The organism is Pandoraea commovens (assembly GCF_024704525.1).
Lineage (GTDB): Bacteria > Pseudomonadota > Gammaproteobacteria > Burkholderiales > Burkholderiaceae > Pandoraea > Pandoraea commovens.
The window spans coordinates 1,897,626-1,955,296 of record NZ_CP102780.1 but is presented as its reverse complement, the minus strand read 5'-3'; the positions used below and the strand labels follow the sequence as shown (position 1 = coordinate 1,955,296).

The 57,671-nt window shown below is 62.7% G+C and carries 49 protein-coding genes and 1 tRNA gene (1 of these 50 only partly in view); 18 read left to right on the top strand and 32 right to left on the bottom strand.

Translation table 11 applies throughout. From position 1 onward, the window contains the following. The first annotated feature begins 449 nt into the window (after positions 1-449). The 7 genes from NTU39_RS09195 (at position 450) to NTU39_RS09165 (ending at position 7,829) form a co-directional block, all read left to right on the top strand. A complete protein-coding gene (locus tag NTU39_RS09195) occupies positions 450-968 on the top strand; it encodes a sigma-70 family RNA polymerase sigma factor (protein ID WP_150664675.1) in 519 nt (172 codons plus the stop codon). Between the two features lie 44 nt (positions 969-1,012). Then, positions 1,013-2,032 carry a FecR domain-containing protein gene (locus tag NTU39_RS09190; protein WP_257959706.1) on the top strand — a complete coding sequence of 340 codons (1,020 nt, stop codon included), beginning with the start codon at positions 1,013-1,015 and terminating at the stop codon, positions 2,030-2,032. A gap of 235 nt (positions 2,033-2,267) precedes the next feature. Beyond that, entirely contained in the window at positions 2,268-4,673 is a 2,406-nt protein-coding gene (locus NTU39_RS09185; RefSeq protein WP_257959705.1) for a TonB-dependent receptor, read from the top strand. Positions 4,674-4,741: 68 nt separating this feature from the next. Next, the gene (locus tag NTU39_RS09180; RefSeq protein WP_257959704.1) at positions 4,742-5,506 is read left to right on the top strand and encodes a DUF4198 domain-containing protein; all 765 of its coding nucleotides are present in this window, start codon (positions 4,742-4,744) and stop codon (positions 5,504-5,506) included. Positions 5,507-5,518: 12 nt separating this feature from the next. Beyond that, positions 5,519-5,878, top strand: coding sequence for a DUF3649 domain-containing protein (locus tag NTU39_RS09175; RefSeq protein WP_150664672.1), 360 nt, complete (start codon positions 5,519-5,521; stop codon positions 5,876-5,878). After that, the gene (locus NTU39_RS09170; protein ID WP_257959703.1) at positions 5,875-7,551 is read left to right on the top strand and encodes a PepSY-associated TM helix domain-containing protein; all 1,677 of its coding nucleotides are present in this window, start codon (positions 5,875-5,877) and stop codon (positions 7,549-7,551) included. The genes NTU39_RS09175 and NTU39_RS09170 overlap by 4 nt, the downstream gene beginning before the upstream one ends. After that, positions 7,548-7,829 carry a DUF3325 domain-containing protein gene (locus NTU39_RS09165; protein WP_150664670.1) on the top strand — a complete coding sequence of 94 codons (282 nt, stop codon included), beginning with the start codon at positions 7,548-7,550 and terminating at the stop codon, positions 7,827-7,829. Before NTU39_RS09170 ends, NTU39_RS09165 begins: the two co-directional genes overlap by 4 nt. A gap of 15 nt (positions 7,830-7,844) precedes the next feature. Here the strand turns inward: NTU39_RS09165 and ribA are convergent, their stop codons facing one another. After that, complete coding sequence (ribA, locus tag NTU39_RS09160) at positions 7,845-8,501, bottom strand: GTP cyclohydrolase II (protein WP_150664669.1); 657 nt, start codon at positions 8,499-8,501, stop codon at positions 7,845-7,847. A gap of 235 nt (positions 8,502-8,736) precedes the next feature. Beyond that, positions 8,737-10,911 (bottom strand): TonB-dependent siderophore receptor, encoded by a 2,175-nt coding sequence (locus NTU39_RS09155; protein WP_257959702.1) that lies wholly within the window; start codon positions 10,909-10,911, stop codon positions 8,737-8,739. 318 nt (positions 10,912-11,229) lie between these two features. Between NTU39_RS09155 and NTU39_RS09150 the strand changes: the two genes are divergently transcribed. Continuing rightward, positions 11,230-12,015, top strand: a complete 786-nt coding sequence (locus NTU39_RS09150) for an AraC family transcriptional regulator (RefSeq protein ID WP_257959701.1) — start codon at positions 11,230-11,232, stop codon at positions 12,013-12,015. Between the two features lie 43 nt (positions 12,016-12,058). Here NTU39_RS09150 and NTU39_RS09145 read toward each other — a convergent pair whose 3' ends face one another. Genes NTU39_RS09145 through NTU39_RS09125 form a run of 5 tightly spaced genes read right to left on the bottom strand, consistent with a single transcriptional unit; the run spans position 12,059 to position 19,736 of the window. Further along, a complete protein-coding gene (locus tag NTU39_RS09145) occupies positions 12,059-12,841 on the bottom strand; it encodes an ATP-binding cassette domain-containing protein (protein ID WP_257959700.1) in 783 nt (260 codons plus the stop codon). Further along, positions 12,834-14,510: a cyclic peptide export ABC transporter gene (locus NTU39_RS09140; RefSeq protein ID WP_150664667.1), complete on the bottom strand. Its 1,677-nt coding sequence runs from the start codon at positions 14,508-14,510 to the stop codon at positions 12,834-12,836. The genes NTU39_RS09145 and NTU39_RS09140 overlap by 8 nt, the downstream gene beginning before the upstream one ends. A 35-nt stretch (positions 14,511-14,545) precedes the next feature. After that, positions 14,546-16,630: a Fe(3+)-hydroxamate ABC transporter permease FhuB gene (gene fhuB / locus NTU39_RS09135; protein WP_257959699.1), complete on the bottom strand. Its 2,085-nt coding sequence runs from the start codon at positions 16,628-16,630 to the stop codon at positions 14,546-14,548. Continuing rightward, positions 16,627-17,568: an ABC transporter substrate-binding protein gene (locus tag NTU39_RS09130; RefSeq protein WP_257959698.1), complete on the bottom strand. Its 942-nt coding sequence runs from the start codon at positions 17,566-17,568 to the stop codon at positions 16,627-16,629. The genes fhuB and NTU39_RS09130 overlap by 4 nt, the downstream gene beginning before the upstream one ends. Continuing rightward, positions 17,568-19,736, bottom strand: a complete 2,169-nt coding sequence (locus NTU39_RS09125; protein WP_257959697.1) for a TonB-dependent siderophore receptor — start codon at positions 19,734-19,736, stop codon at positions 17,568-17,570. The genes NTU39_RS09130 and NTU39_RS09125 overlap by 1 nt, the downstream gene beginning before the upstream one ends. Positions 19,737-20,070: 334 nt before the next feature. Here NTU39_RS09125 and NTU39_RS09120 point away from each other — a divergent pair, with 334 nt between their 5' ends. Further along, positions 20,071-20,862 carry an AraC family transcriptional regulator gene (locus NTU39_RS09120; RefSeq protein WP_150664663.1) on the top strand — a complete coding sequence of 264 codons (792 nt, stop codon included), beginning with the start codon at positions 20,071-20,073 and terminating at the stop codon, positions 20,860-20,862. Positions 20,863-20,879: 17 nt separating this feature from the next. Here NTU39_RS09120 and NTU39_RS09115 read toward each other — a convergent pair whose 3' ends face one another. The 4 genes from NTU39_RS09115 to NTU39_RS09100 form a co-directional block, all read right to left on the bottom strand. After that, a complete protein-coding gene (locus tag NTU39_RS09115; RefSeq protein ID WP_150664662.1) occupies positions 20,880-21,971 on the bottom strand; it encodes a threonine aldolase family protein in 1,092 nt (363 codons plus the stop codon). After that, entirely contained in the window at positions 21,968-23,272 is a 1,305-nt protein-coding gene (locus NTU39_RS09110; RefSeq protein WP_217426162.1) for a dicarboxylate/amino acid:cation symporter, read from the bottom strand. The genes NTU39_RS09115 and NTU39_RS09110 overlap by 4 nt, the downstream gene beginning before the upstream one ends. Before the next feature lie 73 nt (positions 23,273-23,345). Further along, entirely contained in the window at positions 23,346-24,092 is a 747-nt protein-coding gene (locus tag NTU39_RS09105; RefSeq protein WP_257959696.1) for a GntR family transcriptional regulator, read from the bottom strand. A gap of 118 nt (positions 24,093-24,210) precedes the next feature. After that, a complete protein-coding gene (locus tag NTU39_RS09100) occupies positions 24,211-25,083 on the bottom strand; it encodes an alpha/beta fold hydrolase (protein WP_217426161.1) in 873 nt (290 codons plus the stop codon). Between the two features lie 212 nt (positions 25,084-25,295). Between NTU39_RS09100 and NTU39_RS09095 the strand changes: the two genes are divergently transcribed. The 3 genes from NTU39_RS09095 (at position 25,296) to NTU39_RS09085 (ending at position 29,068) form a co-directional block, all read left to right on the top strand. After that, positions 25,296-25,943 (top strand): LysE family translocator, encoded by a 648-nt coding sequence (locus tag NTU39_RS09095; protein WP_174984702.1) that lies wholly within the window; start codon positions 25,296-25,298, stop codon positions 25,941-25,943. A 245-nt stretch (positions 25,944-26,188) separates the two neighbouring features. Further along, positions 26,189-27,544, top strand: a complete 1,356-nt coding sequence (locus tag NTU39_RS09090; RefSeq protein ID WP_257959695.1) for an aspartate aminotransferase family protein — start codon at positions 26,189-26,191, stop codon at positions 27,542-27,544. A gap of 120 nt (positions 27,545-27,664) precedes the next feature. Further along, complete coding sequence (locus tag NTU39_RS09085; protein WP_150664658.1) at positions 27,665-29,068, top strand: amino acid permease; 1,404 nt, start codon at positions 27,665-27,667, stop codon at positions 29,066-29,068. Here NTU39_RS09085 and NTU39_RS09080 read toward each other — a convergent pair. The 12 genes from NTU39_RS09080 to fdnG all read right to left on the bottom strand — a co-directional run bounded on the left by NTU39_RS09080 (position 29,050) and on the right by fdnG (position 43,722). Continuing rightward, on the bottom strand, positions 29,050-29,922 hold the full coding sequence (locus NTU39_RS09080) for a MurR/RpiR family transcriptional regulator (RefSeq protein ID WP_150664657.1): 873 nt from the start codon (positions 29,920-29,922) through the stop codon (positions 29,050-29,052). The two genes, NTU39_RS09085 and NTU39_RS09080, sit on opposite strands and share 19 nt — an antisense overlap. A 143-nt stretch (positions 29,923-30,065) precedes the next feature. Continuing rightward, positions 30,066-30,884, bottom strand: a complete 819-nt coding sequence (locus NTU39_RS09075) for a chitosanase (protein WP_257959694.1) — start codon at positions 30,882-30,884, stop codon at positions 30,066-30,068. A gap of 290 nt (positions 30,885-31,174) precedes the next feature. Then, positions 31,175-31,891: a class II aldolase/adducin family protein gene (locus NTU39_RS09070; RefSeq protein WP_246184616.1), complete on the bottom strand. Its 717-nt coding sequence runs from the start codon at positions 31,889-31,891 to the stop codon at positions 31,175-31,177. A 187-nt stretch (positions 31,892-32,078) separates the two neighbouring features. Then, positions 32,079-32,999 (bottom strand): LysR family transcriptional regulator, encoded by a 921-nt coding sequence (locus NTU39_RS09065; RefSeq protein ID WP_150664654.1) that lies wholly within the window; start codon positions 32,997-32,999, stop codon positions 32,079-32,081. A gap of 86 nt (positions 33,000-33,085) precedes the next feature. Beyond that, the gene (locus NTU39_RS09060; RefSeq protein ID WP_257959693.1) at positions 33,086-34,240 is read right to left on the bottom strand and encodes an acyltransferase family protein; all 1,155 of its coding nucleotides are present in this window, start codon (positions 34,238-34,240) and stop codon (positions 33,086-33,088) included. Between the two features lie 162 nt (positions 34,241-34,402). Next, positions 34,403-34,498, bottom strand: a tRNA-Sec gene (locus NTU39_RS09055). 101 nt (positions 34,499-34,599) lie between these two features. Continuing rightward, a complete protein-coding gene (gene selB / locus NTU39_RS09050) occupies positions 34,600-36,510 on the bottom strand; it encodes a selenocysteine-specific translation elongation factor (protein ID WP_257959692.1) in 1,911 nt (636 codons plus the stop codon). After that, complete coding sequence (gene selA / locus NTU39_RS09045) at positions 36,507-37,964, bottom strand: L-seryl-tRNA(Sec) selenium transferase (protein WP_257959691.1); 1,458 nt, start codon at positions 37,962-37,964, stop codon at positions 36,507-36,509. Before selA ends, selB begins: the two co-directional genes overlap by 4 nt. After that, positions 37,964-38,995 carry a formate dehydrogenase accessory protein FdhE gene (fdhE, locus tag NTU39_RS09040; protein ID WP_150665630.1) on the bottom strand — a complete coding sequence of 344 codons (1,032 nt, stop codon included), beginning with the start codon at positions 38,993-38,995 and terminating at the stop codon, positions 37,964-37,966. The genes selA and fdhE overlap by 1 nt, the downstream gene beginning before the upstream one ends. Before the next feature lie 45 nt (positions 38,996-39,040). Then, entirely contained in the window at positions 39,041-39,691 is a 651-nt protein-coding gene (locus tag NTU39_RS09035; protein ID WP_150665631.1) for a formate dehydrogenase subunit gamma, read from the bottom strand. A gap of 2 nt (positions 39,692-39,693) precedes the next feature. Next, a complete protein-coding gene (gene fdxH / locus NTU39_RS09030) occupies positions 39,694-40,644 on the bottom strand; it encodes a formate dehydrogenase subunit beta (protein WP_150665632.1) in 951 nt (316 codons plus the stop codon). Positions 40,645-40,653: 9 nt separating this feature from the next. Continuing rightward, the gene (gene fdnG, locus NTU39_RS09025; protein ID WP_150665633.1) at positions 40,654-43,722 is read right to left on the bottom strand and encodes a formate dehydrogenase-N subunit alpha; all 3,069 of its coding nucleotides are present in this window, start codon (positions 43,720-43,722) and stop codon (positions 40,654-40,656) included. Positions 43,723-43,938: 216 nt separating this feature from the next. Between fdnG and NTU39_RS09020 the strand changes: the two genes are divergently transcribed. Genes NTU39_RS09020 through NTU39_RS09005 form a run of 4 tightly spaced genes read left to right on the top strand, consistent with a single transcriptional unit; the run spans position 43,939 to position 47,612 of the window. Next, the gene (locus tag NTU39_RS09020) at positions 43,939-44,598 is read left to right on the top strand and encodes a paraquat-inducible protein A (RefSeq protein WP_246184682.1); all 660 of its coding nucleotides are present in this window, start codon (positions 43,939-43,941) and stop codon (positions 44,596-44,598) included. Continuing rightward, positions 44,595-45,239, top strand: coding sequence for a paraquat-inducible protein A (locus tag NTU39_RS09015; protein WP_046291353.1), 645 nt, complete (start codon positions 44,595-44,597; stop codon positions 45,237-45,239). Before NTU39_RS09020 ends, NTU39_RS09015 begins: the two co-directional genes overlap by 4 nt. Continuing rightward, on the top strand, positions 45,232-46,896 hold the full coding sequence (locus NTU39_RS09010) for a PqiB family protein (RefSeq protein ID WP_150665634.1): 1,665 nt from the start codon (positions 45,232-45,234) through the stop codon (positions 46,894-46,896). Before NTU39_RS09015 ends, NTU39_RS09010 begins: the two co-directional genes overlap by 8 nt. Beyond that, a complete protein-coding gene (locus NTU39_RS09005; RefSeq protein WP_257959690.1) occupies positions 46,893-47,612 on the top strand; it encodes a PqiC family protein in 720 nt (239 codons plus the stop codon). Before NTU39_RS09010 ends, NTU39_RS09005 begins: the two co-directional genes overlap by 4 nt. A gap of 118 nt (positions 47,613-47,730) precedes the next feature. On the opposite strand, the gene NTU39_RS09000 is transcribed toward NTU39_RS09005, so the two are convergent. From NTU39_RS09000 to NTU39_RS08980, 5 genes are read right to left on the bottom strand one after another with little or no spacing between them, the layout of a single operon-like run. Then, on the bottom strand, positions 47,731-48,717 hold the full coding sequence (locus NTU39_RS09000) for an aromatic/alkene monooxygenase hydroxylase subunit beta (RefSeq protein WP_257959689.1): 987 nt from the start codon (positions 48,715-48,717) through the stop codon (positions 47,731-47,733). A gap of 12 nt (positions 48,718-48,729) precedes the next feature. Continuing rightward, entirely contained in the window at positions 48,730-49,044 is a 315-nt protein-coding gene (locus tag NTU39_RS08995; protein WP_150665637.1) for an MmoB/DmpM family protein, read from the bottom strand. Between the two features lie 19 nt (positions 49,045-49,063). After that, positions 49,064-49,399, bottom strand: coding sequence for a monooxygenase system ferredoxin subunit (locus NTU39_RS08990; RefSeq protein WP_257959688.1), 336 nt, complete (start codon positions 49,397-49,399; stop codon positions 49,064-49,066). Positions 49,400-49,406: 7 nt separating this feature from the next. Then, the gene (locus NTU39_RS08985) at positions 49,407-49,667 is read right to left on the bottom strand and encodes a toluene-4-monooxygenase system B family protein (protein ID WP_150665639.1); all 261 of its coding nucleotides are present in this window, start codon (positions 49,665-49,667) and stop codon (positions 49,407-49,409) included. A gap of 25 nt (positions 49,668-49,692) precedes the next feature. Continuing rightward, positions 49,693-51,198, bottom strand: coding sequence for a ferritin family protein (locus NTU39_RS08980; protein WP_257959687.1), 1,506 nt, complete (start codon positions 51,196-51,198; stop codon positions 49,693-49,695). A 480-nt stretch (positions 51,199-51,678) separates the two neighbouring features. Between NTU39_RS08980 and NTU39_RS08975 the strand changes: the two genes are divergently transcribed. Further along, positions 51,679-52,149, top strand: coding sequence for an ester cyclase (locus NTU39_RS08975; protein WP_150665641.1), 471 nt, complete (start codon positions 51,679-51,681; stop codon positions 52,147-52,149). Positions 52,150-52,213: 64 nt separating this feature from the next. On the opposite strand, the gene NTU39_RS08970 is transcribed toward NTU39_RS08975, so the two are convergent. Next, complete coding sequence (locus tag NTU39_RS08970; protein ID WP_150665642.1) at positions 52,214-52,831, bottom strand: LysE family translocator; 618 nt, start codon at positions 52,829-52,831, stop codon at positions 52,214-52,216. A gap of 235 nt (positions 52,832-53,066) precedes the next feature. Here NTU39_RS08970 and NTU39_RS08965 point away from each other — a divergent pair, with 235 nt between their 5' ends. Then, positions 53,067-54,326, top strand: a complete 1,260-nt coding sequence (locus NTU39_RS08965) for an ABC transporter substrate-binding protein (protein WP_150665643.1) — start codon at positions 53,067-53,069, stop codon at positions 54,324-54,326. Between the two features lie 43 nt (positions 54,327-54,369). On the opposite strand, the gene mdtD is transcribed toward NTU39_RS08965, so the two are convergent. The 3 genes from mdtD to NTU39_RS08950 form a co-directional block, all read right to left on the bottom strand. Continuing rightward, the gene (gene mdtD, locus NTU39_RS08960; protein ID WP_257959686.1) at positions 54,370-55,815 is read right to left on the bottom strand and encodes a multidrug transporter subunit MdtD; all 1,446 of its coding nucleotides are present in this window, start codon (positions 55,813-55,815) and stop codon (positions 54,370-54,372) included. Between the two features lie 192 nt (positions 55,816-56,007). Next, positions 56,008-56,565: a FlxA-like family protein gene (locus NTU39_RS08955; protein ID WP_257959685.1), complete on the bottom strand. Its 558-nt coding sequence runs from the start codon at positions 56,563-56,565 to the stop codon at positions 56,008-56,010. 121 nt (positions 56,566-56,686) lie between these two features. Beyond that, positions 56,687-57,671: the 3' portion of a glycoside hydrolase family 15 protein gene (locus NTU39_RS08950; protein WP_257959684.1), read on the bottom strand. It continues 893 nt past the right edge of the window; only the last 985 of its 1,878 coding nucleotides appear in the window; its start codon lies beyond the right edge, outside the window; its stop codon occupies positions 56,687-56,689.

Genomic DNA, 57,671 nt, shown 5'->3' with positions numbered 1-57,671 from the left:
GCGAGACACCGCATCCTGCATGAGGACGCGGCACAGGGAAGGCTGTGGATCCTCAGGCAATCAATCGATCAAAGATCGAGGACTACTGGCATCGGAATTCACGGACTAACCCCTTAAATTGAAGACAGGGCGGATGGTAACTGAGGCCAATTTGGAGCGTCAAGCATTAAATGCTGCATCGCAAACATCTTCGGAATTCTCCTTAATACAACACCGGCACTGACCGCTCACGCCCACCCCACGGCCCTGAGCGACGATGCCCCGAATTCGGCACTCCAACGTATCGTCTACGCCAAAAGCACTTCCGATTGACAGGGATATTTCCCATACGTTATTAATAATGATTATCATTAACAAATTATTGGCATTTGTCTCACCTGCTGCATGACCGTTGTCGGCGCTCGCGCCGGTCCTGAGCGTCGTGAGTAGACCGAGCATCAGGCTGGATCATGCAAACCCCGGGCACCCTCCCCTCTACCGTCGAGATGTTGTACAGCCATCACCATTCCTGGTTGAAGGGCTGGTTGCATCGACGTCTGGGCAGTGCCGAACAAGCGGCCGACATCGCGCACGACACCTTCGTACGATTGCTCGGCAGCGAGCGGGTCCCCGCCTCGTTCGACGAACCCCGCGCGTATCTCACGACGGTTGCACAGAATCTCGTCTCGAATCACTGGCGACGTCAGAAGCTCGAACGCGCGTATCTCGAAGCGCTCGCGCAAGTGCCGCGCGACGTCGAATGGTCGCCCGAAACGCGCGCCATCATGCTTGAGACGCTGCTGGAACTGGATCGACTCCTGGACGGCCTGCCGACCATGGTGCGGCAGGCGTTTCTGTATTCGCAGCTCGACGGACAAACGCACGCCCAGATCGCGGCCACGCTCGGCATCTCGATTCCGACGGTCAAGCGTTATCTCGCGAAAGCCTTGCAGCGCTGCTATTTCGCCGACTTGTCGTTTCTCGACTGATGCCGACACGTCGAACACGGCCGTCCCGACAACCCGACATCGCCATGCCTGCCATTCGCTCGAGCTGGTACGACGCCACCACCGACGCCGCCAATCTACCGGCTGACGTGGCCGAGCGCGCAATCGAGTGGCTCATTGAGTTGCAAGGCGACGACGTCTCGCCGCAGACCGTCGCCGACTGGCATGCATGGCGCAACGCGCACCCCGATCACGAAAGTGCGTGGCTACGCATCGAGTCCGTCAAAGGCAAGCTCGCACCGCTCGCCGCGCCCGTGGAAGCGGGCGTCGCACAGGCCGCGCTGGCGCCGCCCGCCTCATCTCAGCGCCGCCGCGCAGTGAAGTCGCTGGCGGTGCTGCTCTTCGCTGGCGCGGGGACATGGAGTGTCTTGCATTCGTCGCCGTGGCAGCACTGGTCGGCTGACGTGCACACCGCCGTGGGCGAGCGTCGCAAGTTGCAACTGGATGACGGCACACAACTCGTGCTCAACACCGATAGCGCCATCGACATCGTCTATCACGACGACGAACGTCGCGTCAGGCTGATCGGCGGCGAAGTGCTGGTCACGACCGCGCCTGACAACCATGTGCCGCCGCGCCCGTTCCTTATCGAAACCTCGCAGGGCACGGCACGCGCGCTCGGTACGCGTTACACCGTACGTCAGTTCGACGACGGCACGCATGTCAGCGTATTCAAGGACGCCGTGGAGATTCGTCCGCGCGCCACATCCGACAAGTCGCTGATCGTGCAGGCCGGGCACCATGCGCGCTACACAACGGACAGCATCTCCGAAGCCACAGAAATGCCCACGGACGACGCGACGTGGGCCGAAGGCTTCATCGTTGCGCGCAGCATGCGCCTCGCCGATTTCGTAGACGAGTTGGCGCGATACAGCAACGCATCGCTCTCGTGCGACGCCAGCGTGGCCAACTTGCGCGTGTCGGGCACGTTTCCGCTCGACGACGTCGGCAAAGTGCTCGACACACTCGCCACCACGCTCGCGGTGCGCACCGAGGCGGTCACCCGCTTCTGGGGCACCCGGGAAATCCGGCTCGTCCCGGCCTGAAGCAAGGACAGCGCGACCGAATCCAGCCGCAATCAAGCCTCACTAAAGCCTCACTAAAGCCTCATTAAGGCGGCTCAACAAATTTTTTGAAAAAGGTGATCCGTTTCTGTTTTTCGCGGGTCATGGAAGTCGAGCACCACCGCTCTACTTCCACACGAAAGGTCAGATCATGGGTCACGTCCGTGGGCAGCAACAGCGCCCCAGCCAACCAAATTGGGTCCATCGCCGCACGCGGATGGCCTGCGCACTGGGCCGCATCGCCCTTGGCGCAGCCGTTGCCGCCCCCACGGGCGCGGTCCTTGCAGTCGTCCTCACGCCGCTCGCAGCACAGGCCCAGAACGCAGCCGCACCGGGCGCGCGCGCCTTCGACATTCCCGCAGGCTCGCTCGAAGACGCACTGAGCCGCTTCGGTCGCGACGCGGGCATCATGCTGTCGTTCAAGCCCGAAGTCACAGCCGGGCGTCACAGCAACGGCCTCAAGGGCACCTACACGCCGCGTAACGGCCTCGACGCCCTCGTCGCAGGCACAGGAGTGGAAGTCGTCCCGCAATCGAATGGCAGCTTTCTGATCACGCCTGCAAGCGGCGCAGCGAGCACGGACGGCGCAGTCGCCCTGCCCACGACCCACGTCACCGCCACGTACGACAACGGTCTGCAACCGGCCTACGCGGGTGGCCAGATCGCGCGCGGCGGCAGCCTCGGCATGCTCGGCTCGGCCGATGCCATGGACGTGCCGTTCAGCACGATGAACTACACCGGGCAGATGGTTCGCGATCAGCAGGCGCGCACGCTAGCCGACGTCGTCGTCAACGAATCGTCGGTGCGCATGCTGACTTCCAGCGGCGGCTTCGGCGAGGACTTCCAGATTCGCGGCTACACCGTCTCCAGCAGCGACGTAGGGCTGAACGGTCTGTACGGCATGGCGTCCGCAAGCCGGGTGCCTGCGGCCATCGTCGAGCGCATCGAAGTCCTCAAGGGACCGGGCACGCTGATGAACGGCATCGGCCCGAGCGGCAGTATCGGCGGCGCGATCAACGTGGTGACCAAGCGCGCCACGAGCGAGCCGATCACGCGCCTGACGACCACCTTCCAGAGCAAATCGCAACTCGGCGTCGAAGCCGACGTGGGTCGTCGCTTCGGCGAGAACCAGGAATGGGGCGTGCGTCTGAACGGCGTGTTCCGTGACGGCAACACCACGCTCGACAACGGCAAGCAGAGCATCGGCTTCGGCTCGGTCGGCCTCGACTACACCACGCAACGGCTACGCTGGACGCTCGACGCCTACACGCAACACGAAGGCGACGACAACTTCCGTCCGCAGATCGGCTTCCAGTCCTCCGTCAAGAAGATTCCGGACGCCCCCTCGGGCTACCGCAACTTCTACCCCGGCAGCGAGCTGCATCTGCATGACTCGGCCGTGACCACGCGCCTCGAATACGACGTGCTGCGCAACGTGACGGTGTGGGGTGCCGTGGGCTATCACTACGCCACGGCCTATCAGACGTTCCCGAGCGGCCCCGCCGATGCGCTCGGCAACTTCACCGTCATGAATTCGTATTACGACTCGTACACGCGCTCGCGCACGGGCGAAGTAGGCGCGCGTGTGAACTTCAAGACGTTCGACGTCGGTCACACAGTGACGGTGCAGGCATCGCGTCTGGAACAGGACTCGGGCAATGCCTATGTGCCTGGCTCGACGTCGGTCGCCTCGAACATCTACAACCCGTCGCCGCTGCCCGGTATCAGCGCGGCGCGCACCGAAGCCAAGAAGGCGTCGGAATCGGCATTGACAAGTATCGCCGTAACCGACACCCTCTCGTTCTTCAACGACCGAGTGCTGCTCACCGGCGGTCTGCGTCACCAGCGCGTTGCGCTCGACAACTACAGCACCGCCACCGGCGCGCTGACCGGAACCTACAACCAGAGCGCCGTCTCGCCGCTCGCGGGCATCGTCGTCAAGCCGCTCCAGAACGTGTCGGTGTACGCGAACTTCACCTCGGGTCTGTCTCGTGGCAGCACCGCGCCCGTCGGCACCGTCAACGCCGGACAAGTGTTCCCGCCGTACAAATCGAAGCAGTACGAAGCCGGTGTGAAGACCGACTGGGGTCCGGTGACGACGACAGTGTCGGTGTTCCAGGTGCAGCGCCCGAACGCCGTGACCGATCCGTCGACCAACCTCTACAGCTTCGACGGCGAACAGCGTAATCGCGGCATCGAACTGTCGGCGTACGGCGAAGTGGTCAAGGGTCTGCGCCTGATGGCCAGCGCCACGTTCTACGACGCCAAGCTCACCAAGACCGCCGGCGGCGCCAACGACGGCAACGATGCGAACGGCGTGCCCAAGCGCGCGTTCAACCTTGGCGTCGACTGGGATACGCCGTGGGTGCCGGGACTCTCGCTCAACGGCCGCATCATCAATACGTCGCGCATGTACTTCAACGCTGCCAACACGCTCGAATTGCCCGCGTGGACACGCTACGACATCGGCGCACGTTATCGCACGCATGTCGCAGGCAAGTCGGTCGTGTTCCGCGCCAACATCGAGAACCTCTTCAACTCGAACTACTGGTTGATGAGCGGCACCTACGCCACCGTGGCTGCACCACGCACGTTCCTGCTCTCCGCGCAAATCGACTTCTGATGACGAACGAAATGCCGATGCGCCTCCACCGATTCCATCCGTTCCGCCACCTCTCCAAGGAGACCGCAATGAAGACGACTGCCACCCACCGTACGACGCGACTGCCCCAGTTGGTCAAGCTCACCGCCGGTGCCCTCATCGCCTTCGCAGGTGCTGCGCAAGCACACCAGATCTGGATCGAGCAGCCTGCCGGTCAGAACGCCGTGATCCGCTTCGGCGAATTCGGCGAGAACCTGCGTGAAGCGTCGCCGGGCCTGCTCGACAAGTTCGTCGCCCCCACCGGCACGCTCAGCTCGGCACAGGGCGAGAAGACGGCCGCCGCGACCAAGACGGCCAACGGCTTCGCGCTCCCGTTCAAGGCGACCGCCGGTGAATCGTTGATCGCCGAAGAAGCGAAATACCCGCTCTTCACGTTCAAGCGCGATGGTCAGGAAGTCACGAACTGGTATCGCCCTGCGGCGCGTCTGGCGACCGACTTCTCGAAGCAGAAGCCGCAACTGACGCTCGACCTCGTGCCCGCAGGCAAGCAGGGCGAGTTCCAGTTGTTCTTCCAGGGCAAGCCGCTGCCCAAGACGAAGGTCTCGCTCGTCACGCAGTCGGGCTGGGCGAAGGAAGCGCATACGAACGAACAGGGACTCGTGACGTTCGATATGCCGTGGAAGGGTGTGTATGTCGCCGAAGTCAGTCACAAGGACATGACGCCGGGTGAGCGCCCGGGTGCCAAGGGTGCCGAGCGCTATCAGGGCGTGAGCTATGTGACGACGACGACCGTCATGCAAGCCGATGGCATCGAACCGCTCCCGGCTGGCCCGGCCGCCACGCCCAACAAGTAAGCGACACGCATCATGGCTCAGGCTCGTCGCGCCCCGACCGACAAGGTCGGCAACGCTGGACTCTCTGAACGCATCGTCAACATCGGGGCGCTCATCTCACGCATCGTGGCGGCCATCGGCGGCGGTTATGCCGTGGCTGCCCTCGCAAGCGTTGCCGTACTCGCACTGCCGATGAACAAGGCCCAGGCGGTCATCACCGGCGAGTTGGCGAGCTTCGCCATCTATGCCGGTGCGGTCGTCTGGGTGTTCGCCGTGCGCAGTGCGTGGCGCGCCTGGGCCGGTCTGCTGATCGTTGCCGCACCGCTCGCGCTGGCCGCGTGGGCGGTGGCGTCCGGTCACATGACGAGCCTTGCAATGGGAGGTGCGGCATGACGTCCACGCCCACACCGAAAACGAAGCCGCAGGCACGCGGCATCCGCCAGACGATGTCGGATCTGCATACGTGGTCCGGCCTGCTCGTCGGCTGGCTGCTGTACGCCATGTTCCTCACCGGCACCGTGAGTTACTTCAAGGACGAACTGTCGCAATGGATGCGCCCCGAGGTGCCGCATCAGCAGTCGTTGCCAGATCCGGCCGTGGTCGCACAGAACGTCGGCAATCAACTCGTGACGCTCGCTGCGGGCAGCCCGCAGTGGAGCATTTATCTGCCCACCGAGCGCAATCCGGTCGCGGGCGTCTTCTGGCGCAATCCGCCTGCGCCCAAAGGCGCTGCCAAAGGTGACACGAACGCCCCGCGCCGCACCTTCGAAGAAGCGACGTTCGATCCCTCGACCGGTCAGACGCTCAAAGCGCGCGAAACCCTCGGCGGCGACTTCTTCTACCGATTCCACTTCCAGTTCCACCCGCTGCCCGTCCTGTGGGGACGCTGGCTCGCGGGTTTCTGCGCGATGTTCATGCTGGTGGCGATCGTCAGCGGCGTGATCACGCACAAGAAAATCTTCATCGACTTCTTCACCTTCCGATGGGGCAAGGGGCAGCGCTCGTGGCTCGACGCACACAACGCGTTATCGGTCTTCGGCCTGCCCTTCCATCTGATGATCACCTACACCGGCCTCGTCACCTTGATGGCGATGTACATGCCGTGGGGCGCGCAAACGGCGATCAAGACACCGATGGACCGCGCGCAACTCAACGCGCAGCTCAGCGCATTCCCGCCACCGGGCAAGGCCTCCGGCGAGAAAGCCCCGCTTGCGCCGCTCGCCCCGATGGTGCGCGAAGCTCAGGCCCGCTGGGGCGCGAACGACGTCGGCCGTGTGACAGTCACCCATGCGGGCGATGCCGCTGCTCGTGTGGCGGTCACACGCGGCGAAAGCACGCGTGTCTCGATGAGCCCGCAGTACCTGCTGTTCGACGGCACGACCGGCAAGCTGATCGACGTTCACGACGGTGTCGGCCCGGCGGCTGAAACGCGTGGCGTGATGTACGCCCTGCACCTCGGACGCTTCAGCGATCTGCATCTGCGCTGGCTGTACTTCCTCGTCAGTCTCGGCGGCACGGCGATGGTCGGATCAGGGTTGGTGATGTGGACGGTCAAGCGTCGCGGCAAGCTGCCCGATCCGGCACGTCCCCATTTCGGCTTTCATGTGGTCGAGCGTCTGAACATCGCAGCGATTGCGGGGCTCTCGATTGCCATGACGGCGTTCCTCTGGGGCAACCGCCTGATTCCGGCGGATGCGCTCAGACGCAGTGCTACCGAAGTCGACGTTTTCTATTGGGTATGGGCGGCGACGCTGTTGTACGCGCTGGTGCGCCCGGCCAAACGTGCGTGGGTGGAATTGCTGTGGTTCGGCGCCGCCGTGCTCGCGCTGCTACCGGTGCTTAACGCCGTCACGACGTCGCGCGGACTCTGGCATAGCCTCACGACCGGCGACTGGGTCTACGCAGGCGTGGATCTGATGCTCTGGGCCTTCGCGGCGCTGCATGCGTGGCTCGCAGTTCGCACCTCCCGTCACAAGCCGAAGACGAAGCCCACGCGCGCCACTGCACCGGCGCGCACGACGGCCAGTCCGGCAATCAATGCCCCGTTGAACGAGGACCGCGCATGAGTCATTTCGTCACTTTCGCGCTCTGCCTCGCAGGCTTTGCGGCGCTGGCGATGTCGACGGAGCGTCAGCAGGAAGCGCGCTTCAAGACCGTTTCACCGGCGCGCACGCGTAATGGCCGGATCGTCGGATGGACGGCACTGGCCGTGGCGCTCGGCGCAACGGTCATGCATCAGGGATGGGGATTCGGTCTGGTGAACTACAGCGGACAGACCAGCATGGCTGCCGGTCTGGTGTACCTGACGCTCATCTTGGCGGAGCGCCGCCGACAGTCTCGCTGAGAGACTGGCCGACGATCACTCGTTCTCTTCGAAGTAGTGTCCGAACTTGACCTGCTTGGTGCGGATGTAGCGTTCGTTCTCTTCGCGCACCGGAATGTCGAGCGCCACACGCTCGCTCACGGGGATGCCGTGCTTGATGAGCGTGTCGAACTTCTTCGGGTTGTTGCTCATGAGGCGCACCGAACCCACACCGAGAATGCGCAGGATGGCGGCGGCGGAGTCGTATTCGCGCGCGTCGTCGGGCAAGCCGAGATCGAGGTTGGCTTCGACCGTGTCGCGCCCCTGCTCTTGCAGCAGATACGCACGAATCTTGTTGCTCAGGCCGATGCCGCGCCCCTCATGGCCTCGCAGATACAGCATCACACCGCGCCCCTCTTCGGCGATCTTGCGCATACCGACGTCCAGCTGCTCGCCGCAATCGCAGCGATAGGAGCCGAAGACGTCCCCCGTCAGACATTCCGAGTGCAGACGTACCAACGGCGGCAGCGTGCCGCCCTCGGCCGACACATCGCCCATCACCAGCGCGAGATGCTCGTTGGCGCTGTCTTTGACGCGAAATGCGTGGGAAGTGAAGGTGCCGTAGCGAGTGGGCAGCGTTGCCGTAGCGACAAGCTCGACGCATTCGCCAGCGTCGCAATTGAGCGTGGCAGAGGCAGTACCAGGGGACTTCATGTTGACGTTCGAACGGGCTGAAATTGGAGTTGCGTGCCACCGGACAACGATGGCGTGTGCTCGGAGTGTACCGCCATTTCCGAATTTCAGCCGACAGCGCCATGCAACAGACTGTTGCACGACGCTGTCCAATCGGCCGGACGCCGCGCCGATGGGGGCCGACGATACCGCTCGGTCAGCCCCGATCGACCGCTTCCTGCCGCTTCCTTCCGCTTCCTTCCGCTCCCTGCCGCGATCAGTAGTCGGCGCGCAGCGTGAGCATCACATTGCGGCGCTCGCCATAAATGCCATAGAAGGTCGACGGCACCCGCGCGTAATAGTCACGGTTGAACACGTTGTTCACATTCAACTGTGCTTCCAGATGGCGGTTCACGCGGTACGCGAGCATTGCGTCCCACACCGCGTACCCCCCTTGTGCCGCGCCCACGGTCCGGTACGTCGAGCTTTGGATACGAACGCCCCCGCCGATCCGCAAACCATCAAGCACGCCGCCGAACGGGCCGTCCGAGAAACGATAGGTCGTGTACAGCTTGAACAGATGTTGCGGTTCCTCGCCGTCGAGCGCCTGACCGATCTGGCTCGGATCGCTGTTGTATCGCGTGTTGAGCAGCGTGTAACCGGCATAGACGTTCCAGTTGCGCGTGACCTGCCCGGTCACTTCGGCCTCCCAGCCCTGACTTTGCGCCGAACCTGCCGCCACCGAACCGATCGCGTGGAACGGATCTGCGACCGCGCGGTTGGTGTCCGTCATCCGGAATGCCGCCACCGTCGCGCTCAGGCGACCGTCGAGGAATACGCCTTTCACGCCCAATTCGTACTGCTGCCCCTCACGCGGTGGCAAGCCCTGACCGTCGAACGTCGTGGCTGTCTGCGGCGCGAATATCTTCGAATAGTTGAAGTACGCGTTGATCTGCGGCGTAAGCGCCAGCACGACGCCGCCATACGGAATGAACTTGTGATTTGCCCGCGCCGTGGTGTTCCACGGACCCTCAGTCGGCAGCAGGCTCTGGCTTTGCTGCTGGAACCACGCCTCACGTCCCCCCAACACGACGGTCAGCGGATCGAGCACGCGCACACGCGCCTGACCGTAGACGCCGAATTGCTGCGCTTGCAGGTTGTTGCCCGACGTGAACGGAATCGTCGGCTCGTTCGACGGCGGCGAGAAGATGCTGAACGTGCCGAGATTCTGACCACCGGACAGGCTGCGCTGCTGCGTCATTTGGTAGTTCATGCCGACAAGCCACTCGTGCTTGCGGCCAAACGCCTGCACCGGTCCGGACAGATGCGAGTCGATCCCCAACAGATTGTTCTCGCCGCGCTGCGACTGGCCGAAATACCGGGCCGTGAGCGTCGTTGGATTGATCCCCGGGCCGAGATAGGCGTACTTGCTGTTGGAAAGCACATGACGATAGTTGACGGTCGTCGTCGACACGACGTCGTTATCGAAGCGATGCTCCAGCTTGCCGTTGACTTCCTGCATCGACGCCCAGCTGTAGTTCCAGTCCGGCGAGAAGTTCGAGTTGTTCGGTGCGTCGAGGAACGAACGGTTGGTCAGCAATGACTGACCGTAGTCGAACCCATGCAGCGGATTGACCTGATACGAGCCCGACAGCGACAGCAGTGTGCGCGGCGTGAGGTCGAATTCGAGCGCGCCGTAAGCCAGGAAATTGCTCTCGCTGGTACGCGTGATCGACTTGTTGCCGGTGTCGCCCGTCAATACCGCGCGCCCGCGAATCGTGCCCGACTGATTGAGCGGGCCGGTCACGTCGATCATCTGACGATAGTTCGCCCACGAACCGATCGTCGTTTCGCTGCGCACGGCGAATGTGTCGCCCGGACGCTTGCGCACCAGATTCACGGTGCCTCCCGGCTCGCCGGTGCCGTCGAGCAGGCCCGCCGGGCCGCGGAAGACTTCCACCCGGTCGTACATCGACAGATCGAACTGCGGCTGGTATTGAATACCGCTCAAGATCGAAACACCATCGAACTCCACGCCCACGTTGTAGCCGCGCGAGTTGAAGTAGTACGTGCCGTCGCCATAGTTGACCGCGGTGATGCCGGTGGTGAACTGCAATGCATCGGCGACCGAGGTCATGGCCTGATCGTCCATACGCGCGCGCGTGACGACCGATACCGAGTTAGGAATGTCCTTTAGCGCCTGCGGCGTTTTCCCGATTGTCGTCGTCTGCGTGCCGTAGGAGGTGGAGCCTTCAGTTTGCGCGTCGCGCTGTGCCGTCACGTTGGCCGCCGGTAGTACGGCAGACGCGGCACCGCCGCCCGATGACGAAGCCGCAGGCGACGGCGTCTGCGCATGCGCCGTCGCGGCCCACAGCATCACCATGGCGACGGCGACAGGCGTGAGCGCATAGCGCGAATTCGACGACTGCCCTGCGCGTATGGCATCGGACATGCGGCCCCGTGCGGCTTGCGTCCGGCGAGAACTCTGATTCGTTTGCATCGTTGACAACACTTCCCCTTGTTGCCGGGTTCTACCGGCGATCCAAAATTAACGTTCGTGTGCTTTGTGCGGCCACGGTCCAATTCCCGCTACACTGGCGGAAATATCGCAAATGAGACTCATTACTAAATTTGCATTTGGTCCGGCACAACACATTGATAGCTATGGAGAATATCGGGTTCGAAAAAGGTAAGGACGACAATAAATGTCGATTTTTTGACAATCGCTATCCGATTGGCGACATCCTGACGCGAGACCCGCATTACCCCCATGAGTGACTTCCTGCGCAAGCGATTTCCCAATGCCGTACGGCCCTTACCGCGCGATGTCTTTGCTCAGGTCACGCCCTTTCGTCATGGAGAACGGCTGATCTGGCACCGCCATCGACACGGCCAACTGGTGTTCCCGGTGCGCGGTATCGTGCGCGTGCTCACGCCGTCCGCCATCTGGACGTTGCCGCCTTCGCGCGCACTCTGGCTGCCGTCGGACATCGAGCACGAACTGCATGCCGTGGGCGACGGACAGATGGGCAACATCTACATGGAGCCGCGCGCGTTCCCTTGGGACTGGACCATTCCGACGGTCATCCTCGTCACGCCGCTGATTCGCGAACTCGCGGTGACCGTGAGCCGCGACGGCGATACCTACGGCCCCACGAGCCGTGCAGCGCTCTCGGTGCCGCCGTTGATGGGTGTACTCCACGACGCAGCCCCGGTGCCCGAACGGGGCGTGCCGGTGCCGAGGGACGAGCGGCTACAGGCGATCTGCGAGCACCTGATGAACGAGCCAGCCAGCAAGCTGACGCTCGACTTCTGGGGGGAACAGTTCGGTGTGAGCGGACGCACGCTCGCGCGTCAGTTTCAGACGGAGACGGGCATGACGTTCGTGACCTGGCGTCAGCATCTGCGCGTGTCCGAAGCAATTTCGACGCTTGCGCAGGGCGCCTCGGTCGCAGCGACGGCCGACGCCTTCGGCTATGCCAGCCCCAGTGCCTTCATCGCCATGTTCAAACAGGTTACGGGGCGCTCCCCGCAACGCTATCTCGCAGACGCCTGAGCCGGACTCGGGCGTCTGCCTTCACAGCACTCAGTGCGCGACGTCAGCGTGCATAACTGACCGGCATCCCGCCATCGGGATTCGGCAAGACGCCCATCGGCACACCGTAGATCGTCTGCAACGTGTCGGGCGACATCAGTTCTGCCGGTGTGCCACGCGCAATCGGTTTGCCTTGCTTGAGCGCGAGCAACGTGTCGCAAAAGCGCGCGGCCATGTTGACGTCGTGGAGCACGATCACCACGCCAAGGCCATGCGCGTCGGCCAGTTCGCGCACGAGTTTGAGGAGATCCAGCTGATGCGCCACATCGAGCGCCGAGGTCGGTTCGTCCAGCAATAGACACCGCGCCTGCTGCGCAACGAGCATGGCCAGCCACACACGCTGACGCTCCCCGCCCGAGAGCGACTCCACGAGACGGTCGGCAAAGCCGAGCACGTCGGTCTGTGCCATCGCGTTTTGCACGGCCTGGTGGTCATGGGCGTCGAAGCGTCCGAGCGCACCGTGCCACGGATAACGACCGAGCGCGACCAGTTCAGACACTGTCATCCCGGCAGCGGCAGGCGGCTGCTGCGGCAGATACGCCACACGCCGCGCAAACTCGCGTGCGCCCCACGACGCCAGCGCCCGTCCCTCGAACGCAATGTTGCCGCTCACCGGCTGGAGCTGGCGCGCGAGCAACTTGATCAGGCTCGACTTGCCCGAGCCGTTGTGGCCGATCAGTCCGTGCACCTGTCCGGCCGCGAGTTCCAGCGTCAGTGGCGCGAGTAGCGTGCGCCCTTCTACCGAGAACGAAACGTCTTGCAAAGCGAACATCGGGATATCAGTCATGAGCATTCGATGAATCTGGTTCGGCAGGTTCGTTGGGGGCCTCGACGTCGGCTTGCGGCTCGCGTGATTGAAGCAGTTGACCGTAGTCGAGACGAATCAGACGGTCCGCCAGATCGAAGTAGCGGTCGTCGTGGGTAATGACCAGCACGCTCTTGCCGCGCGCCTTGAGTGCGGGCAGCATCTGGCGGTAGAAAACGTCCTTGAACAGCGGGTCCTGATCCGCCGCCCATTCGTCGAAGACATAGAACGGCCGGTCTTCCAGATACGCCACCAGCAACGCGAGACGCTTGCGCTGTCCCTGCGACAGATCGAGCGTGGAGAAGCGTCCGTCCGAGATCGTCACCTTGTGATCGAGTTGCAGCGACTTGAGCAGCGTTTGGGCCTGCGCGTCGAGTCCTTCCGGCGGCAAGCCGAGCAGATGTTCGAAGAGGAAAAAGTCGCTGAACACCACGGAGAACAATTGACGGTAGTGGTCACGCTCCGCGTCGCCGACAGGCACACCGTCGACCACAATCCGGCCCTGCTCCGGTGCATACAGGCCCACGATCAGCTTGGCCAGCGTGGTCTTACCGCTCCCGTTGCCGCCGACCAGATAGACGAGTTCGCCCGGACGGAACGTGAGCGTCACCGGCCCCAGCGTGAACACTTCGTTTTCCTGCTCGCGGAAGTAGCGATGCGTGACGCCTTCAAGCACGATTTCCTGGAACGCCGGTGCTTCGCGCCTGCCCGGTGCCGGTAGCAGTTCGCGCGGCAGTTCGTTCTCGACCTGCGCGATGCGCTCTAGCGCGACGCGTGCACTGCCCAGCGACGGCATCGCCGAGAGCACGCCTTCGATCGGCATGATCATGTACAGGAACACGAGCGCGTAGCCGGACACCACCTGCGGTGGCAGGTCGACGTGACGCAGCACCACGAACAGCGTGAGGCCGATAAAGGCGAACAGAATGAAGCTGCCCCAACTGGCCGCCGCCGCATACAGCACGTAACCGCGCGTGCGCTGCACACGCACCGCCTCGACGTTGCTTGCGAGACGGTCTTCGATGAAGGCGTCGCGACGGGCACGGTGCAGCTTGAGCTCCTTCGCACCATCGAACAACGCGCGGAAGTCCTTCACCAGCGATTCCTCACGCTTGCGCGAGCTGCGCAGATGCAGCAGCGCGCGCTGATTGGCAAAACGGAATCCCGCCGCGCCGATGAGGATCGTCACCACTGCGAACAGCAGAATCTGCCAGGACAGGTAGCCGAGATACACGAGACATCCTGCGATCACCGCGCCCTGCATCGCCAGGACCGGCAGGTTCACGAACAGGACGACGATGGTATCGAGATCCTGCGTGAGGACGGCAATCGCACGGGCAATGCCGTGCTTCTCGAGACTCGCGTAAGGGGCGGCACCGATGCGACGCACGACCTGCATGCGCAACGTCGCCTTCGCGCGCTGACCGAGCGACATGAAGAGCGTTTGCGACAGCGCGCGCGTGACCAGCACGATCACGCCAAGGCCGAGAAATTGCATGCCGAGCACGCCCAGATGCTCGCGCGGGGCCGTGAGCGCGCGATTGATCAGCGCGACGAGACCCGCGTTGCCGAAACCGCTGATCAGACTACCGGCGAACGCAATGGCCAACGGCCATCGAGACGCACGTACCAAGTGCCAGAACAAGGACATATGAGATCTCTGTTTTTATGGGGATGTCGGGAATGTCACGCCACCTGCCGACGCAGGTGCCACAGCAGATACGGCGCGGCGATCAGCATCGCGAGTACGCCCGCCGGGAGTTGTTGCGGGAAGAGCAGATTGCGTCCGAGCCAGTCGGCGGCGATCATCAGCAACGCACCGGACACGGACGATGCGACGGCCTGCGAGCGTCCTTTACCGAACCCGGCCATGCGCGCGAGATGCGGTGCGAGCAGACCGACGAACGACAGCGGACCGACGACAAGCGTCGCCACGGCGCTGAGCGTCGCGGCCAGGCACCACATCCAGAGGCGCGCACGCCGCACGTTCACGCCGACGGCGGTCGCCGTTGCGTCGCCCATCGGCAGCAGATCGAGCCAGCGCGATGCCAGGCACGTCAGCAGCAGCCCCACCAACGAGGCGACGACAGCGCCCAAGGCAATACCGGGACCGACGATGTACGTGAGGCCAAGCATCAGCGAGCGCAGCAGGAAGGCATTGGCCGTGCCGCTCGCGCTCCCGATTGCCACCAGCGATTGCGCCATGCCGGAGATCGCCACCCCCGCGAGCAGCATCCGCGTCGGCGAAAAGCCGCCTTTGCGCGAGAGCGTCAGCATGACTGCGAGACTTAGCGCAGCGCCTGCGAAGGCTGCAATGAACAGTGCCGACGCCGACGGGCCCACCATCGCGAACGTCACGATCAGCACGCCCAGCATTGCGCCGCCGCTCACACCCAGCAGTTCGGGGCTGGCCATCGGGTTGCCGCTGATCCGTTGCAGCAGCGTGCCCGCCAGCGCCAGCGCGACACCCGCCGCTGCCGACGCGAGCATGCGCGGCAGCCGCCATTGCGCAAGCGATACCCATGACGCGTCCGTCGCCCACGCCCAGCCATCGAACGAACGCCCGAGATGCTGCGTCGCCCAGACGAGCGCGGCCCCGAGCACGAGCGCCAACGCGAGCCATCGGAACGGATGCCGCGCGCGCGCAGGCGGCGCGGCATCGGCGCTCGCCACTTCACCGGCCCGCGTGCGGCGCAGGAGCCACAGCAGCAGCGGTCCGCCAAACAGCGCTGCGGCGGCGCCCGTCGGCAACGACGCACCGTCGAACAGCGGCAGCCACTGCACAAGCTGGTCGGTCAGCATCAGCATGAGGGCACCGATAAACGGCGCCCAGATCAATTGATCGCGCAGACGTCGCGCACCGGCAAGCCGCACCAGCTGCGGTCCGGCCAGACCGACGAAACCGATGATGCCGACGACGCTGATGATGCACGCCGAGAGCGCCACGGCCACTACCAGTCCGGCGGTACGAATCCACGCAACACGCGCGCCGAGCTGGGTCATGCTGCGGTCGTCGAGCGTGAACAGCGTCAACGGTCTGAGCAGCAGCGCCGCTGCAACGACGGCCACAATCACGCGGGGCAACAGCCATCCGAAGTCGTGCCAGCCGTTTTGCACGAGCGACCCGACGCCCCATGCGAACACACCGACAAGCGCGCGTTCGTGCGTCATCGACACCATGATCGACAGGCCGCTGCAATACAGGTTGACGATCATGCCCGCGAGAATCACGGGGATGGGGGCGAAGCGACTGCGCCACGTCAGTGCCATCACCACGGCGATGGCCGTGGCCGAGCCGAACAACGCGACGCCTGAGCGCCACGCGAAGGCCACCGCAGGCAGCCAGATCGTGGCCGCCGACAGCGCGAGCGACGCCCCCGACGCCACGCCGAGCGTCAGCGGCTCGGCGAGCGGATTGCGCAGCACTTGCTGGAACATCACGCCCGCGAGCGCAAGCCCGGCACCGGCCAGCACCGACATCGCCAGTCGCGGCAACCACGCGTAGTTCACGAGCAGGCCCGACATCGCGGCGGCCGAAGCCGATGCATTCGGGTCCAGCGTCGGATGTGTGACGGCGTGCCAGACGGCAGCGAGGAACGTGCCGCTGTCGACGCCCACCGGGCGCAGCGACAGCAACGTGACGACGGTCAGCACCAGCGCGGGCACGCCGACCATCGTTGCGAGACGCCAGAGATGACGCACCTCAGTAGACGTCGCGGCCCCAAGCGGCTTGTCGGCCGTCATCGGTTGAAGCGGATTTCCCATGCTCATGCCGCCGCTCCTGTCAGGGCGACGCTCAACGCGTCGGCCAGCTTCACCGCCGTGGGTGTGCCGCCCGTCGGCAACATGACCGGCAACTGACCGACGCGCGCCCCGCGCACGAACGGCAGCGCCTGCCACAGCGGACTCTGCCCGAGCATGCCCAGCAATCCGGGGCGTGCACCGATCAACATCGCGCGCGCCGAGGCATCTGCCCCGAGCTGCGTGTAATCGATCTGTGCCATGCCCTCCGTATCGCTCGGACGTCGCCACGCGTTGGTCAGCCCCACAGCGGCCAGCGTCCCGCCGAACACACTCTCACGGCCGAAGACGTTCGTCAGACGCGTGTCGATGGGGCTCATCAGATACACCGGCCGTTGTGTGACGCCGCGCTTCGTCAGGCGGTCGCGAACCTCACTCAGATGCGCGTCCGTCGCCGCCAGCAACTGTGACGTTTGCGTCGGACGCCCCAGCGCATCGCCCAGTGCCCGCGCACGACGCAACGCAAGTCGATAGCCGTCTTCATGCGGATGGGACGGCGGCGCGACGAACAGCGGCGCAATGCGCGCAAGCGAATCGGCGAGCGCAGCGTGTGCTGGCGTGATGACGATCAGATCGGGGTGCAACGCCTGCACCACTTCGAAATTCGGTTGAAAGAGGAGACCGACGTCGACGACGTCGTCGGGCATAGCGGGCGTGCCCGAGAGGAGTCGATACCAGAACGGACGCGCCGCGCCCACGGGCGTCACGCCCAGCGCCAGCACCTGCGCAGCGAGTCCCCAGTCGAGCACCACAACGCGCGGCATGCGGCCCGAAGGCGCGCAAGCACCCACGGATGGAGCCACAACAGGCGACGCAAGTACGCCCCCCGCCCCCATGAACGGTGCCAGCGCACCAACGCCAAACGCCGCCAGAAGGCGGCGTCGTGCGGCAAACGATTGTCGTTGCATCACCATTGATATCGGGCTGTCCCCAGAACGGTTCGCGTCGCGCCCCAGTAGCACAGCGATGACGACGTGCAGTACGAGAGGTATTCGCGGTTGAAGAGGTTGCTGACGTTCACGGCGAAGCGCCATTGCTGCCAGTCGTAGTGCACGGCGGCGTCGACCAGCGTGCGGCTCGGCACTTCGAACGTGTTGGCAGCGTCGCCCGCCGACGAACTCATGTATCGCACGCCCGCGCCGAACCCGAGATTGCGCAACGCCCCTTCGTGAAGCGTGTAATCGGCCCAGAGCGCGACGCTGTTACGCGGCGTAATCTGCGGACGCTTGTCCTGCGCCGTCGTGCTTTGCAGATTGACCTGATTGATGTACGTGTACGACGCGATCACCTTCAGATCGCGGGTGACGTTGGCGCGCGCTTCGGCTTCGAACCCACGCGAACGGATTTCGCCCGTCTGCGTCGGGAAGGTCGGGTGCGCCGGATCGACCACACTCACGTTTTCCTGACGCAGATCGAAGGCCGAGAGGCGCAGCGACGCGTCGTAGTTTTTCGGCTGATAGCGCACACCGACTTCGTACTGCTTGCCTTGGGTCGGCGAAAGCGCATCGCCTGCGAAGTTCGCCCCCAGCACCGGCGCGAACGACTTCGCATAGCTCACGTAAGGCGCGACGCCGTTATCGAAGACATACGACAGCCCCGTACGCCAGGTGAACGCACTGTTATCTGCCGAACGCTGCACGCCGTTCGTGGTCGAGCGCGTCGTCGCCCAGTCTTCGCGCACGCCGAGCGTGAGTACCCAGCGGTGGTAGCGCAGTTCGTCCTGTGCGTACAGCCCGGCCTGACTCAGCGAGTAGTCCAGCCGCGTATTCGGGCTCACGCCCGCCAGCGCGCCGTAGTTCGGGTTGAACAGATCCAGTTGACCGACGACCGCCCCGCCATAGTTATCGCCTTCGAGTACGCGGCGATAGTCGAAGCCGAAGAGCATTGTGTGTTCGACCGGACCCGTCGCGAACTTCGCCTGCGCGTTCGTATCGATCTGCCACTGGCTCACGTGCTCGAAGTCGGTGTTGCCCCACATCGCCACCGTGCGCTGGTCGGCCGCAAACGGGCTGGTGACCGACGTCTGGTAGTAGTTCTGGTCGATGTGCAGATAGCGCGCGTTCTGCGAAATGCGCCACGTGTCGTTCAGTTGCTTCGCGAACTGATAGCCGAACCAGTATTGCGTGCGCTGCATGCCGTCGCGATTCGGGTCGCCGAAGTATTGGTCCGGGCCGAGACGGCCGTTCGGATTGACAAACAGCGTGCCGCTGGCGGGCACCGGATTGAACATCCCACCCGCCGGGTCGCGTTGATATCCCGCGAGCAAGGTCAGCGACGTGTCACGATCCGGCTTGAACGTGATCGACGGCGCAATCGCCAGTCGCTGATCCTTGATGGCGCTGACCTGCGTCTTGGCGTCCCGCGCCAGCCCCACGACGCGATAGAGGATCGTGCCGTCGGGTGTCAGCGATCCACCGAGATCGAAACCGGTCTGATAAGTGTCGTGATTGCCGATCTGGAGCATCACTTCGCGCACAGGCTGGTCCGTCGGCAACTTGCTGCTGTAGTTGACGATGCCACCGGGGTTGCCCTGCCCGTACAGCACGGAGGACGGGCCAAACATCACGTCGATGCGCTCCAGCAGATACGGGTCGACGCGGGCGGTCGCGAAACGCGGCGACGCAAAGATGCCGAGGCCGTCGAGATAAGCATCGATATCGAAGCCACGGGCGCGAAGCTGGTCGAAACGCACGTCGGTGCCGTCCTGCGTATTGACGCCGGTCGTGTAGCGCAATGCCTGATCGATCGTGATCGCGCCCTGATCGTCCATTTGTGCGCGCGTGACCGTCGAGGTCGCTTGCGGCGCGGTCAGTGTCGAGGCGTCAGTCTTGGTGACGGTTGTCATGCGTTTTGCTACGTAACCCCGACCCGGCCCGTTCGGGTTCTCGGCAAGCGCACTGTCGCGCACTTGCGTTGCAGGCAGCGTGACCGCGCCCGTCGCATTCGCTGCACCTGCTCCACCCACTGCACCCACTGCACCCGCTGCACTCACTGCACCGACCGACGACGTCTCGCTGGCGTCCGCCGCCATCGCGGCGTGTGGTCCGAATACCGCTGCGGCGAGCATTGCCGCCATGACCGTCATTCGTCGCCCGCCGTTCGAATGGGTCGCCTTCCCCGTGTGATTTCGTTTCACTTTACGTCCGCTTCCCGCGTCAAAGCCATCCCAATGGAATGAATTAAAATAAATGAGACGCATTACTATTATCACTTGTATCTGCCACCTGAACCCCGATGGCAGTTGGTAGAATACCGGGGATGCTTTTGCTGTGAATCACAAAAAATGTTGAGAAAAGGACAATTTCTGTCCTTTTCTCTATGCTTTGGCGTGTCGGGTCCACCTCACAACGGATTGCGGGACAAGCGGCACGTCATCTGACCGAGTCAATCGGTCCGGTTGGGAAGTCGTCATGAAGGAATTGCTGCTGCGCCGCTATCCGGAAACGCGCCGTCATTTGCCGCGCGACGTCACGCTTAGCGGTATGGAATGTGAGGATGGTGAGCGTCAGCCGTGGCATCAGCATCAACACGGTCACGTAGTGATGGCGCTGCGCGGTGTGGTGCGCGTGCTCACGCCTGCGCACACGTGGACACTGCCCGCGTCGCGTGCGCTCTGGCTGCCGCCGAACACGCCGCACGAACTGCACGCCGTCGGACGCATGCAGTTCTGCACGATCAGCGTCGAGCCGGGCACGGTGTCGTGGCTGTGGCCGAACGCGCTCGTGCTGACCGTCGGCCCGCTCCTGCGCGAACTGGCCGTGGACATGTTGTCCGATGGTTTCCACTACGCACCCGACAGTCGCACCGCCCTCTCCATCCCTTTGCTCCTGCGTTTGCTTCGCGAGGCGGCTGCGCCCGGCGAGCACGGCCTGCCGCTGCCCAGTTCCGCGAAGCTGCTGGCGATTTGCGAGCACATGATGATGGCCCCCGCGACCGATTACTCGCTGGAGCGCTGGGGAGAAGAACTGGGGGCGAGCGGCAAGACGCTCGCGCGCCGCTTCAAGGACGAGACGGGGATGACCTTCGGGCGCTGGTGCCAGCATATGCGGGCGTCCGAGGCGATCACGCGGCTGGCGCTCGGGGCGTCGGTCGGCGACGTGGCGCTCGCGCTCGGCTATCAAAGCCCGAGCGCTTTCATCGTGATGTTCAAGCGACTGTTCGGCCGCGCACCGCAACAGTATCTGGCGGTGGCCGAACGCTAAGGAAAGTCAACGCCGGATCAGGAAACACCCAACGGCGTGGCGCGCGAGGCAAACGTATCGCGAATCGACGCGATGGCGGCGATGGTTTCGTCGATATCCTCGTCACCGATATGGCGATGCGTCACGAGCCGCAGCATCGACGTGCCGCTCGCGCGCGCCAGAATGCCGTACTCCGCGAGCGCAGCCTCCCACGCACGCGGGTTCGCCTCGCGTTGCTCGCCGACACGCAAGCGCACAATGTTGCTCGTGGACGGCACCGAATCGACCAGTTGCGGATCGATCTGCGCGAGCCCGTCCCACAGACGTTGCGCACGCGCGTTGTCGTCGGCCAGTCGCGCAACCATCGTCTCCATCGCTACCTTCCCCGCTGCCGCCATGATGCCCGCCTGACGCAGCCCGCCGCCTGTCATGCGACGGAACGTGCGCGCCTGTTCGATCATTGCGTGCGAGCCGACGAGCATCGCGCCCATCGGTGCGGACAGCCCTTTCGAGAGGCAGAACGTCAGGCTCTCGCAATGCGCGGCGATCTGACCGACGTCGACACCCAGCGCCGCCGCCGCATTGAACACGCGCGCACCGTCCATATGGACCGGCACGCCCGCACGCGACGCGAGCGCGTGAACATCGGCCAGATACGACAATGACGGCACGTAGCCGCCGGAGTGGTTGTGCGTGGACTCGACCGCAACCATCGCCGTCGGCTGTCCATAACGCGAAAAGCCAGGACGCAACGCCCCGGCCAGCTGATCGAGATTCATCTCGCCGCGCACCGATGGAATGAGCACCGGGTACAGATGCGCGAGGCGAGACATGCCGCCCGCCTCCGACTTCGCCATGTGGGCCTGCGCGTCGAGCACCGCTTCGCCGCCACGCGTGGCGTGGCACAGCGAAGCGATCAGATTGCCCATCGTGCCGGAGACGACGAACATCGCCTCCTCTTTCCCGGTGACGACCGCCGCGAGATGTTCCAGCGCGCGCACGGTCGGATCGCCTTCGAGCGTGTCGTCACCCAGCGACGCGGTTTGCATCGCCTCCCACATCAGTGCGGTGGGCCGGGTGACGGTATCGCTTCGCAGATCGACGGAGCGTTCGGTATTGCCTGAGGTCATGCGAACTCCTGACCGTGGGCATGGCTGCCGACGCGCGTGGTTTCCGACTCGGCGGCGAGCGCCGCTTGCACGGCCTCAGGCGATTCGTACGGAATACCGGCGAGCTTCATGACGAGCTTGATGGCCACGGTGTTGCTGAAAACGTTGATGGCAGTACGGCCCATGTCGAGGAAGGCATCGACACCGGCAATGATGGCGAGCGCTTCGATGGGCACGCCGATGGTCGTGAGCACCATCGCAATCGCCACGAGACCGCCCGAAGGCACGTTCGCGCTGCCCTTGCTGGCGAGCGTGGTGACGAGCACGATGGAGAGCAACGTCGGCATGTCGAGCGGCACGTGGTAGGCATCGGCAAGGAAGCCGACGGCCAGCGCGAAGTACATGATCGAGCCGTCGCGATTGAACGCGTAGCCCAGCGGCAGCACGACCGATGCGATGGCCTTCGGCACACCCATCGCGATGAGCTTTTCCATGTGCAACGGCAGTGTGGCTTCGGACGAGCGCGTGGCGAACGCGAGAATCACCGGCTCACCGATGGCGCGCGTCGTCGCCCACGGCTTTTCGCCGATTGCCTTGAGCAGAATCCAGAACAGTACCAGCAGCACGCCGAGGCCGAGGTACATCGTGCCGACGAGCTTCACGAGCGCGAGAATCGTGCCGATGCCCTGTGTGGCGAACAGCCACGAGATGATCGCGAAGATCGCCAGTGGCGAGAGCGAGATGATCCAGTCGGTGAGCTTGAACACTGCGCCCATGAGCGCGTCGAGCACGCCGACGAGCGGCTTCGCACGCTCGCCGATGGACGACAGCGCCAGTCCGAGCAGCACGGCAAAGACCAGCACCGGCAGCAGATTGCTGCCGCTCATCGCTGCGAAGATATTCGACGGAATCATCTCCAGGAAGAATTTGGTCCAGTCCACCGAGGCGGCAATCGGCTTCGCCGACGCGTGCGCCGCCGCGAGATTCGCGCCGAGCCCGGGGTGGAAGATCGCGTTCAGGCCGAGTCCGATCACGATCGAGACGAGCGTCGCGATAAAGAAGTAGATCAGGCTGATGGCGGAGACACGGCCGAGGGCGCGTGCGTTGTGACCCATCTGATAGATGCCGAGCGTAATCGCCGTGAAGACGAGGGGCACGACGATCATCTTCACGGCTTGCACGAAAGCGGTGCCCACAGGCATGAGCTTCGTGGCGAGCGCCGGGGCGACCATGCCGCAACCGATGCCCAGTGCCAGACCGATCAGCATCTGAATGGGTAACGGAAGGAGGCGCTTCTTCTTGCTGGCAGTGCTTGACGACATGACGACTATCTCCGGAAATTACGTGGCGTTGCGGCGCATCTGGACTGGCACGGCATCACACGCCGCGAGACGTTCAGCGCTTGCGGCTTTTGCCTGCGGGTGTCGCAGTGGTTGCCTGCGCCAACAGCGCGGCAGGCACCACAGACGGCGCCGCAGGTGGAACGAGCGCCTGCAAGCGAGCCTGCATGGCGTGCGTGAGGTGGTCCCAGACATGACGCTGAGCCTCCTCGGGACGCCCGGCGGCGATGGCATCGAAGATCGCGAGGTGTTCGCGAACGGCGGTGCGGGTGCGCTCGGCGTCGTAATGCGGAATGCGTTGCAGCGCCAGACCGTTCTGGGTGCGCAACGCGTGATAGGTCTCGGTGAGCCGGACGTTGTCGGCCGCAGCGAACATCGCTTCGTGGAACTGCCAGCCCACACGCTGGGTGATGTCGACGTCGAGTTCGATGCCTTCGATCCCCTGTGCGTCGAGCGCACGCAGGCGCACGGCGACTTCTTCCAGCGCGGGCGTCACGCCCTTTTGCGCCGCCAGCCACGCCGCCATGCCTTCGAGGGCGAGGCGCACTTCGTGAATTTCGCTCAGATCCCGCACCGACAACTGACGCACGAAGGTGCCGCGCATGGGCACGATCTCCAGCAGACCGTCGTTGGCGAGCGCGCGAATCGCTTCGCGCACGGGCGTGCGGCTGATGCCGAAACGCTCTGAGAGCGCGCGCTCGGACAGCGCCTCGCCCGCGCGGATTTCGCCGGAAACGATCAGGTTGCGAATGGCGCTGTAAGCCGATTCGCTCAGGGCCGGGGTGCGTCGGGTCTGGTTCATAACTGGTATACCAGCAAAAAACAATTTGCCGGTCAATGACAAAAGCTGCAGGACGGGGAAGTTTGCGGGTAAACGATGAGGCGGAGCTGGGCGCTCCGCCTCCGGCTAAACCGTTGCCTCAGTTATCGAGGAAATGCGTGATCGCGAAGTTGAACATCTTCGGATCCTGAATGAACGCGAAGTGGCTGACGCCCGGCAGGATCATCAACTGTGCGCCAGGGATCGTGTGCGCCATGTAGATGTTGTGCTCGAGCTTGATGCCTTCGTCGTGCTCGCCGTCGAGGATCAGCACCTTCGATTTGATCGTCTTCAGTTGGGCGTCGGTCCAGTTCGGCTGTCCTTCCCACATCTTGCCGATCTGGTTCAGGAAGGCCTCGTACTCCTTCGGTGTAGACGAGAGCTTCGCGTAGTCGTTGGCCGCACGCTTGATGAACTCGGCGAACACCGGGTTCTTGTCGAAGTCCGGCTTCAGGCCGTCCGTGTTGGTGTTCACGCCGAACGCCACGATCTTCCCCACACGGTCCGGATAGCGGATCGCCAGGTCGATACCCTGAATTGCGCCATCGCTCCAACCCACGACGTCGGCCTTCTTGATGTGCAATTGATCGAGTAACGCGATGACGTCGTCGGCCATCAGGTCATAACCGTAGGGACGGTCGTCACGCGTGCTGCGCCCGTGCCCGCGCGTGTCTACGGCGATTACGAGGTGGTGCGCCTTGAGCGCATCGACCTGTTTGGCGAGATAGTCCGAGTTCGCCAGACCGCCGTGCAGCAGCAACACCGGGCTGCCCTTGCCCACCTCGGCGTTGTACAGACGAATGCCATTCACATTGGCGAAGCCGGTGCGGTCGAATTTGGCCGGGGCCGGGGTCGGCGGCAACGTCTGCCATAGCTCGGCGGCTGCGGATGGTGCGGCTTGCAGCGCGGCCGCTGCGGCAACTACGCCCAGCATGGCCAGTAACGGTTTGAACGACGACTTGATGATTTTCATGATGATGAATGGGGGGTGAGATGCCCGGCCACTGTATCCCGATTCCTGCTTGCAAAGACGCGAGGAAAGGGCTTAGACGGACGCCTGACATTCAACGCTGCGTTGCGATGGCACTTGAGAGTTGAGCATTCGTCCGAAAACGCTCACGCATGTCTAAACCGGCGACTTGCCCGGTGTTACGATGCCCCTCTATCCGTCTTGTGTATTCCGGCATGATCGACCTCCACGTACTGCCCTTCTTTCTCGCCACCGTGCTTATCATGGTGGCGATTCCCGGTCCCACGACCATCTACATTTCGACGACGAGTGCCAGTCAGGGCTTTCGCTTCGGCCTTGCGTCCTGCTTCGGCGTGATGCTCGCCACGCTCGTGCACGTGAGCTTCGCCGCAGCCGGTCTCACGGCGCTGCTGCTGGCGTCGCCGTGGTTGTTCAATGCCATCAAGTTGCTGGGCGCTGGCTACCTCGTGTATCTGGGTATCAAGGTCATTCGCAGCAAGCCGTCGGCGGTGAGGACCGCAGCCGCACCGCAATCCCAATCCCGTGCGCTCGGCGAGACGATCCGCAAAGGCTTCCTCGTCAATCTGCTCAATCCGAAGACGGGTCTCTTCATCGCGGCGTTTCTGCCGCAATTCGTCACGCCATCGCTCGGTCATGTGCCACTGCAGATCGTCACGCTGGGCCTGTTGCTGGTCCTCGTGGGAGGCGTGAGCGACACGACCTACGCTGCCCTCGCCCGCACCATCGGCCGCGCACTCGCCAACCGCAGCAAGAAGCCCGGGATCGGCAAGTACATCGCGGGCCTGCTGTACATGGGGCTGGGCATCGCAGCGCTGGCAACATCGAACGGCACGTCGAAGTAACCGCCCTCCTCGCTCGTTCCCCCTAAAACCCGCTTCGGCGGGTTTTTTCTTATTCGTCGCCGCTTGCCCCATGTCTTCATCCGACGAGACGGCACATTCCAAACCTCAGGGTTTTTACTCATCAAAAAATGAACACATGTGCTATACGATTTCGCAAATTGAACATTTGTTCAATTTGATGTTCGGCTTTCCGTTCAGTCGTCTTTCCGCCCTACCGTCTTACCGCCCCCGAGCCCCCTGACATCATGAGTCAAGCTTCTTCCAGTCACGTCTTTCATCGTCATCTGCGTCACCAGCCGCCCATCGCGGTCGGCGGCCAGGGTGTCTATCTCAAGGACGCCGAAGGTCGCGAGTACATCGACGCCTCCGGTGGTGCCGCCGTCTCGTGCCTCGGCCATGGCCATCCCGACGTCATCGCCGCCATGCACGCGCAGATCGACAAGCTGGCGTACGCGCACACCGGCTTCTTCAGTTCTGAAGTCGCCGAAGCGCTGGCCGACAACCTGATTCGCAATACACCCGCCGACTCGGGCCTGAGCCACGTGTATTACGTGAGCGGTGGCTCGGAGGCCGTCGAAGCCGCGCTCAAGATGGCGCGCCAGTACTTCGTCGAGATCGGTCAGCCGCAGCGCCGCCGCTTCATTGCGCGCCGTCAGAGCTATCACGGCAACACGCTCGGCGCATTGGCCATCGGCGGCAACCGCTGGCGACGTGCGCAGTTCGAACCGCTACTGATCGACGTCACGCACGTCTCGCCCTGCTACGCCTACCGCGATCAGCGCGATCAGGAAACCGAGGTGGAATACGGGCAACGTCTGGCCAGCGAACTGGAAGCCACGATTCTCGAACAAGGTGCCGATTCAATCATCGCTTTCGTCGCGGAGACGATTGGCGGGGCCACCGCCGGGGTGATCACGCCGGTGGCCGGTTACTTCAAGGCGGTGCGCGAAGTGTGCGACCGCTACGGCATCTTGCTGATTCTCGACGAGGTGATGTGCGGCATGGGTCGCACCGGCACGCTGCACGCCTGGGAGCAGGAAGGTGTCGCGCCGGACATCCAGACCATCGCCAAGGGCCTTGGCGGCGGCTATCAACCGATCGGTGCGGTGCTCGCGAGCAAGCGCATCGTCGAGACGATGAGCGCTGGCAGCGGCTTCTTCCATCACGGCCACACCTACCTCGCGCACCCGACCGCCTGTGCTGCCGCACTGGCCGTGCAACAGGTCATCGAGCGCGACGGTCTGCTCGCCCAAGTTCGTGCACGCGGTCAGTACCTCATGGACCAACTGAACGATCGGTTTGCACAGAACCCGTACATCGGCGACGTGCGTGGCCGCGGCCTGTTCGCAGGTATCGAGCTGGTGGCGGATCGCGCTTCGAAGACCCCGTTCGACCCGCGCTTCTCGGTCCACACGGCGGTGAAGCGTGAAGCGATGGCGCGTGGTCTTGCCTGCTATCCGGCGGGCGGCACCATCGACGGCAAGCAAGGCGATCACATCATGCTCGCGCCACCGTTCGTCATCAACGAGGGGGAAATCGATCAGGTCGTCGAGCGACTCGACGGCGCCATTCAGGCGGCCATCGCCCCCGCGCTGCGCTGACATCCCCCGCGCGACTTAACCGACACGAGGCACCGACGGAGACATCGGTGCTCCGGTCGCGTCGCTTTCATCGACGTCGCACTGTCGTCCCATAAACCTTACACAACAGGGAATTCGACCATGCAGCAGAACTCGCTGAGTCAAAGCCTCAAACAGCGACACATCACCATGATTGCCTTGGGTGGTGTGATCGGCGCCGGCCTGTTCGTCGGCTCGGGCGCCATCATTGCGACCGCCGGTCCGGCGGCCATCCTCTCGTATCTTGTCGGCGGCCTGATCGTCACGTTCGTGATGTTCATGCTCGGCGAGATGGCCTCGCGCAACCCCGACGCAGGCTCGTTCTCCACCTATGCCAGCACCTATCTCGGCGAGTGGGCGGGTTTCGCCGTGGGCTGGCTGTACTGGTTCAAGTCGCTCATGACGATCACCATCGAGGCGATCCTGCTCGGCGCGATTCTCAACGAGTTTCTGCCTTGGCTACCGGTCTGGGGCGGCGCGGTCGTCATGCTCATGACGCTGATCGTGAGCAACGCCTACTCGGTGCGCTCGTTCGGTGAAGCGGAGTACTGGCTCTCGTTCGCCAAAGTCGCGACCATCGTGATCTTCATGCTGTTCGGCCTGTCGATCCTGTTCGGCTTCCAAGCGAAGATTCCCGCGCCCGGCTTCATCAACCTCACGGGCAACGGCGGCTTCATGCCGAACGGCATCTCGCCGGTCATCGCAGGCATCATGGTCGTGATCTTCTCGCTGGGTGGCAGCGAGATCGCCGCCGTCGCTGCCGGGGAGTCGGAGAATCCGCGCCAGAACGTGGTGCGTGCGATTCGCAGCGTGATCTTCCGCGTGCTGGTGTTTTATATCGGCTCGGTGTCGATCATCATTCTTTGCCTGCCGTGGACGGACAAGGCCAACCTGGCTTCGCCTTACGTCTCGCTCTTCAGCATGGCTGGCTTCCCGAATGCTGCGCTGGCGATGAAGGCGGTGCTGTTCGTGTCCTTCATGTCGGTGATGAACTCGTTCCTGTTCTCCAACTCGCGCATGCTGTACTCGCTGAGCCAGCGCGGTTATGCCCCGCCGATGTTCGCCCGCACAAACGCGCGTGGTGTGCCGATCAACGCGCTGGCCTTCAGCTTCGCGATCTGTCTGGGTATTCTGGCGGTGCACTTCGTGAGCGGCGGCGACCTGTTCCTCATGCTCGCAAAGAGCAGCGGCGCGTTCGTCATGACCGTGTGGATCTTCATCATCGTGGCCCACTTCGTCATGCGTCGCAAAATGGCGCGTCAACCGGTGCAGCATCAGGAAGCGTCGAGCTTCAAGGCATGGTTCTACCCGTACTCGAACGCGATTGCTTTCCTCACGCTGGTAGCTGTGCTGCTCTCGCAGGCGTTCAATCCGGATTCGCGCTTCCAGTTCTGGTTTATGGTTGGGACGGCGCTGATGATCGTGGGGCTGTACTTCGCGCTGCGCCGACGCCCGAACTTCGGGCTCATCAAGAACACGCAGAGCGCTCAGTCGTCGGCCGTGTAGATGTTGAACTCGTGCAGTTGCGCGGCGCTGTTCGCCACTTCGGCCAGCGTCTCTTCGCCGCCGTGGGCGATGAGCAACTGCGCGAGGGTCTGCGCCACGGCGAGCGCAGGCAGAATCGACGGGAACAGCGACAGGCTCGTATTCGGTGCCACGATACACGTGTGCGCCTGCGTCGCGACGGGAGACAGCGCGCTGTCGCTTACTGCGATCACGGTCGCCCCGCGTTGGCGTGCGAACCGGGTCGTCTCCACGCTCGCCACGGTGTAGGGGTGCGCCGTGAAGCACAGCAGGACATCGGTCTTGCCGATACGTCGCATGTCGTCGATCAGCGCCCCGCCCTCGCCTGAGATCAGCGTGACGTTGTCCTGAAAGGTCGACAGCACGTAGTGCAGGTAAAACGCCGGTGGGTACAGGCTGCGCAGACCCAGCACGTAAATGCGGCTGGCGCTACGCAGCAGATTGACGGCATCGTGAAAGCCCTTCTCATTGCGCTTTGACAGCGTGGCTTCGAGATTCCCGTATTCATTGGCCAGCGAATCGGCAAGCATCCGGTCGTCGCCCGACGCACGCGAATGCTCGCGCAACTGTTCCGCACGCTCCAGCAGCCCCGACGGCCCGGCCGAGAGCCAGTCGATATAGACGCAACGGAAATCCTCGTAACTCGAAAACCCCAACTCCCGCGCGAGACGCAGCATCGACGCCGGTTGCAGTTGCGCGCGCGCAGCGACGGTACGCATGGACTGCAGCGCGACTTCCTTCGGGGAATCGAGCACATACCGGGCCGCCTGACGAAGCTTCGGCGGCATCTCCTGGAAACGCATCGAGATGGCCTTTTCCAGTTCGTCTTTGGTCATCGTTGTGACTCGGCGTGGGAAACAATAGAGAGGACGCAAGGAACGCCGTGCTTCACCACGGCGCGCTGCCATCTGGCCGCAGCGCAGAAGGAATTTCCGATTTTATCGCTATCTGCGGCATTCCTGCGTACTCTTTCCTACCTTCAGAACTGAAACGTCTTTCCGAACACCGAAATCGTGATCGGCTGCGTCAGATCGAAGTTGCCGGAGTGGTACAGCGTGATCATGGCGTCAGCTCGGCCGACCGATTTCTGCCATTCGGCGGCCGAAGCGGTATTGGCGGGATTGAGCAGATCGGCGCGACGCATTTGCAGGAAGGTGAGCAACCATGTCGGCTCGTCCACGCCAGCGGACGGCGCGCCCCCTGCCTGCGCCGACGCACGCTCGGCAATCTTCTTCACCGAGTCCGGGTCGCTGCCGTAGCCGTGCTGGATGCCAGCTTCGTACAAGGCTGCGCGCGAGAGCGGCAGCACGAGACCCAACTTGTTTGCGAGTTTGTGTGCGGGCACGCGATAGAGCTGATCGTTGACGGCGTCCTGCGCGGCGATCATCTGCGGATCGGTGGCACTGGCGCGCCACGCTTCGGGAAAGCCACCGAGTCCGGCCGTCGAGTCGCTGCCGTTCACTGCGCGAAGTGCACTCAGGTACGGCGCCAGTGCATTATCCGGCTTGCGTACCGTGTATTCCTGTACCACCTGCAGCAGATCGTCCGTGCCGGACGTGAAGCCCGCGCGTCCCGCCGTGAATCCCCTGCCATCTTTCAGATTCTCGATGTAGTCGTAACGGATTCGCAGCGTGAGATTCTCGAAGATGCTGACCAACGCGTCTTCGACCTGTGTCTGGCGGTCCGCAGCGACCGCAGTGGCGTTTTCTACCGTGCTGGCAGCCTGCACCACATCCGCAGCGGCAAATCCACTAGTCAGTGCGGCGGCAATGAGGCACGACATCGTTAGCTTTTTCATCAGGGTCCTTCCTTACGAGCGATTCGAATGGGGGTGCCGAAATTCACTTAGAAAGTATTGATAAGCATTCCTTATCAAATGCCCATCAAATACCCGGCAAAAAAAAATTCGGATCGAACCGCATTGATTCGCGCAATCGCGCGAGTTGAGTAAGTTGAGGATCCTGCGTGAAACTTATCGTGTCCCGAACGTCTTACCTATCGGTGGACGCCGCACCAGGGAAGGCGCGCAGCGATGTGGGCGCATTCGCGTTTCAGCAATCGAAATCATCGGATCGTTGAAGGCAGGGGCTACGCTTTGAGTGCGATGCGCGCCAGTGCCTCGAAGACGTCTCGTCCGGCACCGTAGGCCGGGTCGAATTGCAGCGCATCGCGCGCGCATTTCGCTGTGATCTCGGGCGCGATGGCCAGCGACGGTCCCATCATGCTCGTCGCCAGTTGAATCTCGCAGGCGCGGTTCAGCGTCCAGAGGTAGGTGAATGCTTCCGGAATGCTGCCGCCCCACGAGAGCAGACCGTGGTTTCTCAGGATCACCGCTCTCCTGTCACCGATGCTGCTAAGCAAGCGCGGCCCTTCGTCGGCATGCACCGTCACGCCTTCGAAATCGTGATACGCCACGCGTTCCTGCAATTGCGCGCTGTAGAAATTGTCGCTGCGCAGACCCGCAGCGGAACATGCGACGGCAACCCCTGCGGTGGTGTGCGTGTGCATCACGCAATGCGCCCCCGGCAACCCCTGGTGCAGCGCCGCGTGCACGGTGAATCCGGCCGGATTGATCGGGTAGTCGCTGCCGCCGAGAATATTGCCCTGCCCGTCCACTTTGACGAGATTGCGCGGCGTCACTTCCGAGTAATGCAGACCGAACGGGTTGATCAGAAACGCGGGCGGACTGGCGTCCGTTACACGAAGCGTGATGTGGTTGTAGATCAGCTCGGTCCAGCCGAGATAGTCGAAAACGCGGTAGCAGGCGGCCAGTTCGCATCGCGCCGCCCATTCGGCGTCGCTCATGCCCTTCGGTTGCGTCAGCGATGCAAAAGCGGAATGTGGGGAATGTTCGTTTTTCATGGTTCTGCGTGTCTCCTGATCACCCGGAGGAGTCTACGCGCCCCCACTGCCCGCTTCGCGATTTCTACTTAGGGATTCGTTAAGGGCGCTTACGAATGCGCAAATCGGGCGCGTCGCCGCACACCTTGCATTACCGTGTCAGCGCTCGATACCAGTCGTCGACCCAGCGAATGAGGAACGTGTGGAAACCTGCTGCCGCTGGCGACAGCTCGCGCTCTTTGGCGTGATAGAGGCAGATCTGCCGGATCGTTTCCGGTTTGCCGGTGCGCCGCATGACCAGTTCCTGACTGCGGGCAAAGCCCTGCACGTAGTCCGGCGCGAGCGTCACCGACAGTCCGGCACGCGCCATGCCGAATGCCGTGGTGACGTTCTCGACGATCTCGACGGGGAATACGCGGTTGCCCTCAGGCTGATCGCTGAGCATGCGCGTGACGCTGTACTCGTGATCGCGTCCGGTGGCGACGATGGCCGTTTCGCGCAACACCTCCCACGGTACGACGTCGTACCGCGCGAGCGCGTGTCGGGGGGAACACCAGACGACCCACGGACTATCGAACAACAGCGTCGCACTCACCCGATCGCCCAGTGGCTGATTCGGACCAAGCGCGATATCGATTTCCCCGTCGGCCACCGAAGACACGAGGTTTTCGACTTCGACGTCCGTCGGTCGAATCGTCACCTTCGGATGAAGTTCGCGATACGCCGCGATGGCATCGGGCAACACGGCCGCGCAAAGCACCAGTGGCGCACCAACGCGGATAACGCCGGACGCACGGTCCCGGATGTTTTTCGCCGACCGCTCTGCCGCGTGAAGCTGCGTCATGGCGGCGGTGGCGGCCGGTAGAAAGTCGGCGCCCGCGACGGTCAGCGTGACGCGTCGCGTCGTCCGGTCGAAGAGTCGAAAGCCGACCTCGCGCTCCAGTTCACCGAGCAACTGACTCACCGCAGACGGCGTCAGACACACCCGATCCGCTGCGCGCGCGATGCTCCCGCAATCGACAATCGCGAGAAACGTTTCCAGTTGACGCGCGTTTAAGCGGCTAAGTGGCATTGGATTTGGAGCTGCCGTCAGATTTTTCAAACCCATACACGTCCATACATTCGATTCGGACCGGCAGCACGCGCGAGGGCCCGTCCCTACGATGCGAATTGGCGTTTGATCATGCTCATCCGTTTCGCGAGTGCCGAATATCCGTTAACGATTAGCCATCGCATCGGACGTTCCCAAAGGACATAGATAGCGACTGTCGCCGCCCCGATCACCACGCAAAAGACCAGTAGCGTCTGCGGCCAGGGCAAGAGCGTCGTCCACCCTTTGCTCTGAGCATATTTGATGATGATCTGGTGGACCATGTACAGCGCGAAGCTAGCCTCCCCCAAGAAAACCAGAATCCGGTTTGAGAGCAGCCGACTCAGGTAGCCTGCCGAATGAGCGAAGACGAATATCAGGAAGGCAAACACAAAGACGCCTCCTGACACATCGAACCAACTCGCGACGATATCGAACCCGTTAGCAAGAATCCATGCCACGATGTGGCGCGAAGATACGGCGAAGCCAATCAGCAAAAGGATAGCCGAGATTTCCCAAGTGTTTGCATTGGCAGAAATGATGCGAGAAAACCGGTTCTTCCGGTAGATACGCGCTGCCCACACACCCACCGCAAACTCAAACACCCGGGCAAACGGACTCTGCGCCACCAGAAGAACAGCAGAGAATTTCCACGGGTCATCCGACCAAACGGTTGCGTCGTTGAATTCGAGCAGGAATATTGCTATTGCAAGCAATATACCGATCAAAATGACAACCTTTCCCAGCTGTCGAGAAGAAGCGAGCACCGGGAATATCAAGTAAAAGCCCAACTCTGCCGAAATGCTCCACGAAACGGAGTTCAACGAGAAGACATACCCGGCCTGCGGAATCCATGCATGCAGCATGAGCTGATTAGCCAACAACTTCGGCTGCCAAAACTCGTTCGTGAACATCCCCGGGTCATACAGAAAGACGACGACGAAGAAGCAAAGAGCGTGGACAGGCCACAAACGTGCCAATCGACTTACATAGAATTTTGGGAGCGACATTTTGGACGCGTCTGGATAGACCGCAGACAAAATGAAGCCCGAGAGAACGAAGAAGAACGACACTCCCAAAGCAAGCTGATTGTAGGATGCCATTGGGATAATACTTCCTTGCAAGTGGTACAAAACCACGAAAAATGCAGCAAAGAAACGTAACGATGTTAGCGGCGCAATTCTGTCTTTTTGAGGAATCTCAGTCCCCGACGTGTGTTGCATTGTCTTTATATCACCAAGCAAACGCCGGACTTTAACACACGCTTCCCGATCATTACATAGGATTGCAAACCAAATGAATTTGTGCATCCCCGACCAGAGCGCCTGCGCGCTCAGGGTGCGCTAAGGTAGTGGGAGTCAGGGAGAACTCTTCAGAGTATTTTGTGGCGGAAAGCAGCCGGAGTCGAACCGACCTGGGAGCGTCTGACGCCCCCAACCGGGTTTGAAGCCCGGCCGCATCACCGGATACGGATGCCTTCCTTCAGACGAAGCAATTTCACTTGCTCGATGATGAGGTGGACGTCCACGCACCGCGCGAAACCGTCACCTTTGATGCCGCGACCGTCAAACTTCGCTAATCGCTACGCCGCGCCCCACTCCACCCCGGGACGCCGCACATGCCGGTCACCAACGCGGCGAGTATATCCCGCACGGTCGAAGAACTCCAGAATCTGAATCGCACGCTTGCGCCCCAGACCCGTCGCATCCCGAAACGCCCCGGCCTCGACCCGGCCATCGCCCTCCGCGACAATGCCCGCGAGCGTCTGCACACACGCATCGTCGTAGAACAGGTCCTTCACGATCTGATGCACCCGCCCCTGACGCGCCAGCTTGCGCAACACAGCGCGCACCCGCTCCTCAGGCACATTCAGGTCGCGCCCCATATCGCGCACCCACGGCGGGTCGAAACGGCCTTGCGCCACCTTCGGCAACAACGCCTCGGCCAACGCCGTCTCCTCGGCCGTCATTTCGACGCGATGGGTCGGCAGATGCCACCACGCCCCCGTGCGCGCCACCGCGCCCTCGCTCAGCAGCGCCTGCACGACGATGCGCCAGCGAGCCGCGTCCAGCGATGGCCACGTCATGCGCCCAAGCCGCGCCGCATCGAGCCCCGGCTCGTCGGGCACGCGTGCGTGATAGTCGCCAAGCGACGCCACCACACGGGCACGCATCGCCTCCCATGCTTGCAGCGAGAAGGCCAGCGATTCCCCCTCACCACCCGACAGGACAACGGCGCCCAATGGCCAAGACCATTGCGACGCAGGCAGACCAGTGATCGCCACGACCTGCTGGCTCGTCAGCCCGAACGGCGCCTGCGTCAGCAACGCATCCAAGCCGTTGCCATCGAGGTACTGCGCTACGGCATCCAGCCACGCCAGACGTCCCGCCGAACGACGCTTGCGCTCGGGCGCCGCCGGATCGAGCACACGTCCGCCGCCAACAGTCGCCGTCGCCTGCGGATTGCGCACGATGAAGCGATCGCCCGGCATCGTGCACACCGGCGTATCGAAGACCAGTTGCACACGCATCGACGCACCGGGCGCGAGCGTGTCGCCCCCCAGCAGTACGGTGCGTGCCTGCACATGCGTCGTGCCTAAATGCACGTGCAGCGGAAACCATTGCGTGAGCGGCGCGCTGCCGTCCAGCCAATGCATGTCGACGTCCACATGCGTGGAGGGCGACGACAATCCCGACGCGACGATCCAGTCGCCACGGTTAAGCTGATCACGCTCGATACCCGCGAGATTCAGCGCACATCGCTCGCCCGCTCTGCCCGTCTCGACCGGCCGGTTCTGCGCATGGATGCTGCGCACACGCACCGGCAAGCCCTGCGGCATGACCGTGAGGGTGTCGCCCACGCGCACCGTGCCAGCGAACGCGGTGCCCGTCACGACCGTGCCGTGCCCCGCCAAAGTAAAGACGCGGTCGACGGCCAGACGGAACAACGCATCGTCGCGACGCGTCGCATTGCCCGACGCACGCAACGCGCTGGCCGCCTGCGTCAGATGCTCACGCAGCGTCGCCACACCGGCGTCGCCCGGCGTTGTCGCCGATACCGGCACCACGTCGGCCTGCGCGAACGGTGTATTCGCAAGCCACTGCGAGATCTCTTGCGTCACGGCGTCCAGACGCGAAGCATCCACACGATCGGCCTTCGACAACGCGACCACGCCGCGCTTCACACCGAGCATCGTCAGAATCGCCAGATGCTCCCGCGTTTGCGGCATGATGCCGTCGTCGGCGGCTATGACCAGCAGCGCGAAATCGATGCCGACCGCCCCTGCCGCCATCGTATGAATCAGTTTTTCGTGCCCGGGAACGTCGATGAAGCCCAGCACTTCGCCATCCGGCAATGGCGTGTACGCATATCCCAGTTCGATGGAAATGCCGCGCGCCTTCTCTTCCTTGAGACGATCGGTATCGACACCGGTCAGTGCACGAACGAGGCTCGTCTTGCCGTGGTCGATGTGACCCGCGGTGCCGACGATCATGCGCGCAACTCCTCAAACTGACGCGAAAGACGCATTTCGTCATGCGCTTCGAGACAGCGCAGATCGAGCCAGAGTGTCTGATCGGCAATGCGCCCGATCACCGGATACGGCAGACCTCGCAGCGCCGTTTCAAGCGCCGCGAGCGCACGGCCACTGCCGCGTTTGCCGCCGCCTGCCGGGGCAATCGCCAGCCCATAGCTCGGCAACTGCTCGACCGGCAAGGCACCGCTGCCGATCTGACTGACCATCGGCGCGGCGCTCACGGTGTAGGCGTCGCCCAGCGACTTGGCCAGCACCGGCACCAGCCGTTCCGCCTGCGCGGCCATCTCGGCGCGCGTGCGCGTGAGCAGGCGCAACGTCGTCAGCCGCTCCGGCAGATGGTCCGGATCGCGATACAGACGCAGCACCGGCTCCAGCGCCGCAAGCGTCAGCTTGCCAACGCGAAGCGCGCGTTTCAACGGATGCTTTTTGATCTTCGCGATGAGGTCCTTCCGGCCCACAATCATGCCCGCCTGCGGCCCGCCGAGCAGCTTGTCGCCGGAGAACGTGACGAGATCGGCACCGGCCGAAATCGTCTCCTGCACGGTCGTCTCATGCGGCAGTCCCCAGCGCTCCAGCGGCGTGAGCGTGCCGCTGCCGAGATCGACGGCCACCGGCACACCATGCGGCTTCGCGATCTCCACGACTTCCGACACGTCGACGCTCTTGGTAAAGCCCGTCACCTCGTAGTTACTGCAATGCACCTTCATCAGCAGCGCCGTCTTCTCGCCGATGGCGTTGCGATAGTCGGCCGCATGCGTGCGGTTCGTCGTGCCGATCTCGACGAGCTTCGCCCCCGCATGCGTCATGATGTCGGGGATGCGAAACGCCCCGCCGATTTCCACCAGTTCGCCGCGCGAGACCACCACCTCGCGACGCTTCGCCAGCGTCGCCAGCATCAGCAGCACGGCCGCTGCGTTGTTATTGACGACCGTGGCCGCTTCGCCGCCGGTCAGTTCGCAGAGCAACGGGGAGATGAGGTCGTCGCGGTCGCCACGCCCGCCCGTCGCCAGATCGAATTCGAGATTGGCCGGTGTCGTGAGTGCTTGTACAACCGATTCGATGGCCGCCTCGGGCAGCAACGCGCGCCCGAGATTCGTATGCAGCACCGTGCCGGTCAGATTGAAGACGGGACGCAGCGTCGCGCGATTGCGTTCGGTCAATCCCGCCTTGATGCGCTCGCCGAATGCTGACGGACTCAACGCGTCGTGCGAGAGCGTGCCCGCGAGCGCTGCTGCACGACACTCGTCGAGATCGCGACGCAATGCCGCCGTCACCTGAGTGCGCCCAAAGTCGGCCAACGCCGCATGCAATTCGGACATCCCCAACAGCCGGTCGAGCGACGGCAGATCCGCCGCACGCGCGCGCAGGCTCCCCTGGTCGGCCACCGGCATCGCCCCGCTTGCGTCTTTCATCAGGCTTCCTCGGCGTTTTGCCAGAGCAACGGATTGCCGTTGGCGCGCGCGTATCCCGCCTCCCCCATCAGCACGTCGAGCGCCACGCTCGCGAGATCGTCGGCGACCGGCTCCACGAACGGATCCTTGTCCTGATAGAAGATCTTGCGGTAGCTATGGCAGTCGTCGCACGACTCGGCCCGGATCGGAGACGATGCAACGCGCTTGCCCGCTTCGTCGAGTTTGGGTCGTCCGTCCTTGCCCTTGAGAAGGCCGCCGTCGGCTGCCGCCACGTCTTCGCCCGAAGCGGCGGCATCGCCCGCCGTGTCGACGACGTGATACGCCACATGCTCGCTCGCCTCGCAGTGCGTGCACTTCACCCGCACCATGTGCCATTCGGTCGAACACAGACCGCAGGCCAGATAGCGATAGCCCTCGTGCGCGCCGCCAATGCGAACCACGCTCGCCACTGGCAACGTGCCGCACACCGGGCACACGTTGGGCACGTCGAGCATCGGCACCTCGCCTGAATCGAACGTGCTGGCCACGCCCGTCCAGAGCACTTGCAGCGCCGCCATCAGGAACGGCGCGCTCGCCGCATCGACCCCCTTGCCATGACCGGCGAGCAGCGCCTGCGCGCCCGCTTCGAGCGACGCCGGGTCAGTTGCACGCACGCGATCGATCACCGCCTTCACTGCCGGGGACACCCCGGGCTGCGACGCCACTGCGTCGAGCAGCGGCGTGAGCAGCGGCTGCCAGCGACCGGCATCGTAGCCACCGGTCGCGGGGACGAGCGGCATGCAGTGCTGCTGTGCCTGTTCAATCGATTCGGGGGACGGACGCTCGGCCTGAAAATTGTCGAGCACGCGTTGCTGCGCGTCGACCAGTGCGGCCATCAGTCGCAGGTAATCGCCCAGCGGATGGCCGTCGGCCAGTTGGCGCAGACGTGCCGCACGAGCCGAAAAGACTTCGGCCCGTTGCGGCATGCGCAGACGGGGGATAGAGGTGCGATCGAGGGACTCGATCTGCCCGGGTTCGAGAATGCGTTGCAAGGTGGCCGGCCTCGTAAGAGCGTCCGGCCACCAGCAGGGCCGGACTTATTTGTTGAGCTGCTTGTACCAGGCGCGATGGTGTTTCCACGCCCAGCCGCGGGTGACGGTACCGCGCGTCATGGCTTGCACGGAACCTTTGATCCAGATCGCCGCGTAGATGTGCGTAATGATGCCGCAAATCAACACGAATGCACACACCGCGTGTACGTCGGAGGCGAGACGGATCACCCAGATCGGGAAGTAGAACGCGAAGTACGCGCGCCAGATCACGATGCCCGAGAGCAACAGTCCGATCATGCACAACACCATCACATAGAACAGCAGCTTCTGCCCGGCGTTGTAACGCCCGACTTCCGGCAGATTCTCTTCGCGATTGTTGAGCACGTCGCCGATATTTTTCATCCACTCGGTGTCGCGCTGTTCGAACTTGTTGTAGCGCGCAAGCCGCATGGCGAGCCACACAAAAGCCACGAACATCACCAGACCGACGAACGGATGCAGAATCCGCGTCCACGGCCCGCCGCCGAACAGATTGGTGAGCCAGAACATCGACGGGTGGAACAACGCCAGCCCGGACAGCGCGAGCAAAATGAACGTGCCCGCGACGATCCAGTGGTTGATGCGTTCCGCCGCGTTGTAACGCTCGATCAGTTCGTCCTTGCCGTGCTTGTGATCACTACTCGAATCAATCGACATGGTCAGACCTCCTCGTGCGTGACAACACCCTTCTGGCCGTCGGGACCGCCTCCCTTGCGGGATGCATCGTACCGGCGGGCTTCCTCTTCATCTTCCTCGGTCGTTTCGTTCGGACCGGTCTTGATGTAGTGGAAGAAACCGGCAATCGCCGTGAGCGCCATCGCAGCCACGCCCAGCGGTTTGGCAATACCCTTCCAGAACGTCACCATCGGACTGATGCGCGGGTTGTCCGGCAGACCGTGGTACAGCGACGGCTTGTCGGCATGATGCAGCACATACATCACGTGCGTGCCACCCACGCCCGCCGGATCGTACAGCCCGGCGTTGTCGAAGCCCCGCGACTTCAGGTCTTCGATACGCTCGGCTGCCTGATCCTTCATGGCGTCCTTGGTGCCGAACATGATCGCCCCGGTCGGGCACGTCTTCACGCAGGCCGGCTCCAGCCCGACTGACACGCGGTCGGAACAAAGCGTGCACTTGTACGCCTTGTGATCCTTCTGCGAGATACGCGGGATGTTGAACGGGCACCCGGTAATGCAGTACCCGCAGCCGATACAGGCCTCTTCGTGGAAGTCGACGATGCCGTTCGCGTATTGCACGATCGCACCCGGCGACGGGCAAGCCTTCAGACAGCCCGGGTCCTCGCAATGCATGCAGCCATCCTTGCGGATAAGCCATTCGAGGTCGCCCTTCGGGTTCTCGTACTCGGTGAAACGCATGAGCGTCCACGAGTCCGCCGTCAGATCGGCCGGGTTGTCGTACACGCCGACGTTGGTCCCGACCTCGTCGCGCAGGTCGTTCCACTCCATGCACGCCGTCTGGCAGGCCTTGCAGCCGATGCACTTCGAGACGTCGATGAGTTTGGCGACGTCGCCCGTGTGCGCTTCACGCACCGAGGGCGACGGCAAGGTCGTTGCCGAGCGCCGTTTGATATCCAGTGATTGCAATGCCATGGCGCCTCCTTAGGCCTTCTCGACCTTCACGAGGAACGACTTCACCTCGGGTGTCTGCGAATTCGCATCGCCCACAATCGGCGTCAGCGTATTCGCGAGGAACCCGGGCTTGGTCAACCCCTTGAAGCCCCAGTGAATCGGAATCCCCACATGGTGAACCGTCTTACCGTCGATCTTCAGCGCACGCAGGCGCTTCGTAACGACTGCCTTGGCCTTGATGTAGCCCCGGTTGGACGACACCTTGACCATGTCGCCCGCGACGACCCCGACTTCCTTCGCAAGCGCCTCGCCGATTTCGACGAACTGCTCGGGCTGGATGATCGAGTTCAGCAACGCGTGCTTGGTCCAGTAGTGGAAATGCTCGGTCAGGCGATAAGTCGTTGCCACATGCGGGAAGTGCTCGGCCGTCCCCATCGTCGCCAGATCGTCCGGGAACACGCGGGCACCCGGGTTTCGCGTGGCCTTCGGTTGCTTCGGATGGAACGGGTTGTAGCCCAGCGGCGTCTCGAACGGCTCGTAATGCTCCGGGAACGGGCCCTCTGCCATGGCCCCCTTGGCAAAGAAACGCGCCACGCCTTCGGGGTTCATGATGAACGGACTCATGCCACCGGCCGGATCCTCGTCGACCTTGAAGTCAGGCACGTCGGCACCGGTCCACGCTTTGCCGTTCCAATAGACCAGCTTGCGCTTCGGGTTGAACGGCTTGCCCGCGAGGTCGGACGACGCACGGTTGTACAAAATGCGACGGTTCGCCGGCCACGCCCACGCCCAGTTCAGCGTCTGACCGATGCCGGTCGGGTCGCTGTTGTCGCGTCGCGCCATCTGGTTGCCCGCCTGCGTCCAGGCGCCGGCGAAGATCCAGCAACCCGACGAAGTGCTGCCATCGTCCTTGAGTTCGGCAAACCCGGACAACTGCTCGCCAGCGCGGCGCGTGACCTTGGTCGGATCCTTCGGATCGACGATGTCCTTGAGCGCCCGGCCGTTGTACTCCTTGGCGAGTTCTTCGGGCGACGGGCTCTCCGGCTGGGCGTACGGCCATGACAGATTAACGATCGGGTCGGGGTACTTGCCACCCTCCGTCTTGTACATCTCGCGAAGGCGCAGGAACAGCGCCGACATGATTTCGATGTCGGTACGCGCCTCTCCCGGCGGCTCGCCGCCCTTCCAGTGCCACTGCAGCCAGCGTCCGGAGTTGACCAGTGCGCCGTCTTCTTCGGCGAAGCAGGTCGTCGGCAAACGGAACACTTCCGTCTGAATCTTGCTGGAGTCGACGTCGTTGTGCTCGCCGAAATTCCGCCAGAACTCCGACGTCTCCGTCGCGAGCGGGTCCATGATGACGAGGAACTTGAGCTGGGCGAGCGCCTTGTCCCACTTGACCTTGGCCGGGGTCGCCGCGATGGGGTTGAAACCCTGCGCGATGTAGCCGGTCATCTTGCCCTTGCTCATGAGCTCCTGCACTTGCAGCATGTCGTACGGCTTGTCGAGCTTGGGCAGATAGTCGTAGCCCCAGTTGTTCTCGGCCGTGGCGGCATCGCCCCACCATGCCTTCATCAGGCTCACGTAGAACTTCGGGTAGTTCTGCCAGTAGCTGAGCTGGTTCGGACGCAGCGGCTTTTGCGTGCGCGCCGTCAGATATTGCTCGACGGTCTGCTCCGCCTGCTTGGGCAGCGACATATAGCCCGGCAGCAGATCGGTCATCAGCCCCAGATCGGTCAGTCCCTGGATGTTCGAGTGACCGCGCAGCGCGTTCATGCCGCCGCCCACCGCCCCGATATTGCCCAGCAGCAACTGCACCATGGCACCGGTACGAATGATCTGCGAGCCGATCGAGTGCTGCGTCCAGCCGAGCGCATACAGGATCGTCATGGTGCGCGTCGGGGTGGAACACTCAGCGATCTGCTTGTAGATGTACTCGACCTTATCCGCCGGTGTGCCACACACGCGCTCGACCATATCGATGGTGTAACGCGAGTAGTGCTGCTTCATCAGTTGGAACACCGTACGCGGATGTTGCAGCGTCGGGTCAGTGAGGACGTAACCGTCCGCGCCCTTCTGGTAATCCCAGGAGGACTTGTCGTAGGTATGTTTCTCGTCGTTGTAGCCCGAGTAGATACCGTCTTCGAACGAGAACTCGTCTTTCACCAGGAAGGTGAAGTCGGTGTAGTTCTTGACGTACTCGTGCTGAATCTTGTCGTTCGTGAGCAGGTAATTGATCAACCCGCCGAGGAACGCAATGTCCGTGCCGGTACGGATCGGGGCGTAATAGTCCGCGACCGATGCCGAACGGTTAAAGCGCGGGTCGACGACGATCAGGCGCGCCTTGTTGTGCGCCTTCGCCTCGGTCACCCATTTGAAACCGCACGGGTGTGCCTCGGCTGCGTTGCCGCCCATGATGAGTACCAGATCCGCGTTCTTGATGTCGACCCAATGGTTCGTCATCGCTCCACGGCCAAACGTCGGGGCAAGACCTGCCACCGTCGGGCCGTGTCAGACACGTGCCTGGTTATCGAATCCCAGCATCCCGGTACTGCGGATGACTTTGTGCGTGATGTACCCGACTTCGTTGCTCGACGCCGAAGCGGCCAGCATGCCGGTGGTGAGCCAACGGTTGACCGTGAGGCCGTCGTCCGTCTTTTCGACGAAGTTGGCATCGCGGTCGGCCTTCATCAGCTTGGCGATGCGATCGAGCGCGTCGTCCCACGAAATACGTTCCCACTTGTCGGACCCCGGCTTACGGTACTCCGGATGCGTGAGACGGTTCGGGCTGTGGATGAAGTCGATGAGGCTGGCGCCCTTCGGGCACAACGTGCCGCGATTGACCGGGTGGTCGGGGTCGCCTTCGATGTGAAAGATGCTCTTCTTCGCATTCTTCGCACCGTCGCCGTAGCTGTACATGAGCAACCCGCAGGCCACGGAACAGTACGGACAGGTATTACGGGTCTCGGTCGCTCGCGCGAGCTTAAACTGACGGACCTCCGCCAGCGCCGCGTCGGGCGCGAACCCGAGCATTGCCAGGCTGGACCCTGCCAGCGTTGCGCCACTCACTTTGAGGAACTGACGCCTGGACATATTAAGCATGGGGGAATTCTCCTCAAATTTTGGGTAACTTTGCGGGAGTGTGTTGAGTATAGAGCAAACAAGTAATGATTTCCGTGACTTAGCACAAACCATGCCGCATATTGCGTTGAGCGCCATTGCGGCTGATTACATGGGAACTTCCTTGACATTTTGGTATTCTGAGCGTCACTTTGGTCACCGTCCCCGGTAATGGACACATTGCCCCCTGAAGATGACGTGACGAACCTGATCGCATGTCCGAATTGCGACACGCTCCACCGTCGCATGGACCTGCCGCCGCGCGAGACCGCTCGCTGCGTGCGTTGCCACTCGGTTCTTTACCGCTCCCCCGACCTGCGCCTGTCGCGCGTGCTCGCGCTCAGTCTGACGTGCGTGATCGTGTTCGCCATCGCCAACGCGTTCCCCATCGTCGAGATCGAGGTGCAGGGCATTTATACCGAGACGACGCTCGTGGGTGCCGCCTGGGCGTTGTATCGCGAGGGCATGTGGCTCGTCGCGCTGCTCGTGTTCGCCACGACTGTATTGTTTCCCCTGTCGCAACTGCTCGCGCTGATCCATTTGGTTGCACCGCTTTCGATCGGCCGACGGCCCTATGCGGTCTTCCAGGTAATGCGCGCCATCGAGTTCTGCCGCCCCTGGGGCATGATCGAAGTGTTCATGCTCGGGGTACTGGTTTCGCTGGTCAAACTCTCGGCCATGGCGAGCGTGTTGCCGGGCATTGCGCTGTGGGCGTTCGGCGCGCTGACGATGTTGCTCGCGCTGGTGCTGTCGTACGATCTGCGCAATCTGTGGATCGTGATCGACCGCACGCCGGACCCGGCGGTGGAAGCGCTGAAGGCGCAGAAGGCCAGCGAATCCCGGACGGTGACGCGATGAAATATCTCTCGGCCAAAGCGGCGGGACTGGTCGCCTGCCACGTCTGCGGGCGTCTGTCGCGCGAAGTGCAAACCGTCGAAAAGGAGCGTTGCCCGCGATGCGGCGCGGTGCTTCATCAGCGCAAAGTCGACAGCCTCACGCGCACCTGGGCCTTGCTGATCGCAGCGGCGATCCTGTACATTCCCGCCAACGTCCTGCCCATGATGCAGACGCGCTCGCTGCTAGGTAACTCCAGCGACACGATCATGAGCGGCGTGATCTATTTCTGGACGAGCGGCGAGTACGATCTGGCCATCGTCGTCTTCACAGCGAGCATTCTCGTCCCGATGCTCAAGCTCATTGCCTTATCGCTGCTGTGCTTTACCGCGCAGCGCGGCACCCGCTGGAAACCGCACCAACGCACCAAGCTGTATCACATGGTCGAGTTCATTGGACGCTGGTCCATGCTCGACGTCTTCGTCGTCGCGCTGATGGTGGCGCTCGTGAACATTCAGTCGCTGGCCGTGATTCAGGCCGGTCCGGGCATCGTGGCTTTCGGCTCCGTGGTCGTGCTCACGATGGTGGCCTCCATGCAGTTCGACCCTCGCCTGATCTGGGATCAGATCCGCGACGACGATACCGAACAGGACGATCATGACTGACCCGAAAGACTCGCAAGACCCGAAAGCCGTGCCACCGCCCGGGGCGGGCAATCTGCCGACGCCGGCCATCGAACCGCGCAAGCGTTGGGCGCCCTCGCTCGTCTGGCTGATTCCGCTGGTCGCCGCCGTGATCGGGCTGTCGCTGGTGGCCAAGGTGCTCATTGAGCGCGGTCCGAGCGTGACCATCGACTTCAAGACGGCCGAGGGACTCGAAGCGGGCAAGACCAAGGTCAAGTACAAGGAAGTCGATATCGGCACGGTCAAGAGCATCGAACTGTCGGAAGACCTCTCGCATGTGCGTGTCACCGTCGACCTCACCAAGAACGCGAAGAACTTCGCCGTGAAGGATTCGCGCTGGTGGGTCGTGCGCCCGCGTGTGGCGGGTGGCAGCGTCTCCGGCTTGTCGACGCTGCTCTCCGGGGCCTACATCGGTGCAGACGCCGGCAAGGCCAAGGACTCCGCGAACCACTTTGTCGGACTGGAAGTGCCGCCGGTCGTCTCAAGCGGCCAGCCGGGCAAGCAGTTCGTGCTGCACGCGAGCGATATCGGCTCGCTCGACATCGGCTCGCCGATTTACTACCGCCGCATTCAGGTCGGTCAGGTCGAAGCGTTCGCGCTCGATTCGGACGGCAAGGGCGTGACGCTGCGCGTGTTCGTGCAGGCCCCCTATGACCAGTACGTGGGGTCCAATACGCGCTTCTGGCACGCCAGCGGCATCGATCTGCGACTCGATTCGAGCGGCTTCCAGGTCAATACGCAGTCGCTCGCGTCGGTCGTGATCGGCGGCATCGCCTTCCAGGCCCCGAGCGACTCGGGCGCTGGCGTCATGGCCAAGGCCGGGCAGGAATTCCGTCTGGCCCCCGACGAAGCCACCGCCATGAAGGCCCCCGACACGCACCCGGTGCGGGTGGTGTTCCGCTTCCAGCAGTCGCTGCGCGGGCTGGTTGTCGGTGCACCGGTCGACTTCCGGGGTATCACGCTGGGTGAAGTGACGTCGATCGGCGTGGAGTTCGATCAGGCCACAAAGCAGATCAACATGCCGGTGACGGTCGACGTCTATCCGGATCGTCTGCGCCGTCGCGATCCGAAGAACAGCGTGCCGCCGACGGAACTGAACAGTCACCGGATTCTCGACGCCCTCGTGCAGCGCGGCCTGCGCGGCCAGCTGCGCACCGGCAATCTGCTGACCGGCCAGTTGTACGTGGCGCTCGACTTCTTCCCGAACGCGAAACCCGCCAAGGCCGAGATGGTCGACGACGTGCTGACCATGCCGACGGTGCCCAATACGCTCGACCAGTTGCAGCTTCAGATCGCCGACATTGCCAGCAAGCTCGACAAGATTCCGTTCGACAGCATCGGACAGAATCTGGACTCGACGCTGCGCAAGCTCGACAAGACGATGGATAGCGCACAAGGGCTGTTCCGTCAGCTCGACGGCGAGATCGCGCCGGAAGCCAAGGCCACGCTGGGCGAAGCGAAGAAGAGCTTCGGTGCGGCCGAGCGCACGCTCTCCGAAGACGCGCCTGTGCAGCAGGACGTCCGTCAGGCCATGCAGGAACTGACGAAGACGCTGCGCTCCCTTAACACCCTCGCCGACTACTTGCAGCAACATCCCGAAGCGTTGCTGCGCGGCAAACCGAAGGACCCGCAACCATGACGAGGCCGACCGACATGACCCGTAGCCCGCGCCTGCGTGCAGCGCCGATGGACGGCGACATCTCCGCCCTGCCCGCGATAGCCGGGAAAGCAGGACTCGCCGCTGTGGCAGCCCTCGTGCTGGCGCTTACCGGCTGTGCCTCGCCGTCGTCCACGTTCTATACGCTGACGGATGCGGGTGCCGGGACAGGTAGCGCCGCCGCGAACGCCAACGCCACTACCGGCGCGGCAGCTCCGGCAACACCGTACGCTTTGGAAGTGTCGCCCGTGGCCGTGCCCGAACAGGTCGACCGGCCGCAGATCGTCGTCACCCGTGGTGGCGGACGCGTCGATATTCTCGAGGAATCCCGCTGGGCTGCCCCACTCAAGACCGAGCTGACGTCGACGATCTCTCGCGATCTGACACAGCGTCTGGGCGCGATGGACGTCTATGGCTTGCCCCGTGCCGACGGGCTTGCGGTCTATCGCGTGTCGACGTCGGTCCAGCGGTTCGAATCGACGCCGGGCGAACAAGCGGCGCTCACGGCCGTCTGGAGTGTGCGAAAAGTGCCGGGCGATATCGTGCTGACGTGCCGCTTCTCGGGGACGGAGCCCGCCGCGTCGGGTATCGCAGACGTTGTTGCGGCGCAGCGCAAGCTCGTCGACCGTCTTGCGGACGGCATCGGCAACGCCATCGCCACCAGCGCACAGGGTGCAACGCCCCGCTGCCAGAACTAGGAAGCCGTTGTGAAATCGGTAGCCGTTCTGCGTCTGCGCGGCGGCTGCCACCAGCTTTATCCCGCGCCTCACGGTCGTGGCTCATCCGAAGCCGTGTTCAATCCCGGCCTTCTGGCCCTCAGAAGCCGATCGAGCGCCTGAAGTTGCGCGTTGCGACGCTCGCCTCCACGCCCGCGCCCGGTACATCGGGGAGCGCCGCGCAGTAGGCCTCGATCGCCTCATCGGCCATAGATACCCATTTGTCCAGCCACCCAGCAATGACGGCGCGGTTTGTCTCCTGCTCCAGCGCCATTGCCACCAGCTTCACAGCCCAGCGATGCTGTCGCTGGACATCGGCCAGTTGAGCATCGGTCAACAGACCCAACAGGGTATCCCCGTTATTTCTGCCGGCTTGCCCAAGGCCGCGCAACACCGCTTCTTCTACCGCAGGCCGAACGACCAGGTTCAGCGCCACGAAGCTTTCGCCCCAATCCCAGGCGACGAGCGCCTGCTCGATAAGCCGACGCCAGCCCTGCCACGCGAGATCCTGCTCCCAATACCGGCGCTCGTCGCGACCGAAACCGAGATCCTTGAACGTGTACGACAACTCCTTAGTCCGATAGGCGGTGTGCGTCACCCAACGAAAAGAGTCGGCCATCTGGAAAACTGCACAGTTCGCGATGGTCGACGCGGGGGCGATATGGGCCAAATAGCCGGCCCCCATCTGCAGCGCGTGAAATAGGAAGCGCGCCGGCGTATAGAGTCGCGCCAACGTCTCGGCCCACGGATGCGCCAGCAAGGCATCGTGACCTCGGGTTGAGAACTGATCCAGCAGCCCATAAACGTAGGTCTCCTGCCCATCCTGCAACAGGTTGTAGGTGCGATAGACGGTCTCGTCCGGATCTCGAAATGTCCCCCAGTTCGGATGCGTCAATGCGCCCGCGTTGCGATACCGCTTGAACCACTGCGCCGTGCCGATGTTTGAGTCCAGCTCAAACGGCGCCTCGGGGTTGGCAAGGGTGAAGATGAGGTTGGTCGAAACGACCTCGTATTCGCTCGGTTTGCGTCGCCGTTCCGCCAAATGACTCCAGGTCTTCAAAGGCTTCAGGACTTCGGAATGTTCCATTCTTGCTTCTCCTTAAAGCGTTTTTTTGTAATAGAAGCGGACATGATCGTCGTTTGTCTCGATGTTGCCTGCAAACGAGCCGAGATTGACTTCCAGTTCCGCCATTCGGAATGGACGGCCAAGGGCCGCCTCCACAGTGCTGCGGCGCAGGATCAACTCCACCTCGGCGCCGATCCGTACGTAGGCGCCTCTGTCATCGACGCGAATCGTTTTGCCTGGATTGTCTTCACGCGCAGCCTCGATGATTCCGGCCGTGATGTCGCTGGCCCGAAGTACCGGCCCGACCCAATTGTTGCGCTTTGGGCTGCTCGCTTTGTCGATAGTCATGACGGGGTCCTATCCAGGTTCAGGAATGAGAAAATCGGGGCTCAATACCATCGACAGCCACCAGAACGTCATCGCCGTCGAGCTTGAGCGTGTATTCGGCAAGCTGGCAATCGTCGGGATTGATGCCTTTGCCGGTATTAGCGTCGAAAGTCCATTGATGGGCCGGACATTTCAAAGTGCGACCGTCGAATTGCCCCCCTGCGAGTCGGAAACCCTGGTGAGGGCAGATTCCCTGGAAAGCGCGCGGCGTCGACCCTTCCGGCCAGACCAGAATAATCACGTGGCCTTGCACCGTGACATCGATCAGATCGCCCTCCCAGAAGTCATCGAGGGAGCAAACCTTCTCAAATTTCATAATCGACTCACTGGTCGCAAAAAATAAACTCGAGCGCGTCCATCGGCTTGATATCCGTTTCGCTCAACTTTGCCTGACGTGGGTAGAGCGCGTCGCTGCCTTGGCGTCTCACCCTGATGACCTTGCTCGGTTGCGGCGCAACCCGTCGACCAACAGAATGATGGCCCGCCTCCGCCGCTACTTCATCCATGGTGTGTTCTATATCCACAAGGACGAGCTGCAATACGACGTCGCCTTGAAAGTTGGAAATGATGGGAAAAGTCGCCATGTGTACGCTCCGTTTGCTTTCGACCTCAAATAGCCTGCTTGACGTAGGGGTTGTCGCGGTAGGCTTCGACCCAGGCGTAGTTGTGCGCGTCATCACCCATTTCGCCGGGGGCTATGCTCATATACTTGAGAGTACCGTTCAGATCGGGAGGCTGAATCTGGCCAGCGAGCAGCCGGTCCACCAACGAAAGATGATCTCGATAGCGTGTCGGGTCTTGTTGAAAAACCCACCGATCGATTTCCGAGCCAAAATGGTAGACACGGCCGTTGTAATCAAGCGGATGGTCCTTTAGGTTCCATCCGTTGCCCGGCATCGCGCATATCGGCAGTTGGCTCATGTTGCAGACGACCGGCATCACCTCGGGCAATGTCAACTCGCGTTTACCGGCGAGCAGGTTGTCGATAATGACGTCCCAGGCTTTTCCGAACGTGTCGTTCCAGCCCGGATACTTCTCCTCGAGCCAGTCACGGCACTCATGCGTTACGCCCGCCGCCGGGTTCCACCAAACGATCGGACGCCAAAACCAAGTACAAAGTTGGTATGCATGGTGCTGATATTCGCACTCAGCGATCATTCGATCCCAATACCATGGCAAGGACAGGCCAGACTCGAGGAGTGAGCGTTCAAATTGCCCGAGGATCCACTCCTGAACAAACTCCTTGAATGATTGTTTCCGGTGTTCCAACGGCGTCCAATAGTCCATCGAGTTGCCGGATAGATAGCAGAACTGGCGCCACATGCGCGCGAAGGCAACGTCCACGAGTTTTTGCGCGTGGGCCTTATGGCCATTGGCAATCAGTATCCGCACCACCGGCTGGCCGATCTGCGCGTGGCGAGCCTCGTCGGTCTGAATACTCGAGATCAAGTTCGCAAAGCTGAAATCGCCGACCTCAGTTGCATCGGCGGCCAGGCCGAGGAACTGCAGATTGGAAAAAGCCGTCTCGAATGCCAACGTCAGCGTCACTGCGGCCTCTGTCGCGCTACGTGCGAGCGATATATCGTCACCGCCATGGCGCACCGCGATGGCAATCGCCTGATTCGTGTGGCAGGCCTTGTGCGCCCAATCGAACTGCCGGTCTTTCGGGCAATAATCGTGCGAAAAATATAATTGCAACTGCGTGTGCCGCAGTTCATCGAGCACACCGAAAGTCGCCATGTTGCGCATGCCGGGCGCGCGCCCAAATCGGACGATTCGCCCATTCGTGCACAAACCGGTGTACTCCAGGAAAATAGCGCAGCCGTAGTGCGCTTTCATAAGCGATAACCAGCCAGGTTCCGCTTCGTCCAGCATGCGGCTACGCTCCAACGCCGCCCTCACTGAGTAAACACCGGCATCCTTTTCTCGTTGGAGGCGCACGTACTCCGGGTATGAAATCTTGTACGGCTCATCATAAATTTCCCAATTTTCCATTGGAATACCTTGATCACCGGTCATGACTTCCGGAAAAAGCTCGGACTCAGGGACATACGTTGGTGTCCAGTTCGTCGATCGGGCGATGTCATACCATTCCGCGCGCTCTAGCAGTGCCATGGCTCAATATGGGCATTTCCCGATCGAGAGGGTTTCGCGAGCAAAATCCAGAGAATTTTGATCTTCATCACTATTGCCTTTTGCCGATCCCCAACACAATCTTTCTATACCCAATCCTTTTAAAAGGTCAGTCAATATAAATTGGACTATGAAAATCCGACTTATTCACGTGAGCTCACGCGATTCGAAGTTCCATTAATTTCTCAATTGCCATGAGAATGAATGCTAGTACAGCGAACGCCACCATCCCGCCCGCAAAACGCGTTTTTGGGACATTCGTGAGATTCCATTGGTTAGCACTGATCAAGGCGTTATAAAACGAGGTCGATTTCAATATTTTTTTTGTAACCCACTTTAAAGCGCCACAGTCCCAAATCCGAAACCCAACGTCGGTCCGTATGGAAGCGACGACTATGCTGCTATTCGGGCCATCGAGTAGTAGCGATGATCCTTCCGAAACCAACTGTGAGGACCTTTCCGATGAGCAAAGAAGAGCAGAACAAGGGTGTCGTCCGTCGCTGGATGAAGGACTTCTGGGGCGAGAATGTCGATATTTCGGTGGTCGAGCAACTCGCGGCGCCGAACATGCGAATCAAGTATTCGTTGCTCAAGCAGGGCGCCTGCGGTCGAGAGGGGGTCAAGAACTTCCTCGCCGGCTGGCGCGCCCTGTTCCCTGACTCGAAATTCGTGTTAGACGATTTGATCGCACAAGGGGACTACGTCATCACGAAGTGGAATGGTGGGGGCACCCACACGGGACCATCATTCGATGGCTTTGAAATGGAGTGCTGTTTGCCCGCTGCAACTGGCCGCAAGCTCCACTTCACTGGCGAATCCGTGTACAGGGTGATCGACGGCCAGATCGAGGAAGAGCTCGGCTTCGACGATGCTGTGAGCGCGATGACCCAACTCGGGCTGTTCAAGGCGACCGCTAGTAAACACGACGGTTGATGCCACGCGAAACGACGTGCCCGTAGCGAGCTAAGTCCGATTACGACCGGCAGCGGGCACTTGATTAACGTAATGCCTGTCGGATGCCCAGCGCGATCATGAGCCCGCCACAGGTCAGGTCGATCCATGCCTTCACGCGGCGATACGCCGTCGCAATCGACGCGTGCGACAGCACGAGCGCGACGGCCCCGTACCAGCACGTCGCCGATGCACCGACGGTCGCCAGCATGGCGAAGAACGTCGGCGTGGATACGTGGGTGGGCACCGCCGAAGAAAACACCGCCGCATAGAAGGCGATGGACTTCGGGTTGGCGATATTGGTGGCGATGCCTTGCACGAACGCGCCGCGAAACAGTAGCGCCTTCGGTGGATGACTTTCGGCCGAAGGGGTCGCCCGCGCCGACACGACGAGCCGCAGCCCGAACCAGACCAGATACGCCGCGCCAACCAGCTTGACGCCGACGGCGAGCCACGGGAAAACCGCGAACACCGCGCCGAGACCCAGCATGGCGCACGTCGCCCAGAACAAATTCACCGTCACGATGCCAGCGACGAGCGCGAGCGCATCGGCACGGCCGCCGGTGACCGCCTTGTGGGTGATGGCGACGAAGTTTGGCCCGGGGATGACCACTGCGACCATATAGATACCAAAGACCGTCACAACAGCAGACCAATCAACCATTTGTCGCCCCAGTGGGTTGTAGTTGTACAACACGCGCAGCCGCTTGCCCAGCCAGCATTCTGCGGTAATTCGCCGCTGACCGCGCTGGGTGGCAAAAAATTACGCATAGATTCCGATCATTACGGATTGCGCAATCGATTACGTGATGTTTAAGATGTTCGAGACTCGCCACACACGTCCTCCGGCAGAGATGGGCGGCGGCGGGTCGTCATAACTCGAACATTGGAGACAAGCCATGCCCAGCATTACCGGCCTTAGCGGTCATTTGCGCCGTACGATTGCCGTCGCCGCGTCGTTTGCCGTTGCTTCCCTCGTCGCCCTTCCTTCCCCGGCGCAAGCCGCCGCAATCTCCGACGCAGTCGTGAAGATCGGCGTGCTCACCGACCTGTCTGGCGTGTCTAGCGACAACGCGGGCAAAGGCAGCGTGCTTGCCGCCACCATGGCCGTCGACGACTTCTCGCACGATCGCAAAGTCCTCGGCGTGCCCATCGAACTGGTGTCCGCCGACTCCCAAGGCAAGACCGACACCGGTGCGACCATCGCCCGCGAATGGTACGACCGGGGCAAAGTCGACATGATCACCGACCTCACGTTCTCGAACGTGGCGCTGGCCGTCGACCGGATTGCCGACGAAAAGAAGAAGATCGCGCTCGTGACCGGCGCGGGATCGTCCGCCATCAGCAATGAGCAATGCACGGCGCACAGCGTGCAATGGATGTACGACACGTACGCGCTGGCGAACTCGACCTCGCAGGCGTTGCTGCGTCGCGGTCTGAAGTCGTGGTACTTCATCACCGCCGACTACGCGTTCGGGCAGGCGCTGGAGAAAGATGCGAGCGAGATCCTGACGCGTCAGGGCGGCAAGGTCGTCGGCTCGGTGAAGCACCCGGTGAACTCGCCGGACCTGTCGTCCTATCTGCTGCGCGCCCAGACGTCCGGCGCGCAGGTGATCGCGCTGGCCAACTCCGGCACCGACACGCTCAACACCGTCAAACAGGCCTCGCAGTTCAACATCATTCAGGGCGGCAAACAGGTATTCACGCCGCTGCTCTCGCTCATCACCGAAATCCACGGCATGGGCCTGAAGAACGCGCAGGGCATGATCCTCACGAACGGGTTCTATTGGGATCAGGACGACCGCTCGCGCGCCTTTGCACAACGCTTCTATGCGCAGCACAAGAAGATGCCGACGATGATGCAGGCCGCCGTGTATTCGGCCGTGCTCAACTATCTGAAGGCGGTTCAGGCGGCAGGCACCGACGAGGCGGACGCCGTGATGGCTAAACTCAAGTCGATGAAGATCGACGACCCCGTGATTCGCAACGGCCAGATCCGCGCCGACGGCAAGCTGGTGCACGACATGCTGCTGGTGCAGGTGAAGACGCCTGCCGAGTCGAAGTCGGAATGGGATCTGTACAAGATTCTGGAGACGATTCCGGCCGACAAGGCCTTCGCCCCGCTGGCCGATTCGAAGTGCGCGCTGGTGAAGAAGTAAGTGGCGACTGAGCGTCAGCCAGCTTGATATGGGGGTTTGACGCTCAGCGCTTGAGATCGGTGGCAGACGCGGTATGGGTCTGACCACCGTCGTGCGACGGCCCCGCCGCCGGATCTTCCACGCGACGGAACACCAGCGCAGAGGCCAGCGTAATCAGTCCGACGCACACGAACGTCATGCGAAAGCCTGCGACGGTGCCGCCTACGCCAAGCTCCCCTGCCTGTCCCGCCAGATGACCGAACAGCGCCAGCAACTGGCCACCGATGGTCACGCCCAGCCCGAGGGCGAGCATCTGCGCCATCGAGAACAGCCCGTTGCCCGCACTCGCACGACGCGTGCCGAGATCCTTCAGCGTCACACTGTTCATGGCTGCGAACTGCATCGAATTCGCCCCGCCGAACACCGCCAGTTGCATGAGTCCCAGCCAGATCGGCCAACCCGGCCCGAACAGCGCGAAGCTCGCAATTGAGCCGCCGACGACCGCCGTATTCACCATCAGAAAACGCGTATAGCCGAAGCGCACCACGAGCGGCGTGACCATGCGCTTGACGACGATCCCGGCGAGCGCCACCGGCAACATCATCAACCCCGAAGCCAGCGGGCTGTAACCCATCGCCACCTGAAGCAGCAGCGGCAGCAGGAACGGCACGGCACTGCTACCGATGCGCGCGACCAGATTGCCCAGCAAGCCGAGACTGAAGCTGCGCGTCTCGAACAGTTCCAGCGGGAACAACGGCGCGGTACGACGTCGGGCGTACGGCCAGTAGCCGAGCGTCGTCGCAACGCAAAGCAGCGCGAGGACGGCAGACGGCGCCCATCCAGCCGCCGAGAACGGATGATCCAGCGCAAGCGTGAACGACACCATCGCCACCGACAGCAAGGCGAACCCGCCCCAGTCGAAACTCGTATCGATGACTTCGTCCTTCGCGGGACGCGGCAGGTAGTGACGCACGGCGAGGCTGCCGATCAGGCCGATGGGCACATTGATGAGGAAGATCCAGTGCCACGACGCCACCTGCACCAGCCAGCCGCCCAGCACCGGGCCGATCATCGGGCCGACCTGCCCCGCAATCGAGACGAAAGCGAGCGCCGCCAGGTACTCGCCAGCCGGGAATGTCCGCAGCACGGCAAGACGCCCGATGGGCAACAACATCGAGCCGCCTGCGCCTTGCAGCACCCGCGCGACTACGAGTTGCGGCAGCGTGTGCGCCATCGCACACGCAACCGAGCCGAGCACGAACAGCAGGATCGCCACGAAGTACACGCGTCGCGTACCGAAGCGGTCGGCCAGCCATCCCGACGCGGGCGTCAGCATGGCCATCGTGAGCGAGTAGGAGACGACCACTGGCTGCATGCGCAGCGGGTTCTCGCCAAGACTCGCGGCCATGGCAGGCAGCGCCGTATTGACGATGGTCGTATCGAGCGCCTGCATGAAAAAGCCCGCCGCGACAATCCATAGCAGGGCGGTGAGCGTCTTGTCTTGCTTCATGCGGCACGGGGACGAGGCGCAGCCGTCAGCCGGACCTCAAAGATGAATTAAGCGAGAGCAGAATTTTAGCGCGCTTCGGGTACGCGGATCGTTGCATGTTTTGCAGCAATCGATCCGTCCGGCGCATCACTGCGATGAGAAAGATACGCAGAGATGCGTCGGAAAAAAGCGATTGCGCGACCGTCAGGAACGTCAGGCGGTCGTGTTGACGTTGTTGCCGGTGGCCTTCGTCGGGGCCATGAGCGCGAGAATCTGCGCCTGAATCGACATGGCCTGAGCGGACAGCGCGTTTGTCTGCTGGAGCTTGTCCTCGGGCGGGAGACGGTCGTTGGTGCGCACCGCGTCCAACTGCTTCATCACCTTCGCCAGCATTTCCTTGAGCTTGCGGATCGTCTGCGCCTTGATGTCGTCGCCAGAGCCGCCGTCCGTCGCGGACAGCGCCTGCCCCTGCTGCTTGGCGCTTTCGTTCATCGAGCGCAGATCCACCAGCGTCTTGTCGCCCAGACGGCTCACGCCGTTGTTCTCAGCGGCGTCGGTGTTGGTCGTGGCATCGGTGTTGGCAGTGGCCGGTTTGGCCGCGTCGTCGGCACCGGCCGACTTCGTCGAGGCTGCCTGATTGACGGTGCCGGTAGCGGCTGCCGTTTTGGCCGCCGCCTGCGCCTTGTCCGCCTGCTGTTGCTGGATATGCGACTGCCAGATCTCCAGCATGCTGGACGTGGCGTTGCCCTTGGTCGGAATAATGATCGTCATGGAGCGAGGGGTCTCCGTGGAAATGGGGGAAATGAGAGAAAGTAAGGATTCGAAAGTATTACGGCATATTTCACGAAATCCTTTAATTCCCTACATTCCCCCTACGAAACCCACCCTTCCGTCAGGCTCTGACCGCTTTATCCGCGCGATAGCCCACATGCTCGTAGCGCGCTTCGTCGTCGGTCTCTTGCACATCGGCGTCGTCGGCGCGGTCGTCGTCGGCGAGTGCATCCAGACGAATCGCCGCATGCACGAGCGCGATATGCGAGAACGCCTGCGGGAAGTTGCCGACCTGACGCTCATGCGTGGTGTCGTATTCCTCGGCCAGCAGACCGACGTCGTTGCGCAACGACAGCAACCGCTCGAACAACGCCCGGGCATCGCGATGACGGCCGATCATCACGAGGCAATCGACCATCCAGAAGCTGCACGCGAGGAACGCGCCCTCGCCTGCGGGCAACCCGTCGTCGACGCGGCTCGTGCGGTAGCGCTGCACCAGCCCGTCGCGCATCAACTCGCGCTCGACCGCCTCGATGGTGCCGATCACGCGCGGATCCTCCGGGGGCAAGAACCCCACGAGCGGAATCATCAGCACGCTCGCATCCATCTCCGACGAGCCGTACGCCTGCATGAACGCGTTGCGCTGCTTGTCGAAGCCATTGGCGCAAACATCGGCGTGAATCTCCTTGCACAGCCGACGCCAGTGATCTACCGGTCCCGGCAAACCGAAACGCTCGGCCGACTTGATCGCGCGATCGAACGCTACCCAAGCCATGACCTTCGAATACGTGAAGTGTTGACGGCCGCCACGCACTTCCCAAATGCCCTCGTCCGGCTCTCGCCACACGGTTTCGAGATGCGCAACAAGCTTCGTCTGCACCTCCCAGGTGGCGTCGACCGGCGGCAATCCGCCCAGACGAGACTGGTGCAGCGCGTCCATCACTTCACCGTAGACGTCCAACTGCAACTGCCCCACCGCACCGTTGCCGACCCGCACCGGCTTCGCGCCTTCGTAGCCCGGCAACCAGTCGACTTCCCATTCCGGCAAACGCCGCTCGCCGGACAAGCCATACATGATCTGCACTTGCGACGGCGCACCGGCCACC

Excerpts from the sequence above, each read along its gene's own strand:
- NTU39_RS09195 (WP_150664675.1), top strand. The coding sequence starts at position 450 with ATGCAAACCCCGGGCACCCTCCCCTCTACCGTCGAGATGTTGTACAGC.
- NTU39_RS09190 (WP_257959706.1), top strand. The coding sequence starts at position 1,013 with ATGCCTGCCATTCGCTCGAGCTGGTACGACGCCACCACCGACGCCGCC.
- NTU39_RS09185 (WP_257959705.1), top strand. The coding sequence starts at position 2,268 with ATGGCCTGCGCACTGGGCCGCATCGCCCTTGGCGCAGCCGTTGCCGCC.
- NTU39_RS09180 (WP_257959704.1), top strand. The coding sequence starts at position 4,742 with ATGAAGACGACTGCCACCCACCGTACGACGCGACTGCCCCAGTTGGTC.
- NTU39_RS09175 (WP_150664672.1), top strand. The coding sequence starts at position 5,519 with ATGGCTCAGGCTCGTCGCGCCCCGACCGACAAGGTCGGCAACGCTGGA.
- NTU39_RS09170 (WP_257959703.1), top strand. The coding sequence starts at position 5,875 with ATGACGTCCACGCCCACACCGAAAACGAAGCCGCAGGCACGCGGCATC.
- NTU39_RS09165 (WP_150664670.1), top strand. The coding sequence starts at position 7,548 with ATGAGTCATTTCGTCACTTTCGCGCTCTGCCTCGCAGGCTTTGCGGCG.
- ribA (WP_150664669.1), bottom strand. The coding sequence starts at position 8,501 with ATGAAGTCCCCTGGTACTGCCTCTGCCACGCTCAATTGCGACGCTGGC.
- NTU39_RS09155 (WP_257959702.1), bottom strand. The coding sequence starts at position 10,911 with ATGTCCGATGCCATACGCGCAGGGCAGTCGTCGAATTCGCGCTATGCG.
- NTU39_RS09150 (WP_257959701.1), top strand. The coding sequence starts at position 11,230 with ATGAGTGACTTCCTGCGCAAGCGATTTCCCAATGCCGTACGGCCCTTA.
- NTU39_RS09145 (WP_257959700.1), bottom strand. The coding sequence starts at position 12,841 with ATGACTGATATCCCGATGTTCGCTTTGCAAGACGTTTCGTTCTCGGTA.
- NTU39_RS09140 (WP_150664667.1), bottom strand. The coding sequence starts at position 14,510 with ATGTCCTTGTTCTGGCACTTGGTACGTGCGTCTCGATGGCCGTTGGCC.
- fhuB (WP_257959699.1), bottom strand. The coding sequence starts at position 16,630 with ATGAGCATGGGAAATCCGCTTCAACCGATGACGGCCGACAAGCCGCTT.
- NTU39_RS09130 (WP_257959698.1), bottom strand. The coding sequence starts at position 17,568 with ATGCAACGACAATCGTTTGCCGCACGACGCCGCCTTCTGGCGGCGTTT.
- NTU39_RS09125 (WP_257959697.1), bottom strand. The coding sequence starts at position 19,736 with ATGGCGGCAATGCTCGCCGCAGCGGTATTCGGACCACACGCCGCGATG.
- NTU39_RS09120 (WP_150664663.1), top strand. The coding sequence starts at position 20,071 with ATGAAGGAATTGCTGCTGCGCCGCTATCCGGAAACGCGCCGTCATTTG.
- NTU39_RS09115 (WP_150664662.1), bottom strand. The coding sequence starts at position 21,971 with ATGACCTCAGGCAATACCGAACGCTCCGTCGATCTGCGAAGCGATACC.
- NTU39_RS09110 (WP_217426162.1), bottom strand. The coding sequence starts at position 23,272 with ATGTCGTCAAGCACTGCCAGCAAGAAGAAGCGCCTCCTTCCGTTACCC.
- NTU39_RS09105 (WP_257959696.1), bottom strand. The coding sequence starts at position 24,092 with ATGAACCAGACCCGACGCACCCCGGCCCTGAGCGAATCGGCTTACAGC.
- NTU39_RS09100 (WP_217426161.1), bottom strand. The coding sequence starts at position 25,083 with ATGAAAATCATCAAGTCGTCGTTCAAACCGTTACTGGCCATGCTGGGC.
- NTU39_RS09095 (WP_174984702.1), top strand. The coding sequence starts at position 25,296 with ATGATCGACCTCCACGTACTGCCCTTCTTTCTCGCCACCGTGCTTATC.
- NTU39_RS09090 (WP_257959695.1), top strand. The coding sequence starts at position 26,189 with ATGAGTCAAGCTTCTTCCAGTCACGTCTTTCATCGTCATCTGCGTCAC.
- NTU39_RS09085 (WP_150664658.1), top strand. The coding sequence starts at position 27,665 with ATGCAGCAGAACTCGCTGAGTCAAAGCCTCAAACAGCGACACATCACC.
- NTU39_RS09080 (WP_150664657.1), bottom strand. The coding sequence starts at position 29,922 with ATGACCAAAGACGAACTGGAAAAGGCCATCTCGATGCGTTTCCAGGAG.
- NTU39_RS09075 (WP_257959694.1), bottom strand. The coding sequence starts at position 30,884 with ATGAAAAAGCTAACGATGTCGTGCCTCATTGCCGCCGCACTGACTAGT.
- NTU39_RS09070 (WP_246184616.1), bottom strand. The coding sequence starts at position 31,891 with ATGAGCGACGCCGAATGGGCGGCGCGATGCGAACTGGCCGCCTGCTAC.
- NTU39_RS09065 (WP_150664654.1), bottom strand. The coding sequence starts at position 32,999 with ATGCCACTTAGCCGCTTAAACGCGCGTCAACTGGAAACGTTTCTCGCG.
- NTU39_RS09060 (WP_257959693.1), bottom strand. The coding sequence starts at position 34,240 with ATGCAACACACGTCGGGGACTGAGATTCCTCAAAAAGACAGAATTGCG.
- selB (WP_257959692.1), bottom strand. The coding sequence starts at position 36,510 with ATGATCGTCGGCACCGCGGGTCACATCGACCACGGCAAGACGAGCCTC.
- selA (WP_257959691.1), bottom strand. The coding sequence starts at position 37,964 with ATGAAAGACGCAAGCGGGGCGATGCCGGTGGCCGACCAGGGGAGCCTG.
- NTU39_RS09035 (WP_150665631.1), bottom strand. The coding sequence starts at position 39,691 with ATGTCGATTGATTCGAGTAGTGATCACAAGCACGGCAAGGACGAACTG.
- fdxH (WP_150665632.1), bottom strand. The coding sequence starts at position 40,644 with ATGGCATTGCAATCACTGGATATCAAACGGCGCTCGGCAACGACCTTG.
- NTU39_RS09015 (WP_046291353.1), top strand. The coding sequence starts at position 44,595 with ATGAAATATCTCTCGGCCAAAGCGGCGGGACTGGTCGCCTGCCACGTC.
- NTU39_RS09010 (WP_150665634.1), top strand. The coding sequence starts at position 45,232 with ATGACTGACCCGAAAGACTCGCAAGACCCGAAAGCCGTGCCACCGCCC.
- NTU39_RS09005 (WP_257959690.1), top strand. The coding sequence starts at position 46,893 with ATGACGAGGCCGACCGACATGACCCGTAGCCCGCGCCTGCGTGCAGCG.
- NTU39_RS09000 (WP_257959689.1), bottom strand. The coding sequence starts at position 48,717 with ATGGAACATTCCGAAGTCCTGAAGCCTTTGAAGACCTGGAGTCATTTG.
- NTU39_RS08995 (WP_150665637.1), bottom strand. The coding sequence starts at position 49,044 with ATGACTATCGACAAAGCGAGCAGCCCAAAGCGCAACAATTGGGTCGGG.
- NTU39_RS08990 (WP_257959688.1), bottom strand. The coding sequence starts at position 49,399 with ATGAAATTTGAGAAGGTTTGCTCCCTCGATGACTTCTGGGAGGGCGAT.
- NTU39_RS08985 (WP_150665639.1), bottom strand. The coding sequence starts at position 49,667 with ATGGCGACTTTTCCCATCATTTCCAACTTTCAAGGCGACGTCGTATTG.
- NTU39_RS08980 (WP_257959687.1), bottom strand. The coding sequence starts at position 51,198 with ATGGCACTGCTAGAGCGCGCGGAATGGTATGACATCGCCCGATCGACG.
- NTU39_RS08975 (WP_150665641.1), top strand. The coding sequence starts at position 51,679 with ATGAGCAAAGAAGAGCAGAACAAGGGTGTCGTCCGTCGCTGGATGAAG.
- NTU39_RS08970 (WP_150665642.1), bottom strand. The coding sequence starts at position 52,831 with ATGGTTGATTGGTCTGCTGTTGTGACGGTCTTTGGTATCTATATGGTC.
- NTU39_RS08965 (WP_150665643.1), top strand. The coding sequence starts at position 53,067 with ATGCCCAGCATTACCGGCCTTAGCGGTCATTTGCGCCGTACGATTGCC.
- mdtD (WP_257959686.1), bottom strand. The coding sequence starts at position 55,815 with ATGAAGCAAGACAAGACGCTCACCGCCCTGCTATGGATTGTCGCGGCG.
- NTU39_RS08955 (WP_257959685.1), bottom strand. The coding sequence starts at position 56,565 with ATGACGATCATTATTCCGACCAAGGGCAACGCCACGTCCAGCATGCTG.